Origin of the sequence: Phocoenobacter atlanticus subsp. cyclopteri (assembly GCF_018343795.1) — a bacterium.
GTDB lineage: Bacteria > Pseudomonadota > Gammaproteobacteria > Enterobacterales > Pasteurellaceae > Phocoenobacter > Phocoenobacter atlanticus.
The window spans coordinates 1,672,473-1,730,143 of sequence record NZ_CP074346.1 but is presented as its reverse complement, the minus strand read 5'-3'; the positions used below and the strand labels follow the sequence as shown (position 1 = coordinate 1,730,143).

The following is a 57,671-nucleotide window of genomic DNA, read 5'->3' as shown; positions in this document are numbered from 1 at the left end:
ATGTAAATATCCGAGGGTCTTAAGACACTAAAAATTTATTTTTTAATAGTATGTATTATACTAATATCAATGCCGTTTAAATTCTGTAATTACTTCCCCAAAATTTTTAGGAGGGATATATTCGATATCATGCTCTGGATCCATAGTTACAGATACCCCAATATTTGGATATTCACTGAATATATCTTTACACTCATAGTTTTTTAGCATGAGTTCAAATGAAAATGGAGAGTCAGAAGCTCTTAAAAAGCTACCTGTACTAACATCGAAAAGATATACATTACATAATTCCCGAATCCAACACCGAAATAAGAAAATAATATCCTTTTCTTCTAAAAAATTAATATTTTGTTTCTCTATGTATAATAGTTTTTTAATGGCGTTTTTTTTATTCATTCCATAAAAAAAACAATCATTAACTATTGCTATATTAGTATGTACTATAATATGAGATGCTAAAAATCCACATCCTAAAGAATCTTTTTGTTTAGTTGAAAATTCATCATAAAATTCTTTTAAGAATGCTATAAAATCATCTTCAATTGAAAGATATTCTGAGATATTACTTACTCCGTTTTGTGCAATATAATCCTCAATATCCCACCAACTTGACTTAGTAATCTCAACTTCATTTTTAAACCTAGAGAGATTAAAAAAATTAAATCCCATTATTTACCTACCTTATTTAAATGAATATCATAACTACCGATTCTATCGTTTTCTATACTACGTCCGCTTTTAGCTGCATTTATAGCAGATTTTTCATCATTAAACCCTTTAAATACATCTCCTTTATGACTGGTATTAGATCTGATTAGATATTTGGGATTACCTTTTTTATTATAAAGTAATATTTGTCCACTTACTTTTTTAGGCTCATAGCCTTTTTTTATTGCTATAGCACTTAGTTCTTTAAAAGTATAGGGGTTTTTATTTACGCCCCGCTTGAGAATAATCATATCTACTTTTTGTTTACGATTATTGAACTCTGTGCCTACCACTAAATCAAGTACAGCAAGTGCATCATCTACCGTTAATTCGCCATCAAATAAAGTAATTAAATCATCAGCAATATCAAAGCCTTCTTCTTTTAAGGCTTTCTTTAAATCTTTAATCGTTACTTTGCCTTTCTTGGTTGCAATCTTAAATACTTTCTTTCCGACTTTATATGTAGTAGTAACTATTTTTAAAGAATTATTCTCAACAGCCACTCCCGCACTATTAGTTGCTGTATTAACATCAACACCCACAACTAAAGCAACAGAACCTGCTGTTAATTTAACAATATTCAGAATTTTTGCTTTATCCTCTGGGGTTAAATCGCCTTCTTGTCCTTGTTCAACTAAATAGTCACCGACCATCTCCCCCAATAATAGCCCCGAACACTCGTGCTTCACGATTTTGTTTTTAATTTACAAGAGCGTAACATAGGCTATTTGTTAAGGCTTTTTCTAAATCTATTCTGCTACAAGTATTTCTACTAAATCTTTATCTAAAGAATAAAAAAGAGTACTTAAATCCACAGAATAGGATTTGATCATCATTAATTCTTTACCTATTTCTTCCCTATTATCTTGTTGAATAAAAGATTCTAATCTTATTATATGGTTGTCTAATTCTGTTAAACTTTCCCTAATATATTTTTCCCAGTTATGAGAATAGCTAATTTTACAATGAGCTATATCTAGTTCACTTATTTGAAAATTATGTTTATTTATAAAATAAATCATCAGATTTCTTAATAAATCAAGTTTATCTAAATTGGCTAATTGGCTAATTTCTGTATTTGGTTTTTCTATCACATAATTAAATTCTCCTCCTTGATAGTTCAAAGCTAATATCTTTTCTAATGAATCTCGGAATCCATCAAAAAAACCGCCAATATCAATACAAACTGAACCTGTTATTGCTAATGCTCCTCCAATTGCTTCTTTATCATTATTTCTAACACCAGTATCTAGTAAATCTATCCACTTATATAATCTTACTAAATCACCTTCTAACTCCTTTTCCCAAGATATAGAATAATCAGCATCCCAATTACAATGTTTTGTTTCTGGATTCCAATCATCTATAAGCTCTTCATTTGTAATACCATTTTTATTTAAGATAAACATCATAATGTGTTTTAATATATCTAATCTTTTTAAGTTTTTTAGTTGACTCATCTTAATATCCTTTTTTCTTTTCTAGCAATTTCTGTTTTTTTAAAATTTCTAGTACCATTTAAATTTAAAACATGCTTAAAATTTCCTCTTTTATCAAAAACTTCAAGGTGGTCCTTGTGCTTATTATCTAAATAAAATTGGTCGCCTTTTTTAATAAACTCTCCTATTTTCTTTTTAGCTTCATATACTGATTGACCTTGATACATCTTAGCTGTTTGTTTTGATATGGAACCTACCAACTTTCCAAAATCAGTATGTTTAAAGAATTGTGACATATTATCTACGCTAATAACTGCACGCCCAAAGATTTCTCCCAATTTTTAGCAGCTTTTCCTCTATTAGCATTGTTGAGCTCTGTTCCTATCACCAAATCAAGAATAGCAAATCCATCTTCTATTGTTAATTCACCATCAAATAAAGTAATTAAATCATCTGCAATATCAAAGCCTTCTTCTTTTAAGGCTTTCTTTAAATCTTTAAGACGCACTTTTCCTTTCTTAACCGCAATCTTAAATACTTTTTTACCTATTTTATATGTAGTGGTAATTAATTTTAGAGAATTGTTCTCAACAGCCACTCCCGCACTATTAGTTGCTGTATTAACATCAACACCTACAACCAAAGCAACGGAACCTGCAGTTAATTTAGCAATATTCAGAATTTTTGCTTTATCTTCTGGAGTTAAATCACCTTCTTGCCCTTGTTCAACTAAATAGTCACCGACCATCTCCCCAACAACAGCTCCTAATGCTCCTGCTTCACAGCTTTGTTTATTGCCTTTTGCGGATAAACAGCCCACTCCTCCAGCCACTAATTTATGGGCGAGATTACTAGCAAAATCATCTGCATCTATTGGCTTAACGACTTTTGTAAAGACTTTGGCTGATACAACATTCACTAACGCTGCTCGCAGACTATTCTTTAAAGCATCTTCTAAATCTGTACCGTTAATAGCCGCATCAACCAATGCGTTGCTCACACCCGTTGCTACACCATTAGCTAAATCACCAGCAAAGCCATCTCCTATACTGGTGATATTTAGTTTTTCACCAATACCTGCGGTTAATGCTGCGGTTGCCATTCCTCTTACTGTTTCACTATGTCCTAAGTCTTTTAGAGTTCGAGTTATATCCCCTTTGTTATTAATAAGACTGATGGACGCTTGAGACGCAAGACTTGCAAAAGCTGCATTTGCAACCGCACTTCCTAATACGGTTGTTGTACCTAATAATGAAGCGCCAATTCCCGCTCCTGCACCGCCTGTTGCAACGGTTACTGCAATCGCAATTATTGCCGCTGCTGGTCCTGTTAATCCTTCTTGTTTATAGTTCCAGCTCCTTTGGATTAGTTCAACTTGTTTCCAGTTGATTTTATGTTTTTTATCTAACTCTTTCAGATACTCATAACCTGGCTGTTTTGATAATTCAATCGCTAACTTTCCTAATTCTTGCTGAGTTAACAGTTGTTTTTTTACTGCTTCATTATCTTTCACACTAATACTAATAGGAACAGTGATATCTATACCATTTGCAGTTGTAATAGTTGGTGTATGGGTAAATTTAGGCATTTGTGCAGTGGTCGTTACATTGCCTGAATTTACCTGTTTTTGCCATACTATATTACTTTTTTCTTGAGTGTGTACGTTGATTATTAAATTTTATAATTTTTCATAAAATCAAACTCATCAACATATTCATCAAGTGGTGTCATAGGTAACCACTCGTTAGGAATATAAGGATTATCTACTTGCAGTTCATAGCCGTGATACAAAGCTAATTTTAAATATAAAAGCACAGGGGTGCAGATTAAATCTTTGGTATAACCGCTTTCATAACTTTTTCTACGCCCCATAACCTTAGGCTCAAGCAGTTTATCTATTACTTTTTGCATACCTTGAACATCGCCATTCGCTAGACCTAAATAAAATTTATGATCTAACATATATTGCTTACCCCTACCACTTTTCGGTGGATTAGCAAGTATCGTTTCACAGCGTTGTTTTAACTCTTTCCAATCACCACGCAATGCCACAAAAAATTGTTTTGTGTAAAAATCTGGTGAATTTGGATTGTTTGACTGCTTGCCAAATAGTTGATCTAGTTTGGCATATTCTTTAATGAGTGGCACATGGTTTGAAAGTAAAAACCACACACCTTCCCATGCCATATTTTCATAAGCAAAAAGTTCTTCGCAATCATAATAACTGTAAGGAGGTTGGGAACACACATAAAACAACTTACTGTAGTTATAACATAAGTGTCTGACTGCATTTACATCAGGATTATGAAACCAATCATAAATTAGTTTTAGATCACAATATCCTTGTAAGCTTCTAAAACAAGTGTAAAAATTATCCTCTTTGAGAACAATTCTATTGCATAAAAAGTCTTTCCTTTCAGGTTTATTTATCCAACCTGAAGAATAATGCGAAATTACATGTTGTAATCGTTCTTGAGCTTTTTTATTTTCTAATATTTTCATAATTTATTACCTCTTTTATGGTTTTTTATTAGGTACAACAACAGGAACAAACTTGATATCACCTGTACGTTTATCAACACCAATAACAGCTGTTTTTAAGGTGCCACTTTCCAATGCATCTTCAATGGCATTTTTAGCAGGTCCATCTGGTAAATTTCTTACTGTTTCACGAATATGAGCATCACTCAACTGATTACCGGGTTTACTTGTACCAACTTTACTTGCTCCGCCATTTTTTAATTGCTTTGAATCTAAAATAATAGTTACATTGCCATTGCTGTCTTTTACAACATGGTCAAAACCTTTATTGCCTCCATATTTTGAACCAGCTAGCTCTTTTAGATTTGCATCTTTTAAAATAGAGCTGGTTAGTGCTTCTGTTTTCTTACCCGTTATATCCCCGTTTTTGATAATATCATCTATGATATTTTGTTGTGTTGGAGATAATTCTGATTTTTTAATCTGATTACCAAATATATTTAATTTTTTACCAGAAATATATCCAGATATAGTTGCCTCAGCAGGTGTATTCGACTTAATTTTATCTCCAACTTCTGTAATCTTACAACAATCCGCATTATGCACCCAAAGTCCAATCTCTCCTATATGATAAGTATGGAACTCTTGAACTTCAAAGTTATAAACGGTATCGGTTTTGTCTAGCTTTTCTTGGCTGATAATAGTTGCAGTTGCCTTGCCTTCTTTATCCAGCATTCGCATACCGCTTTCAAGAATTGATGCTTTTCTCCAACCTTGCCCATCTATAAAGAATGGATGCTCTTCTGTGGTGTTAAACGTTTCCTCTAAACCGTTATTATGCTTAACTTTAACCGCATAAATAGGCTGATTTTCTGTTGCCTTGGTTACTATAACTGGTTTGTAAGCATAGTTATCCCCAAATTCTTCTCTTGACCAAACCAGTTCACCAATACCTATTTCTTCTATTGGTTTAATTCCATTGATGGTGTGAATTGGTGTTCCTGCAACAAAACAACTAATTCCACTACAGACCATATTATTTTTTACTATATCTAGATCTACTTTACCTATTTTCTTTAACCTAAGGTTTTTTAGCATTTTAATAGAAGGAGCAGGAATAAAGATACCAACAACAGATGTACCTCCTTTTATTCTATTTCTTACTTTTTCTGGCATTTCATTCCAACGGGTTGAAATATGTTTTCCCGTATTTTCATCAAGATATGTAATTGTTGCATCAATTGCACTATCTGCATATTCCAGTATATCCAATACAATTTTGGTTTTTTCAGGGTAATATTTCGCAGACAACTCAATAGCACTACTAACACCCGCTGCCATTGCTTTAGATAAAGGATCATCTCCTTTTCCTATCTGCTCTAAACCCTCTATTGGATCGCCATCACCAGAGTAAAAAATATAACTTCCAGCTGCAATAATTCCAGCAATACAAGCACCACCACAAAGTCCATTATTTTCTATAGCAAGTTCTGCACTATTTGAAGCAACATTAACATCGGTGTTTGTTAGTAAAGCGATACTTGCTGCTGTTAGTTTACCTATATTTTTAATATATTTAATTTCATCATCTGTTAAAGGGCTGAGAACAGAGCCATCTTTGAGTACAATATATTTTTGAGATGGTTTTACCATATAATCAGCGACCATTTCCCCAACAACAGCGCCTAATGCTCCTGCTTCACAGCTTTGTTTATTGCCTTTTGCGGATAAACAGCCTACTCCTCCAGCTACTAATTTATGGGCAAGATTGCTGGCAAAATCATCTGCATCTATTGGCTTAACGACTTTTGTAAAGACTTTGGCTGATACAACATTCACTAACGCTGCTCGCAGACTATTCTTTAAAGCATCTTCTAAATCTGTACCGTTAATAGCCGCATCAACCAATGCGTTGCTCACACCCGTTGCTACACCATTAGCTAAATCACCAGCAAAGCCATCTCCTATACTGGTGATATTTAGTTTTTCACCAATACCTGCGGTTAATGCCGCGGTTGCCATTCCTCTTACTGTTTCACTATGTCCTAAGTCTTTTAGAGTTCGAGTTATATCCCCTTTGTTATTAATAAGACTGATTGACGCTTGAGACGCAAGACTTGCAAAAGCTGCATTTGCAACCGCACTTCCTAATACGGTTGTCGTACCTAATAATGAAGCGCCAATTCCCGCTCCTGCACCGCCTGTTGCAACGGTTACTGCAATCGCAATTATTGCCGCAGCTGGCCCTGTTAGCCCTTCTTGTTTATAGTTCCAGTTTTTTTGTATTAACTCAACTTGTTTCCAGTTGATTTTATGTTTTTTATCTAACTCTTTCAGATACTCATAACCTGGCTGTTTTGATAATTCAATCGCTAACTTTCCTAGTTCTTGCTGAGTTAACAGTTGTTTTTTTACTGCTTCATTATCTTTCACACTAATACTAATAGGAACAGTGATATCTATACCATTTGCAGTTGTAATAGTTGGTGTATGGGTAAATTTAGGCATTTGTGCAGTGGTCGTTACATTGCCTGAATTTACCTGTTTTTGCCATACTATATTGCTTTTTTCTTGGGTGTGTACATTGGTAATTTGTTTGATTATTGGTTGTAAGATTAATTTTGCATCTTTATCCGCATATTTACCTACTCCCACTTTAATATCAGCAGGTTTTAAAGTTTCAAAGATGGTACCTTGTAATAAAGTATTATGACCAGATTTTGTATATGCTTTTTCTCCGATTAATTTTGCTGGAAGCTGTTCAATAACATCTCGGGCATCATTGGTATGATCTTTATTATATCTTATGCCTAAGAAGCTGGATTTTTTGGTTACATCTTCTGTGCTATTTTCTCTATTTTCAATGGCGTATAGATATAATCCCTTACCTGCTGAAATATTTATTTTTCCATTGTTATTTGCTTCAAATTTTGAACCATAAACCCTAATATCACCATCAGATTTAAGGTTGATATTTTTAGCCTTTATATTAGAAGTAATGGCATAACTATTTTCTTTGGTTTTGGTTGTAGTCTTTCTTTTCTTTTTAAGACCTAGCCATGAATGAGAAGTGCTAGTATGCTGACTTCCATCCATAAAACTAATTTGCGAAGACTCTAGAAGAGTATCACCAGTAATAGATGCTATATTTACATTATCCTTAGCGTTAATATTAGCACTATTGATAATGACTGCATTATTAATACCCCCTAATTTTTTGTTGCCTTTTCCTGCAATATTTATATCCTTATTTGCAGTAAGTTTTGCTTGGTTCACAAGTTGATGGAGCATATAGTTTGAACCAGTAATTTTGCCATTAGATGCATCGCCTCTATGATATAGATCCGCAAGGGCTGTAACTCGAATGGTTTCACCTGTGGCTAAATTTCCATCTGCTATAATATTGATACCACCTTTATTACTGGTAATATCAGAACCCTCAAGGAGTATGCCTCCTTCTTTAGTGACTATATTTACATCATTAGTTGCTTTGATATTCACTTCTTTGTGTTCTTCGCCTGTGCTAGTGTTTTTTGATATATTTAGTATATTTTCAAAATCTGTTTTTAGATTATTGTATTTATTATTGGCTAATTTATATCTAGTGAACCGTTCAAAATTAGGCGGCTTCGGTAAATTTTTTAGACTATTTTTTAATAAATCAAATTCATTTTTAGAAAGCGTTGAATAGTTTGATTTTTCAGTTAATAAACTAAATACCTTTTTATAATCTTCTAAAAGAATCATTTGTTCTTTAGAAAAATTAAAATTAGAGCTATTAACTACCTGATTAAAAAATCTTAGAATAGGAAATCTGTTTTTTAAATTTGAAACATTTACAGAATTATGATTTTTATATTGCTCTAATTCACTAGATATTTGATTTAAAGATTTATAAGTAACAAATATAAAACTTTCCATACCATTAGGCACATAAACAGTTGATGGTTTCATATTCTCAATATACTCGTTAAGAGCATTAATTTTATGTTGTGATACTTTATCTTTAAAACTACTTTTCACTCCTTTGAGTTTTACACTACCATCAGTTGCGGTAATATTAGTCCCTTTATTATGGGAAGAGATATTAGCACCTTCAATAACAACCTCTTTTCCACTTAAATTAACATCTCCAATCGTTGTTAAGTTAACCACTTTTTCAGAACCAACTCCTTCTTTTCCGCTAATTCCTTTAAGGTGCAAAGTTCCTTTTTGAGAGGAAATAATAATATCTGCATTTATACCTTTGTTAGTTGGTGTATGAGCCAAGTTTGCATCGGCAATGGTTACATTTTTGACACCATTAATCCCTATTACTCCTGTACTACTCATCGTTGAATGAGTAATAGTGGTTTCTCCTTGAGTGCTTAGATTTATATTACCGACTGATTTAGAGTCTTTATTATTAATAATTACCTTATCCAGATTAATATTTTTATTCGCATTAATAATTGTCGAGTCTGTTTTTAAATCACTATTAGTTACATTAATATCTTTATCTGCAGCTAAAATTGTTGAATTTGCATTGATATTAACTTTGTCAATATTAAGGTTATTTTTTTGAGAAATTGCAACTACTGCACCGTTATCACTATTTAGCGTACTATTTTCTAAGGTTGCTTGTTGTTTCTCGCCGATAACTTGAATACCATTTTTTGCGGTAATATGACTATTGCTAACAGTTGCTTTATTTCCTTTGAGTAGAAATGAGTTTCCTACTTCAATATTTTTTGTATTTTTTATTTGGGCTGATTTATTACCTTGAATAATAATATTTTTAGCTATAACTTTATTATCCTTATTATCAATAATAACTCCACCTTGAGAACCAATATTCATATTCTCTTTAGCTTTCACTATACTATTATGAATAACAGTAACAGATTTATTTTTATTATTACCAGAATCAATATAAAGATTATTACCTCTAACCAATGCATTATTGAGTAACAAGTTATTATCAGAATGAATATTTGTAATATGTTTTGATGCTGCAACTCCTTGATTCACCATCGTAATATTTTTATTTGCATTTATTAGCAAATCACTATTTGAGACAATTCCTCCTTTATTATTTATTGTAATATTTCTACCTGCATTTAAATAAACGTTATTTCTTATATGGTTATTTTTTTCTGGTTGCTTTGATTTTATTCTTCCTTTTTCTAGTACAATATCAGTTTCAGCTTTTATATCAATCATTCCATAACTACTAATCATCCCATAGCTATTAATTGTTCCTTTATGCTCAATTTCTTTAGCTTCAATACCAATATATCCTGTATCCTTGCTTGAAGTTTCAATTGTACCGATATTTTCAATCTTCCCTGAGCTATTAAGTACCACTCTTGAACCCGCAGAAATATTACCCGCATTGCGTACACCCACACCATTTTCATTTCCGACTAAGGTAATTGAATTAGCATAGATTCCTCCTAAAGCGGTCACATCAATTGCAATATTTGCACTTTTTTGTTTTTCAGTATTTGTTTTATCTGTGGTAGTTAATAAGTCATAACTAACGTTGTTAGTACCTGAAATAAGATTTATGCTATGTTTGCTATTCATCTTGCCGTTTACTTCAATTGCTTTTGCAATAACATCTACATAATTGGCATTCTCTTCTGCTTTACCTCCTAAGGCATAACCATTTTTATTATTGTTGAATGACACCTTTCCTTTATCAACATTAATAGTATCTATTTCACCATTAAGAATTTTTGCATTACCTGTGGTAAGAGTGGCTCTATTAGCATTAATAAAACCAAGCCCATTTACTTGTAAACCAGCAGGATTTGCAATAATGACATCAGCTTTTTGTCCACCAATTTCTATATTTCCCGCTAATTGTGATGGAGAGGTACTGCGTACTTCATTTAAAATAGTACTAGCAGTACCTTTGGCAAGATATTGGTTACCTTTAATATTTCCAGCTAAATGTGTGTTAGCTCCTCCAATACTATTGTTTAACACAACACCATTATCACCAATATTAAATTGATTATAACTATTATGGGATAAACCCTTACTATTCGGGGTACGAATATTAACAATAGGCGTACCATTGTTTGCTTTTAAAAGTAATGCTCTTTGATTTTTAGGAATATTATTTGCAGTATTATTAATCTGAGTATTCGTTGCTAATACTTGTTGAATTGTTAATATTTGAGAGCATAAAATGGCTAAGGCTAGCTTGCTATATGATGGTATTTTGTTATCAATTTTTTTACTATTTTGTTGTTTATGTTCTCTAGATTTACTATGGTTCTTGGCAATTTCACCTACTACCATCAACATTCCGCGGGCTTTGTTGAATATCACTCGATAGCATTGTTTGTTCATAAAGATTAGCTCCTATAATAAATATAAAATTAATATGCTTTCTAAGAATGATAAAATTATATCTAGCAATAAAAATAAATGCAATTGATAATGATTTGTATTTATGATATAATTGTAATACATTGATAATATGACTAATATATAACTATATGAAGGTAGGAAATCTATTTAATACTGCATTATTTTTAATCGCATTCTCTTTGGTAACAGATGCTTATGCCAAAAATATAAATGAAATTAACCAAACTCAATATCAACAATTTAAACAACATATTGAGCAGCTTACAGCACAAAAATCTCGACCATTTACACCATTAAAACAAGAAATACAAACAAATATTGATAAAATTGTAGAAAATGAAACACCCTGTTTTATTATTAATGAGTTGCAAATAAAAACACCTAATGATGCTCGAAGCACTTTTATTGATAGTATTAGCCATTTAAGAAAAGGGAAATATAGTATTATCGGTCAATGCATTGGGCTGCAAGGATTAAACCAAATTTCTCGTAGTATTCAAAATAAGCTATTAGAACAAGGTTATATAACCTCTCAAGCCATAATTCAGTCACAAGATTTAACGACAGGCAATTTGGTCATTACCATTATTCCAGGGCGCTTAAATAATATCTTAATGAGCAATCATTCAACAAAGAAAGTGACGACTTATAATGCATTAACATTAAAAAGTGGTGATATTATTAATTTAAGAGATATTGAAACAAGTTTAGAAAACTTACGTTTACCTCAATCAGCCAATGTTAATATTCAAGTTATTCCATCTATCAATGAAAATAGTGATCCTGATAATGGTATTAGTGATTTTATACTCAATTATAAAAGAACCTTCCCGCTACATTTTAATGTAAATATTGATGATTCAGGAAGTAAAGATACAGGGAAATATAAGGCAACATTCTCCAGTGTCGTAGATAATCCATTAAATATAAATGATGTATTAGATTTGTCTTATTCACACACCATTGAACAATGGAATCATACACAAACCAAATCTAATTCAAGTAACTTTTATGTAGGCTATACATTACCAATTAAAAATTGGATGTTGTCTTTCAGCCATAGTAATCATAACTTCCATCAAACGCTTATAGGGTTAAATAATGATATTGTTTATAGCGGTAAAACTATTCAGGAGCAAGTAGAACTACAACGTATTTTATATAGAAATAGTGAATTAAAAACATCTATGACCCTTGGCGGCTATTATAAAAAATCACAGAATTTTTTTGATGATGAAGAAATTGAAGTTCAACGTCGCAAATCTTTTGCTTGGAGCTTTGGGTTACAACATCAATATCAAACTAAATTAGGGGATATAAAGTTTGGGATAAAATATCAACATGGTACAGGCGCTTTTTCTGCTATACCAGCCCCAGAAAGCTATGTCAGCAACGTTGAGTCTAAACCTAGTATTTGGTCAATAAACGCAAGTTGGCAATATCCGTTTCAGTTATTAAATCAACCTTATCAATATAAAATTAATATATTTGGACAATATAGTCGCCATCATTTGATACCACAAGATCTCTTAAGTATTGGTGGTCGTTATTCTGTACGAGGTTTTGATGGAGAGTATAGTTTATCAGGTGAAAAAGGGTTAGTTGTTCAACAAGAACTGGGGCGCTTGGTACGTTTATCAAGTATAAAAAATATAACATTAATGCCATATCTTACACTAGATTATGGCTTTGTTAGTGGTGAAAGTACTCGGCATTTAGCTGGAAAAAGCTTAGCAGGCTCAACACTAGGAGTAAAAATATTTGGTTCTCATCTCTCATTAGATGCTTTTATTGGATATGGTATTAAAGCTCCTAAAAAAATTAAGAAAGATTTAGTAACTGGCTTTAAAGTTTCTATTTTTTATTAGCTTGATTTGATGTGTAAGAACTAGGATAGCGGTATGATTTTACTCATTTTTTACCATTTTTTTCTATCCAATTTTTTCCAGCAAGTAAAATCCCTAACCCAATAAATGCACCGGGCGGAAGTACTGCGAGTAATAAACCTGAGTCAAAATTAAAAATATCTAAACGTAATCCCTTTGCCCAGTCACCCAGCAATAGATCTAAACCATCAAATAAGGTGCCTCTGCCGATTAACTCACGCATCGCACCTAATACCACTAACACAATGGTCATTCCTAATCCCATTGCAAAGCCATCGAAAGCAGAGTGTATAACCGAGTTTTTAGAGGCATAGGCTTCAGCTCGCCCAATTACAATACAATTAGTCACTATCAATGGAATAAAAATACCCAGAGATTGATAAATAGGATAAGCGAAAGCATTCATCAATAATTGAGCCGCTGTTACCATTGTGGCAATAATCATTACGTAAATAGGAATACGGATATCGTGAGGCGTAAATTTTTTGAACAGTGAAACAAGGGTGTTAGTACAAATTAACACCATTAAGGTTGCTATTCCTAAGCCTAAGGCATTAGTCACGTTATTAGATACTGCCAATAAAGGGCATAATCCTAATAATTGTACTAATGCACCATTATTTTTCCACACACCATCTTTGAGTAATTTTTTCCATTCTGAAGAGGGGGCTGGTGTATCTTCAATTTGTTTAATGGGAATTTGATTTTCTGTCATTTTTATTCCTAATTACAATCTGGAAATGTTCTAATTAATTTGGGTTGCAACAGTAAGGTTGTTACAAACCACTTCGCACTTTCTCGTACATTATTAACTACCGCTCTTGGTGTAACTGTCGCACCAGTAAACTGATCAAAAGTACCGCCATCTTTCTTAACGAACCACTGTTTTTCATTATTTTCTAACAGATAGGCCGTTAATGTTGCTCCTGTCAGTTGATCATATTTACCACCGTATTTATTTTCGGAAATCTCATTTAAACTGAGTTTTTTTCCATTAAAGGAGAGGATCCAATCTGATATTCTAATATCAATTTTATCTCCCAATCCCGGTGTTTCATTATGAGTTAATACTCGTACGCCTAGTACTTTTACACTTTTTTCTAAACGATCAAGTTGAAAGCCTTCCAGTAATACAATATCACCAGCATAGCCATTGGGTGCGGTACTTTGAATAGCATAAGCGGTCACTTTATTCCTTTTTTTTGCAAAATATATTCTATTTAAGAAAGGATAGTCTGCTAATTGTATTTTTTTACAAGTGGCTAAAATATCATTATCCATTATGTTGTGAGGAATAACTTCATTTAAAAATTGACGCTGTTGCTGTGCGATAACATTATCAATTTTATCTTTTGTCAGCCAATAAATACCCACAGAAAAAGAAGTACAAACCAATGCAACCGTTGCTAAGATAAAAGCATAACGCATTGAAATATTAAACGGTTTCATCTTATCTCCTTTTCCCTAATTTAGTGCCATATAAACGTGGTTGAGTATAATGATCTATTAATGGAACACAAATATTTGCTAGTAAAACAGAAAATGCAACGGCATCAGGGTAATTTCCATAATAACGAATGATATAAAGTAATAACCCAATCAAGGCTCCAAAAATTAACTTACCTTGAGGAGTAGTAGAGGCAGTGACAGGATCCGTTGCAATAAAAAACGCCCCGAACATCATTGCTCCACTGAGTAATTGAGCATAAAAACTTAAGTGAGAAGTCAAATCAGCAAGGAGCATATCAGTTAAGAATGCACACAACGTGAACACACTTAACATTGCAACAGGAATTTGCCAATGAATAATACGTTTATAGAGTAACACCAATCCACCCAATAAAAATGCCACATTTACTTGCCACCAGCCTTGTGCAACATACCAACTTCCTTTAATAAAAATTGGCGATTTTACAAGATCATAATAAGCGACATCAGGATTACAATCAGAACATAAACTAGCATAAAAGGTTTTTGCACTGTCTAATGGCGTTGCTTGAGAAATACCATCAACTTGACTAATTAATTGGTACAAATCAATACCTTGAGTAGTCACCCCTGAGAAAACTAACGATAAATGATCACTAAAATTAAGGGAATGTTTCAATAGTTCAACAGGCACTGCCCACGAAGTCATTTGTACTGGAAAAGAAACTAACAACAACGCATAGCCTACCATTGCAGGATTAAAAATATTTTGCCCCAAACCACCATAACAATGTTTCGCTAACAACAATGCCGCTAAGGTTCCAATCACAATAATCCAGTAAGGTGCATAAGGTGGAATTGCCATTGCCAACATCATTGCTGTGACTAACCCCGTCAAATCTGCTAAATAATAAGCGGTGGGTTTATGACGTAATTTTGCAACAGCTAATTCAATGAAAGTTGCCAAACTCAATGCAATACTTATTTGAATAAGTACACCATAACCAAAATAGTAACACTGCACTGCCAATGCAGGTAACATCGCCCCCATTACCCATAGCATAAATTTTGCAGTGAGATTGCTGGAGTGAGTATGTGGAGAGCTTGCCATCTTAAACATTATTATCTTCCTTTTGATTATTCTGTTGTGCCTCTTTTTTGGCTTTGGCTCTTGCTATCGCTTGTGCGACGGCAAGTTTACGAGGATCTTGTTCTGTTTTTGCAGTATCTGTTGTTGCAAATTGTTGTTCAGAAGTGACCGCTTGTTGCTCTTTTTGTTGAGCCTCTTTTTTTGCTTTAGCTCTTGCTATCGCTTGTGCGACGGCAAGTTTACGAGGGTCTTGTTCTGTTTGTGTCGTGCCTGTTTTTGCAGATTGTTGCTCAGAAGTGACCGCTTGCTGTTCTTTTTGTTGAGCCTCTTTTTTCGCTTTGGCTCTTGCTAAGGCTTGTGCAACGGCCAGTTTACGAGGATCTTGTTCTGTTTGTGAAGTTTCATTTTTTGCAAATTGTTGCTCAGAAGTCACCGCTTGTTGCTGTTTGGCTAAGCGTCTAGCTTTGCGTAGTGCCATTAACTCACTGTTATCTGGCTCACCTGCAATCGTTGTTTTAATCGCTTTAATTTCTACTTTTTGAGCTTGCTCTTTTTTTGATTTTAAGCGAGCGAGAGCCGCTTGAACAGGATCTTCTCCCTGCTGTTTTGATATCTGTTCACGACGTTTATCAGCCGCTTCTTGAATACGTTTTTCTCGTGCTTCTTTTTCTTTTTGTAAGCGAGCTTCACGAGCTTCAAAGCGTTGTTTTGCTTCAAGTGCTTGTTTTTCTTTTCGCTCAATTTCAGCAATTTCGGCTTTTTCATCTCTAAAATATTGTACCAACGGAATATTACTCGGACAGACAAAAGCACAAATTCCACATTCAATACAGGCATCCAAATTATAAGCTTTTGCTTTATCGTGATCTTTAGCTCGAGAATGCCAATATAGTTGTTGTGGTAACAAACCAATCGGACAGGCATCAGAGCAAATTGAACAACGGATACAATTACGCTCTAACTCTTCATCACTATATTCATCCACATTAGGCGCAATCACACAGTTTACGGTTTTGGTTACTGGCACTTGTAATGTTGGCACACTAAAGCCCATTAAAGGTCCACCAATCAAAACGGGGAAACATTTGCTTTCTTCAAATTGTACTTGTTCCAATAAATAATTTAATGGTGTACCTAATCTCGCCCACACATTGCCTTTTTGCCCAATACGATTACCTGTTAAGGTGACGACTCGTTCAATCAAGGCTTCATCATCTATCACCGCACGTTTTACGGCATAAGCCGTTCCCACATTGTGCATAACAATGCCCATTTCAATCGTACGTTTGCTTTGTGGAATTTCAAGTCCTGTTAAAACTTGGACTAGCTGATCCGATGATCCTGATGGATATTTAGTTGGTATAACACGCAGTTGAATATTTTTTGCATTTTTTAAGGCAGATCGTACCGCTTTAATGGCGTTGGGTTTATTATCTTCAATCGCAATCACCACTTCTTGAGGTTGTAATACATATTGTAAAATCTCAATGCCTTCAATCATTTCAGCGGTATAATCCTGCATTAAACGATCATCACAGGTGATATAAGGCTCACACTCTGCACCATTGATAATCAACAGTTCACAGCGAGTATCCGCATAATGTAATTTTGATGAGGTTGAAAATACTGCGCCACCTAACCCTGCAACACCTTTTTGGTAAATTTTATCAATAATCGTACCGCTATCATATTGAGTGTAATCAGTGATGGGGCAACGCTCACACCATTTATCTTCACCATCTGCTTGAATAACCACCGTTAATTCAGGTGACGCATTGATGTTGGTTGAAATATGTTCACCAATAGCAATCACTCGTCCTGATGTTGGAGAGTGAACAGGTAATTGTCTAAAATTCTCACCTTGAGTTAAAGGTTGTCCTTTTAAAACTTTATCTCCCTCTTTAACGCTCAAGTCCCCCGCAGAACCAGAATGCTGCACTACTGGTACATAAAAATGGCTTGGCAATGGCAAACGTTTAATAGGCGTTTGATTTGATTGCGATTTCATTTCTGGGGGATGTATGCCACCCGGGAAATCCCACAGTTTATTTTGGCGGATACGACTTACTGCATCATTTTTCATTATCGCCTCCCACCACTATTCTCTTTTGTATTTCTGTGGTATTGACAATAGGAATAATCAAGTTTTCATCCAGTGTCCAATTTCTTTTTGGTGTTGCTTGTTTTGATTTTATCATTTTAATACAATCCGTTGGACAAGGTGCAACACAAAGCTCACAGCCAGTACATAACTCAGGGATAATGGTGTGCATTGCTTTATTTGTACCAATAATCGCATCAACAGGGCAAGCCTGAATACACTTAGTACAACCAATACACATATCTTCTTCAATAAATGCCACCATTTCTTCTGGTGCTTCACCTTCCATTTCTGGCGGTTCAACGCCCATTAAATCAGCTATTTTAATAACTAAAGGAGGTCCACCTGGTATACATTTCGTAATATCATCGCCGTTGGCAATCGCCTCCGCATAAGGCTTACAGCCTGGATAACCACATTGAGCACATTGACTTTGAGGCAGGATTGCATCAATTTTTTCAACAATAGGATCGGCTTTAACCTTTAATTTTATTGAGGCGTAACCAAGTACAGCCCCTACAATAAGAGCAATAATGGTTAAAATGGCGATAACATAATAGGTCAGCATTAGATTTTAACCAACCCTGTAAAGCCCATAAAGGCAAGGGACATCAACCCAGCGGTAATTAATGCAATAGAAGATCCTTGAAAAATATGAGGAACATCTGCGGCGGCTAAACGTTCACGTAAAGCAGCAAATAACACTAAGACTAATGAAAAACCCGCTGCTGCACCAAAACCATATAATACTGATTCCACTAGGTTGTTGGATAAATTCACATTTAATAGAGCCACCCCTAACACGGCACAATTTGTGGTAATTAAGGGTAAATAAATACCTAATAGGCGATAAAGAGCGGGACTGGTTTTATGTACTAACATTTCTGTTAATTGTACGACGACCGCAATAATCAGAATAAAGGCAAGGGTTCGTAAAAATTGTGCATTAAAAGGGGCAAGAATATAGCTTTCAATTAAATAGGCAGAAAGTGATGCAACGGTTAGCACAAAGGTTGTCGCTAACCCCATACCAATCGCTGTTTCTATTTTTTTAGATACACCCATAAAAGGGCAAAGCCCTAAAAACTTTACTAATACAAAGTTATTAATTAAGGCTGTACTAATAATTAATAAAAGATAATCAACCATATTCCCACAATACTTTCCAAAAATGGTGACCATTATCGCATTTTTTAAGGGATTGGGGTAGGCTTTACAAGTATTTTCATTTGGTATAAAAAAATAAGCGGTCACTTGCTTTAAATTTTTTGCAAATGTTTAAATTCCTTGGTTATATCATTTAATTTTGTGATTTAAAATACTTATACGTAAGCCCTTGCAATCAAACCTTTACCACTATACTGATAACTTTCTAAACCGTAACCAATAAAAGCAGATTCTCCCTTGTGAAGAATAATTTGTTTGTTGTGAGAGTGAATTATAATTTCCCCTTTTGTACAAAATAAAATTTCCGCACTGTTTAACGAGTGTGTTTTTACATTTTCTGTTACCGTCATAATTGCAAATTTAAAATCTGGCACAGGAATAGGATATTCATTGTTATTATTTGGTTCTATTTTGATATTCTCAGGTGAAATAGAGTCAAATTTTGTGTTATCAATTAATTCTGCAACATCAATATATTTAGGGGTTAAACCTGCACGTAATACATTGTCAGAATTTGCCATAATTTCAAGACCTGTTCCTTGTACATAAGCGTGAGGTGTTTCAGCATATAAAAACATTGCTTCGTTAGGTTGAAGTTCAATCGTATTTAACATTAATGGCGATAATAACCCAATATCATTATCATAATATTGACGAAAATGTTGAATATAATCAAAAGCCTCTTTGCCTAATTTTGTTTTAGCCCCTTTCTCTAGTTGAGTATAAAGTTCTGTTAAGATTTGGTCTTTTTGTTCATTATTTAATGACATAATGGCACTGAAAAAGCGTTTTAATCCTTCACTATTTTGTGATTGTTTTAAGGCTGAAATTTCTTTTTTAAGGCTCAGTAGGTTAGCTTCTTTAAACAAACTAATGATTTGCTCAATAGGGCGAAATCCATTCATTGCTTTGTAAGGGGTCAAGGCATACACGAGTTCAGGCTTGTGATTAGGATCTTTATAATTACGATTAGGGGCTTTTAAGTCGATCCCTTTTTCATTTTCTTTAGCAAAACCCAATTCAGCTTTCTTTTTATTAGGGTGAACTTGAATAGAGAGTGGTTCTTCTGCACATAATACTTTAAATAAAAAAGGTAATTCTCCAAATTGTGAAGCGGTACGATTACCTAAAAAATTTGCAATATTCTGGTTAATTAGTGTTGAGAGCAACTCCCCAGTTTCTGCATTTTTAGAGCAGCCATTTGGGTGTGCTCCCATCCATAGTTCTGCTTGAGGTTTGTTATCAGGATTAGGAATGTCAAATAACTGATTTAACGATGTTTTACTTCCCCAAGCGTAATTTTGAATAACATTATTCAGTTTAAATAAAAGATCACTCATAATATTTACCTTATAAATAAATATATTAATTTTCTGTATTTAATCTGATTATATAATATAATCTGCCTATTATTCCATCATATGAGTTTAAAAATGTTTACCCATAAAACCTGTTTAACGGAAACTTTAATTTCAACGTTATTACATTCTAAAGAGATGACGTCTGAAATACTAAAGTGGGCGGACTATTTAGATATTGATTTAACTTCTCCTCGTATAGCTTGTATCATTGAAATGGAGAGTGATTCTCTTGAGGTGATGGTAGATAGAATTCAAATGATTCAAAAATGGTTAATGGCACAAAATAAGCAAAATCTTGTTATTCAACGATCTCTTTCTCAATTAGTATTATTAACGCCAGCATTAGACAGTGATGAGAAATGGGATTTGGAACAACATATCGCTTCTATGCAACAGTTAATTAATTATATTGAAGAGCCACATTTTACTGTCACTGTTGCGATAGGTCGTTATGTGGCACAATATAATCCTCATCATATAGCCACTTCTTATCAAACAGCTAAAGCGACATTACAAGCAGCTAAAATTCGATGCCCTAATAAAAAAATATATATTTATCAGGAGCTTATTCTTCCTATTTTATTTGAGAAATTAAAACAAGGTTGGGAGAAAGAAGAATTAGATTGTATTATGCAGAAATTAAAAGAGGCAGACGAAAACGGCATACTAAGAAACACGTTGTTTACGTGGTTTGAAAACAATATGCAATCGGTGAGTACAGCGAATATTTTAAATATTCATCGTAATTCTTTGGAATATAGATTAAACAAAATTGCTCAGATTACAGGACTTAATTTATCAAATACAGCAAATAAAGTATTACTTTATATTGCTTTATATTCGATATGTTAAATTAAGGTAAGCGGTATGATTGTGATAAAAATTTGCAAAAAATAAACTAAAAGTGACCGCTTACTAGATAAAATGTTTTGAATAATTATTTGAACAAAAGGAGAATATTATGCGAATTGGGATTGATTTAGGTGGTACAAAAATTGAAGTAATTGCCCTATCGGATCAAGGTGAAGAGTTATTTAGAAAACGTGTACCAACACCACAAGGCTCTTATCCAGATACATTGCAAGCAATTAAAGGTTTAGTTGATGATGCCGAAGTAGCAACAGGGCAAACGGGTACGGTAGGAATGGGTATCCCAGGGACAATTTCTCCGTTTACGGGTAAAGTAAAAAATGCTAATTCTACGTGGTTGAATGGGCAATATTTAGATAAAGATTTAGAAAAATTATTAGGACGTGAAATTCGTATTGCTAACGATGCTAACTGTATGACAGTTTCAGAAGCAACAGATGGAGCAGGGGCTGGGAAAGATATTGTTCTTGCCTTAATTTTAGGTACTGGCTGTGGTTCAGGTATCGTGATCAATGGCAAACCTCATAATGGTGCTAATGGTATTGGTGGAGAGTGGGGACATAATCCATTACCTTGGCAAGATGACGAAGAAAAAGCAGTAATGGAAAGTAAAGCTTGTCATTGTGGTCGAGCTGGGTGTATTGAGCAATTTATTTCAGGGACAGGCTTATGTGCTGATTATGAAAGACGCTCAGGCACTCGTTTAAAAGGGAATGAAATTGTTCAACTTTCTGAACAAGGCGATCCGATTGCGGAACAATCTCTGCAAGCTTATGAAAGACGTTTGGCAAAATCATTGGCGGAATACATTAATGTATTAGATCCTGATGTGGTTATCTTTGCGGGTGGGGTATGTAATATTGAACGTTTATATACCAACGTACCACGCTTAATGAATGATTATATCTTTGGTCGAGAATTCCAAACACCGATCAAAAAAGCAATGCACGGTGATTCTAGTGGGGTTCGAGGGGCAGCTTGGTTGTGGCCTTTGGAAAAATAGTAAATTTTTATTAAGATACTTCTATTCAGAATTATAGAGAATAAGACAATAGATTTATTAGAGGGTATAGTTGAAAAAAAGCGACTTTTTTCAACTATACCTACCACCCCAATGCACGATTAGCGACCCATTCTCGCCCTATTTTAAAATGATCTAAGCCAATCAACCCTAAGGTTCTCGCAAGCTGAATCGGTAAAAATTCGCAGCAAAAAATAGAAATCAAACCACTGGTTGAACGGATAATCTTATTCTGATCCGCTAAACGATTTTTCTCGAATTGACTTAACAGAGCATAATCCCCTAAATCCTTACCTTGCTCAAAAGCACCTGAAAGCAATTTCGCTAATTCAAATAAATCTCGCATTCCCAAATTAAAGCCTTGCCCTGCAACAGGGTGTAATAATTGTGAAGCATTGCCAACAATGGCCAAGCGATGATGAATATGGGAAGTGGCTTTTTGGGATTGTAATGGATAACTAAAACGACGGCTAGTACGCAAAAACTTACCTAATTTCCAACCAAAATTTTGTTGAAGTTTTGCCAAAAATTCTTCATCAGATAAACCCAATAATTCCGTTGGATCATTCACACACCACACCAACGACATCTGATTTTTGACCTCTGCCGTTTCACACAATGGCAATAATGCCAAAGGTCCTTGTAAAGTAAAACGCTCAAAGGCTTGTTGCTGGTGAGGTTGAGAAATTTCCACATTCGCAATAATCGCCGATTGATTATAATCTCGCAACTGTACCGTTTCCACGCCACATTGTTTAGCAATTTGTGATTGAATACCGTCCGCCGCTACGATTAACGCCGATTTTAATTGCTGACCAGAGTTTAAAGTGATTTCACAAGCGGTCTGATTTCGTTCAATATTTGCAACAGTATCAGGGCAGAAAAGCTGAATATTAGAATGTTTTTGAATAAGTTGTGAAAGCTCAAAACCGAGTTTGGCAAGCTCAACCACCACGCCCAATTGTGGCAAGTGCATTTCGGTAGCTTTTAAAGTCGTTTTACCAAAGTGATGTTGATCTGAAACCTGAATTTTTTGAATTGAAGTGCTAATACGACGCACGACATCGCTCAAATTTGTCGTACCAAGCGGTTGAATTTTTTGTAATTTTTGCAAACTTCCTTGTGCCAATGCGATACTTCTCGCATCAAATCCGCCCTGACTTTTAAAGTCTGGTTTGATCTTTTCCACAATCGCAATTTGCATTTTGTTATCCGTAAAACTACTCAATGCCAATGCTAAAATCGAGCCTGTCATCGCACCACCGACAATCACAACATCAAATTGCTGAGCCATATACCACCTCAATTTTTTATTATTTAGTAAATGCACGAAACATTAAAATTCAACATTAAACTTTAATGTACTATTTAAACCCAAATCTTTTTTATCTGTCACAAATCCCCCTAACAATAATTGAAGTGATATTTGTTTATTTAGGTTAATTCCTGCATCAAAGTTTAATTCAAAACGAACAGGATTTGAACGTTTAATACTATAAGGGCTAAATTCACTCATATTCACAAAGGAAATTGCTTTATCATCTTGATAATTAAACTCTTTTTTAACCATTGCATTTAGATTATAGTATGTGTTTTTATTCGCTATACTATATTCTAAACCGCCACCAATACGAGTATGAATTACATTGCTTTTCTGTTGTTTTAATACAGCCGTTTTTTGTGTTCCGATTCTGCTATAAAGAACGCCGAGTGTTGCAACAGGTTTTAAAGTATGAGTATAGTTTGCAATGGTATTTTGATATACATTATGCTTGTAATGCAAGTTTAATCCAACACTATACGCACTATAACGAGATGAAAGATCTTGTTGTAAGAATGATAGTTTTTTATACGTTGGGGAATGATTTTCATAGATTGCATTTACCTGCCCACCTACTTCAAATAAATTATTATAAATATAATTTGCATAGCCTCCCAAACTTAGAGTATGAATATCGCTATTATAAAAATCATTATTTGCAATGCCACCTTGATATGATAAGAAACCACCAATTAAAGAGTTCCCTTTTTCTAGATTTCTTCTATGATCATAGCCAAGGGTAATCCCACCTAAGTTTAAATTATGATAACTGTTTTTAGTTATTATTCCGTTTACATCAACCCAAAGATCATTATCTAATACCTTATTTTGCCACATTGTCTGCATACGCTGATTTATTTTGGTATAGTTATTCCATAAAATTTGTGGAGCAATGGTGTTTGGTATATTTGCAAATTTTTGTAAATAATCATCCGCTTGTTTTAATACATTATCTAATTGTGATTGTGCATTTTTCTCGCCAGTTTGGTAGGCAAAAATTGCCTTATCAAAATTATTTTTATAGGCACTATTTAGTGCTAATTTATCAATTCCTCTTTTATCAAAAGCCTCATAAATGGCTTGATATTTTGAGCTTATTTGTATATCAGGTTTCTTTGGTACTAGTGTAGGTTTTTCTTCTACAATAACATCAGGCGTTGGTGTAGATTTATTTTCTGTTGCATCAGGTAAGTTTTTGTCTTTAAAAATTACATAAATAGCATTACCCTCAGTTTTGTTATAACTTTTTATGTCTTGATCTAACTGGTTTTTAAAGTTGATTTCTCTTACTTGTCTTTGATCATCCAAATCATTTGCAACAATAAGTTTATAAACAGTATCAAGTTTTAATTTTTGACTATTTGCTTTTAAAAACTCAGAAAAAGTAACACTAATTTTTGAATTTGATTTAAACGTGATCTTTTTATTATTTCTCACGGCAACTAAATCATTTTCAGTATCTTTTAATGTACTATCATCTTTACCAACATTTTTTAAATCTAAAATGCCACTAATATTCATATTTGCAGAAAGTTGATTATTACTCACCGCATCAATATTTAAGTTTTCAATATTAAGAATACTTGCGTCAGTAGTCACGGTATTATTATTGAGTAAGGTAAAATTTTTAATGGTACTTTGCGTATTATTTTGAGCATTAAATACGCCATTATCAAGTATAAAACTATCAACCACCATTTGAGCATTATTTGCATTTATATTACCGCTCTTTTGAGTAATATTTCCGTTAAAAATCACTGTGCCAGCATCAATATTTTTACTTTCAACATCTTGTTGGAATGAATAACCATTTTTATAAGTATTTTCGCCATCAAATTTATCAATATAGTGCGTTAAATTACCACCGATATTTACCGTTGCATTAGTTGCAGTAATATTAGCTGTGGTTGCTGAACTTTTAGTCAAATTAAGCGTTGCTCCCTTTTTAAGGGTAATATTTTTTGCTTTATACTCTCGAAAATCCCAGTCGGTTTGCTCTAATCTATTTGGGCGAGATAAATCAATACCATCAAGTTTTAATGATAAATAATTCAAACATACTTTTTCTCTTTGATTACTATTCACATAATATTGTTCTAACTTGTTAGTGCTTGCCTCTGGTGAACAAGGATTAGCAGGTTTTTTAGGTAGTACAAAATCAGGATGATTTTTAATAATCTCCGTAAAATCTTGTTTACTGTTTACCCCTTTAAAATAAGCGTGAAGTGTTGGGTGTCCTTGAAGGTTTAGCGTTTTTCCTGCAAGTACATTCACTTCGCCATCAATATTAAATCCACCATCAAAAATATTATTATCATTATTTGGGTTAATATCAATTTTGCTAATTTTGTTATAAATCTCACCGCCTATAAATGCGTGAATAAGATTTTTATTCTCTTCGCTATTCTCAATGGTTAGAGTACTTGGCATATTATGAGAATTTTGTATTAAAGCACGATTATTATTTACCGAGAAATTTTTAATGCTTAAACTCTGCGAGTTTAGATCAAGAATACCGCCACGATCACCAAAGAATAGGTTATCTTGAACATTAAAATGAGAGTCAAGTTTTAGCTTACCGCCAGTATTGTAAATTTTATCAAAAGCATTGCTATTTTTAAGAATAACTTCACCGCTCCCAAAACGTAAATTACCGTTAGTTTGAGCATCTACAATTAAGCTACCATCACCAACTTTGTGTAAATCTTTATTATTTAAAACAACATTATTAAGAGTCAGCTCAGCCCCTTTTTCAACATCAACGCCTGCTATTTCACTAATATTATGGTTATTACCATCTAATATATTTTGCCCAGTAGTAAAAACTAACCCCCCAGTTGCAAGGTTTAAATCACTATTTAAAGAAAAGTGTTGTGCTACTTTAAAAATATTATCTTTATTCGGTTGTAAATCACTTTGATTTACAGATTGATTAAAACTATGCTCAAAATTCTTTTTATAATCATTAAATTCTTCTTGGATTGTTATCGAAAAGTCTGCGTGTTCATTCGTAAGCCCACCAGCACTGGTAACGCCAAGAAGCACCCATTTTTGTTTATCTTCATCCCAAGCAACAATTCCTGAACCACTATCCCCTCTAAATAGACCTGATTTAAATTTTACTAATTGATCATTTCTAGTGTTAGGTTTAGTCATAAAAGGTCTAAAAATAAAGCCTTCTCTTTTCCCACCATATTCTTTAAAATTAAAAAATGAGTAAAAATTAAGATCACCAAAATTTTCTGGAACATCGGTTACAATTTTCCAAACACCGCCACTTAACGCATTTGTCATATTAGAAATAACACAATCTTCGCCTTCTTTTTGACAAATAAATCCCTCTTTTTTAAGGGTTAACGCACCACGTCCACTTTGATACGCTTCATTAAATTTGCTGTAATATTTTTTTAATTTTTCTTTTGAGGTTTGTTTAAAACCATTTATATCACTATTTGGTTCATCATATTCTTCCCAGCATTTTTTTTTGGTATCATTAAATGGCATAGATTCACATTCTGCATATAAATCTTTTCTTTTTTGAATATCATTGTTTTGAGCAATATTATCTTCTACAAAAGCAGGATCGACTTTACCTTCAATAATATATTTTGAAGCTCTAAAATAAGAAGTATCTATACCATATTCCTTATGATCACGAGGCTTATTATTTTTTACACCAAAATCATATTGAGAAAGCCCCCAAGTTTGCATTAAAGGTAAATATGCATTTGGTTCTTTAAATTCTCCTGTAAGTTGCTTACTATCTTTAAATGCAGATACAACAACGTGATGAGCAGTAGTAACATAATTTCGCCCAAGTGAGGTTGTTGCACCAGAACGAGAGCGATGAGAAAAATCAGGGATTTTTTCAAACGTTTGTGTAATACCATTTTTACCCTCATACGTAAGAGGTGCTTGTGAAGGAATAAATTTTCCTCTATTTTGCCCAAAGTCAAGGTAATCACGATAAGTAAAGTTATTTAAGTCTAAGGTTTGAGAATGAACATAGCTTGCTACGAATAAAGCAAGGAAAGAAAATTGTAATTTTTTCATTTTTAATGCAAATGTATAATATTTATTATCAACATTATGGCAGATTCAAATTTGAAGTGCAACGCCCTCAAATCTAGATTTTACCTTAAATGATATTTGATTGATAAGCGATATATCATTTTTCATTTAGCCATTTGAGTTTTCTCTAAAATGATATCCAAGATAGAAAAAATCTAGCAAATACAAAAAGATAAGTCCTTGTGTATTTGCTAGATAATACTGCAAATTTCTTACTAAATCTTACCGCTTCATCATCACAATTTATTGTAAAACTGAAATATCCGCCACATTTAAGAACAAACGTTGTAGCGAGCCTAAAATTGCTAAACGGTTATTACGCAGTTTTTCATCTTCGGCATTTACCATTACTTTATCAAAGAAGGTATCCACCACATCACGTAAACTTGCTAACTGTTCTAAAATCGCTTGATATTCGCCGTTAGCAAATAATGGAGCTAAACTTGAATTTAACGCAATGATTTTTTCCGCTAACACTTTTTCCGCACCAATTTCACAAAGTGAAAGATCAATCTCGCCGACACTATTTTCTGCTTTGGCTAAGATATTCGCGACACGTTTATTCGCTGCTGCTAGAGCTTCAGCACTTTCTAGGGTTCGAAAATAAGCTACTGCACGCACACGCGCATCAAAATCTGCTGGTTTCGTTGGGCGACGAGCTAATACTGCTTGAATTACATCAACTGAAATACCTTCATCTTGATACCACGCACGGAAACGACCCAGCATAAAATCAACCACTTCATCAACCACATTTTTATTTGATAATTTATCGCCAAATAATTGTGCTGATTTTTGGATTAAATCCGTTAAATCTAATGGTAATTTTTTCTCAACGATAATACGCAATACACCTAATGCCGCACGACGCAATGCAAATGGGTCTTTATCCCCTTTTGGATACTGACCGATACCAAAAATACCCGTTAAAGTATCAATTTTATCTGCCAACGCAACGCTACACGCTACCAATGAAGTCGGTAGTTCATCGCCTGAGAAACGTGGCATATATTGTTCATTTAATGCAACTGCCACTTCTTCATCTTCACCATCGTGACGTGCATAGTGCATTCCCATTACGCCTTGCGTATCGGTAAATTCAAACACCATATTCGTCATCAAATCACATTTTGATAATAAACCCGCACGTTTCGCTTTGGTTTCATCTGCACCGATTTGTTTTGCAATTTCGCCACTGAGTTGCTCAATGCGAGCCGTTTTATCACGCACTGTGCCAAGCTGTTGCTGGAATAATACGGTTTCTAAACGTGGTAAATTATCTTCTAAACGCTGTTTTAAATCTGATTTAAAGAAAAATTCTGCGTCCGCTAAACGTGGACGAACCACTTTTTCATTTCCTTCGATCACAAACGTTGGATCTTCTGGGTTGATATTCGACACAAAAATAAAGTTCGGTAATAAGTTGCCTGCTTTATCATAAATAGGGAAATATTTTTGATCCCCTTTCATTGTGTAAACTAACGCCTCAGCAGGCACTTCTAAGAAACGCTCTTCAAATTTTGCCGCCATAACGACTGGAAATTCTACTAATGATGATACTTCTTCAAGTAAGTCTTCTTCGATATCCGCCACACCACCTAATGCTTCGGCTTTTGCTTGTGAATCTTTTAAAATGATCGCTTTACGCTCTTCAAAATCTGCAATAACCGAGCCTTTTTCACGCAAAATTTCAGGGTATTGATCCGCATTTGTGATCTCAACTTCTTGTTGCCCTAAAAAACGGTGTCCACGTAAAGTCGTACCACTTTTCACACCTAAAATTTCGCCGTCGATTAACTCATCGCCAAGCAACATCGTCACCGTATGCACAGGACGGATAAATTGCACAGTTTTATCGCCCCAACGCATTGCTTTTGGAATCGGTAATTTTGCCAACGCATTGTTGATAATCTCATTTAACAAGCATTTAGTTTCTTGCCCTTTGATAACGGCACGATGTACCAACCATTCGCCTTTATCCGTTGCGATACGCTCCGCCTGATCAACTGTAATCCCACAACCTCTTGCCCAGCCTTCCGCTGCTTTGGTTGGATTACCTTGATCATCAAATGCCGCCTTAACAGCAGGACCACGTTTTTCAATATTTTTATCTGGTTGCACCAATGCAAGCCCTAAAACTTTAACTGCCAAACGACGTGGTGCGGCAAACCATTCCACTTTATCAAAATTCAAACCCACTTGATTTAACTCTTGCTCCACATTGCCCGCAAACGCCAGCCCTAATTTTTTAAGTGCCTTCGGTGGTAACTCTTCTGTGCCAATCTCGGCAAGGAAATTTTTTGTTGTCATTTTGTTCTCTCTTTTAGACTGTTCACGCAGAGCGTGAATAATGTAATATTAAATTTTCTAAACGTTATTCAACGCTCTTACTTTTTCAATTTGTTGCTGTAACTGTAATTCTGTTGGTAAATAAGGTAAATATTTCGCACTAAAAATCTGTTTTCTATCGGCAAGTACAGAATATTTGGCAATCGCCTCGCTTTTCTCACTACACAACACTAAACCAATAGTTGGATTATCATCTTCGCCTTTAAATTGCTCATCGTACAAGCGAACATAAGTATCCATTTGTCCGATATCTTGGTGCTTCAACTTGCCAAGTTTTAAATCAATCAATAAAAAGCATTTCAGTTTGAAATTATAAAAAACTAAATCAATGTAAAAATCTTCATCATCAAAACGAATTCTTTTTTGACGCTCAACAAAAGCAAACCCTTTGCCTAATTCAAGTAAAAATTGCTGTAAATTATTGATTATCGCTTGCTCAACATTACTTTCTTGATAGGTTTTATCTTGTAAGTTTAAGAAATCTAAAATATAAGGATCACGCAAATAATCCTGTACCGTTTCTTTTAGCAATTCGGTTTTTTCTTCTGCCTCTTGTGCAACAACAGACTTATTTTGGCTTGCTAATAGACGTTCATAATAAAGTACTGAGATTTGACGATCTAACGCACGAGAAGACCAACTTTGCTCAACCGCTTCTTTTAAATACCATTCTCTTGCTTGCTGATCTTCAATACGAATTAAACTTCTATAATGTGTCCAACTCAATTCGGTACGCAGTGCGTTCCGAATTGGAAATGCAAGGTAAAATTGACGCATATTTCGTAAATTACGAACATCAAAACCCTTACCATACATTGCAGTTAAACGCTCTGATAAATTCTGTAATACATATTTACCATACTCAGCACGCTGTTGCCCTTGCTGTTCATCTTCCACAAGCAAACGTCCAATATCCCAATAGCATTGCACCATTGCAGAATTGACCGTTTGTTTAACTTGCTTTCTCGCTTGCTCGATAATTTGAGCAATGCTTTGAGTTAAGTCGTTATTTTCTGTTGGAAGATTATTCATAAATTCGCAAATTCTCTCTAAAATCTAACCGCTTTAACCAAAAACATTTTGTAATTCTTCACGATCTAAAATCACTTTTTCATCGTCTAATACCAAAGCAGGAATACCAATATTGCCTAAACTTTTTGGCATATCAAAAGCCGAATGATTATCTCGTAATTTCAAAAAGCGTTTGAAGTTCGCCATTGATTCAAAAATATTTACTTCTTCATATTCAACATTTAATCGCCCTAATTCTTGCTTAAATGGAATAGTATCAGGACATAAATCAGCATAGAAAAGAATCAGTTTAGTCATTTGAGAATTCCTTATTTTTTACACATTGGAAACCCTAACGCTTCACGGCTTGCATAATACGCCTCAGCCACACCTTTAGTTAATGCACGGATACGTAAGATATAACGTTGTCTTTCAGTTACAGAGATCGCTTTGCGTGCGTCAAGTAAGTTAAAGCAATGCCCTGCTTTTAGGATACGTTCGTAAGCTGGCAATGGTAATGGTTGTTCTAATTCTAATAACGCTTTGGCTTCTTTTTCGTATTCTTCAAAGCAGTGGAATAAGAACTCAACATTTGCGTGTTCAAAGTTATAAGTTGATTGTTCCACTTCGTTTTGGTGGAACACATCGCCGTAAGTAGTTTTGCCAAATTTTCCATCTGACCACACTAAATTGTAAACGCTGTCTACACCTTGAATGTACATTGCTAAACGCTCTAAACCATAAGTAATTTCGCCGGTAACTGGTTTACATTCTAATCCGCCCACTTGTTGGAAATAGGTAAATTGAGTTACTTCCATTCCGTTTAACCACACTTCCCAGCCTAAGCCCCACGCACCTAGCGTTGGATTTTCCCAGTTGTCTTCCACAAAACGAATATCGTGAACTAATGGATCAAAACCAAGCATTTTTAAGCTGTTTAAATATAATTCTTGGATATTATCTGGCGATGGTTTAATAACCACTTGGAATTGATAATAATGCTGTAAACGGTTTGGGTTTTCGCCATAGCGACCGTCAGTTGGACGACGAGAAGGCTGAACATAAGCTGATGCCATTGGTTCAGGACCAATCGCACGCAAACAAGTCATTGGGTGCGAAGTGCCTGCTCCCACTTCTAAATCAAAAGGTTGTACGATAGTACAGCCTTGCTCTGCCCAGTAATCTTGCAGGGCTAAAATCATACCTTGGAATGTTTTTACATTGAATTTGGTTGTTGCTGTTGTCATTATTTGTACCTAATTCTTAAAAGTGAATAGAAAATTGCTTTTATTATACCTTTAAGCGGTCACTTATTGGAGATTTTTTGCAAATTTTTATTAAAATCATACCGCTTATATTTACTTCAATCGCTAAAATATTATTTTTTTATACATATTTGCGTTCTTACTGTTAAAATTTATAAAGATTTATTTTATTTATAGATAGCAATCAGCAGATTGAAACTCTATAATTCTAGCTAGACATATTTACATATCTCAATAGGAAAAGTTATGCAATTCTCAAAGATGCACGGATTAGGTAATGATTTTATGGTAATTGATGGGGTGACACAAAATGTGTATCTAAGCCCTGATCTTATTCGTAAATGGGCTGATCGTCGTCGTGGAATTGGGTTTGATCAACTTTTATTAGTCGAGCCACCTTATAGTCCTGAGTTAGATTTTCATTATCGTATTTTTAATGCAGATGGAACAGAAGTCTCACAATGTGGCAATGGTGCAAGATGTTTTGCCCGTTTTGTTAACCTTAAAGGATTAACAAATAAAAAAGAAATTAAAGTCAGTACAGCAAAAGGAAAGATGACTTTATTTTTACAAGATAATGGTAATATACGAGTCAATATGGGTAAACCTATTTGGGAACCTGCTAAAATTCCTTTCACTGCAAATAAATTTGAGAAAAATTATTTACTTTTGACTGACATTCAAACCGCTATTTGTGGTGTGGTATCAATGGGTAATCCTCACTGTGTATTGCAAGTAGATAATGTAGAAACAGCAAACGTAAATAAATTGGGTGCATTACTCGAAAGCCACGAACGTTTTCCTGAAAAAACGAATGTTGGATTTATGCAAGTACTTACTCGTAATCATATTAAGTTACGAGTTTTTGAGCGAGGTGTAGGGGAAACTCAAGCCTGTGGAAGTGGTGCTTGTGGAGCTGTTGCAGTAGGCATTATGCAGGGTGTGTTAGATCATAGTGTGAAAGTAGAATTACGAGGTGGTTCACTACAAATTGAATGGCAAGGTGAAGGACAGGATCTCTTTATGACAGGTAGTGCTACCCACATTTATGATGGTTATATCCATTTTTAATTTGCAAGGTTAATGATAATGACAAAAAATTTAAACCCCTTCCATACTTTTCACTTAGACGTAAAGGCAAAAGATATTGTTGAAATTTATTCGATTAAACAATTAATTGTTGAATGGCGAAATACTTTACCCCCCAAACTATTACTCGGGCAAGGTAGCAACGTTCTATTTTTAGATGATTTCAAGGGAACGGTGTTTATCAATTGTTTAAAAGGTATTCATCATTATGAAGACGATAATTTTCACTATTTACAAGTTTCAGGTGGCGAAAATTGGCATCAATTTGTCAAATGGACGCTCGATCGTGATATTGCTGGACTAGAAAATTTAGCCTTAATTCCGGGATGTGTTGGTTCATCACCTATTCAAAATATTGGTGCTTACGGGGTTGAGCTAGAGCAAGTATGTGATTATGTGGAAGTATTAGATTTAAACAGCGGAAAAACTTTTCGTTTAACCAATGATGAATGTCAATTTGGTTATCGAGACAGTATATTTAAACATCAATATAAAGATAATTTTGCCATTATTACTGTTGGTTTTAAATTAGCTAAAATGTGGCAACCAAAATTAGAATATGGGTCATTAAGTCAATTTGATCCTGAAACTGTAACAGCTAAACAGATTTTTGATGAAGTTTGTAAAGTACGGATGGAAAAATTACCTAACCCTGAAGAATTTGGTAATGCAGGAAGTTTTTTTAAAAATCCAGTTATAGAGTTTGCAAAATTTGAACAACTTCGTACCGCTTATCCATTAATCCCACACTACCCACAACCTAATGGTACAGTAAAATTACCTGCTGGTTGGTTAATAGATCAATGCCATTTAAAAGGGTTCAAAATGGGAGGCGCAATGGTACACCTCAAACAAGCCCTTGTTATTATCAATAATGGTAATGCTACAGGTGCTGATATTGTTGCATTAGCTAAAGTTGTTCGTAAGCAAGTTTGTGAAAAATTTGGGGTGAACATTTTACCTGAAGTTCGTTTTATTGCTTCAAATGGCGAAGTAGATAGTGAAGAAATAACACGATGAATAAAGCGTTGAGCACATCAGTTATTCAATCACAACTAACAATGGGTCAGTTGTGTCTATTTGATGAATTAAATTCTACCAATGAATATTTATTGACTAATTGTAATACCTTATCTCAAGGTTCTGTTTGTATTACAAAAAAACAAACTGCTGGACGTGGTCGGCGTGGGCGTAACTGGATTGCACCAAAGGGAAATTTAAATTACTCACTAATATGGTCTTATCCTATTAATTCTAATTTAATCTTACCTCCACTAAGTTTAGTTGTTGCGTTAATAGTGATTGAGAGTTTACAACAGCAAGGTATCCAAGATTTAACAATTAAATGGCCAAATGATATTTATCATAAAGGTAAAAAAGTGGCAGGAGTTCTTATTGAACTTAAAACTATGCCCCCCCATATTTATTTAGTAATGGGTATTGGTATTAATTTAGCTCCAATATCAAAAGAAAATACGATTGATCAACCTGTCAGTACTCTCTTTGGGTATGATATTAATCCTAATCAACTTGTTCTTTGTTTAACTAAAAAGTTACAACAAATGTTAATCAATTATCCTCAAACAGGCTTTAAGCCTTATTTTAGTCTGTGGAAAAATTATGACCTGTTTTTACAAAAAGAAGTATCGGTAATTACAGACGCTCAAATATATAAAGGTATTTCACAAGGTATTAATGAACAAGGAGAGCTTATATTACAACAGAAAAATAGTTTTCTTTACTTTTCCGTTGGAGAAGTATCATTAAGAAAAGGATAATAAATACTCATTTAATAGTGAAAAAGTATTATAATATAATTAACAACAATACAATTATTAGGTAAGAACATAATAAATTTGTAAATTTTTACCAACATCTTACCGCTAGAAAGAAGAAGGAACGCCTTATGCAAGACCCAAATTATCAACAAGAATCTGAAAAATACGATAATCCCGTACCCAGCCGAGAATTTATTTTAGACACCATTCGTCAATATGATGCCCCAATGAGCCGTGAAGAGTTGCTTAAATCATTTAATATCGATGATGAAGAACGAACGGAAGGCGTGCGTCGTCGTTTACGAGCAATGGAAAATTCAGGGCAACTGATTTTTACCAAACGTAAGCGTTATGCGTTACCTGAAAAAATGGATTTACTCAAAGGTACGGTAGTTGGACATCGAGATGGCTACGGTTTTTTAAACGTAGAAGGTGAAGATGACGATTGGTTTATTCCAAACGGACAAATGAGCCGAGTGCTACACGGCGATTATGTATTAGCTCAACCGAATGGCAGAGATCGTCGTGGGCGTAAAGAAATTCGTATTGTGCGAGTGATTGAAGCACGTAAGAAACAGCTTGTAGGACGCTTTTTCCTAGAATCAGGTGTGGGCTTTGTCGTACCTGATGATAGCCGTATTACCCAAGATATTTTAATTCCTGATGAACATCGCTTAGGGGCGAGAATGGGGCAAATCGTAGTGGTGGAATTAAAAGAACGCACTGCGAGTTTTAAACGCCCAATCGGTGTGATCACTGAAATTTTAGGCGAAAACCTAGCACCGGGAATGGAAATTGAGATCGCCTTGCGAAACCACGATATTCCTTATGAATGGTCAAAAGAAGTTGAAAAACAGGTCGAAAAACTCAAAGAAGACGTGCCAGAAGAAGCAAAATTAGGGCGTGTTGATCTGCGAGAATTACCACTGGTTACTATTGATGGCGAGAGTGCCAGAGATTTTGATGATGCGGTATTCTGTCAAAAAGAAGGCAACGGCTGGCGTTTGTGGGTGGCGATTGCGGACGTGAGTTATTATGTTCGTCCTAAAACAGCACTAGATTTAGAGGCTATTCAGCGTGGTAACTCGGTTTATTTCCCAAATCGTGTTGTACCAATGTTACCAGAAGTGCTTTCAAATGGACTTTGTTCATTAAATCCACAGGTAGATCGTCTCTGTCTAGTGGCGGAAATGACCGTATCAGAAAAAGGAAAATTAACGGGTTATGAGTTTTATGAAGCGGTAATGAACTCCCACGCACGTTTAACCTATACCAAAGTATGGAAAATGCTACAAGGTGACGAAGACTTACGTGAACGCTACGCACCGCTAGTGCCACATTTAGAAGAATTAAATAATATGTTCAAGGTGCTAACAAAAGCACGTCAAAATCGTGGTGCAATAGAGTTTGATACCATAGAAAGTCAATTTATTTTTAACCCAGAAGGGCGTATTGAACGTATTGAACCGTTAATTCGCAATGACGCACATAAAATTATCGAAGAGTGTATGATTTTAGCCAATGTTGCCTCAGCAAAATTTATCGAAAAAGCTAATGAACCGTCGTTATACCGTGTTCACGCGTTGCCAAGTGAGGAAAAACTGACAAGTTTTAGAACTTTCTTAAAAGAACACGGCTTATTATTAGATGGTGGCTTAAAGCCAACGCCAAAACATTATGCCAAATTATTGGAAAAAGTGCGTGAACGTCCTGATGCTGAATTAATTCAAACAATGCTGTTACGTTCTTTAAAACAAGCGGTTTATTCTGCGGATAACGTGGGGCATTTTGGATTAGCTTTAACAGAATATGCTCACTTTACTTCGCCAATTCGTCGTTACCCTGACTTATTATTACACCGTGCAATTAAATATTTGATGGAAAAAGAGAAAGGTAATAAACGTTATTATACTGACGGTGGCGGTTATCATTATAAAATTGATGATATCGATCAATTCGGCGAAAAATGTTCAGCAACGGAACGTCGTGCTGATGATGCAACCCGTGAAGTGGCGGATTGGCTGAAATGCGAATATATGCAGGATCATATCGGCGAAGAATTTGATGGTGTGATTACCAGCGTAACTGGTTTTGGGTTATTTGTAAAAATTACCGAATTGATGATCGATGGTTTAGTACATATTTCCACCTTAGATAATGATTATTACCGTTATGATGCTGATCGTCAGCGTCTAGTTGGCGGAAGTGGAATTATTTATCGCTTAGGGGATCAAGTAAAAATCAAAGTAGCAGGCGTGAATTTAGATGATAAAAAAATAGATTTTGTTCTACTTGATTCAAAAGGTCGTTCATTGGGGTATGGCAAAGCTAAAAAGCCGACCAAGAAAAAACCAAAAAGTAAAACTAAAAAAGCTGTTTTCAAAGAAACTTCAACGGTAAAAACGAAGAAGAAAAAAGCACAGAAAACGGTAAAAAATCGTAACAAAAAGACAGTATAAAAATAACATTGATGAAATGAATAGCGGTAAGATCTAGCTAAAAATTTGCAAATTTTGATCAAGATCGTACCGCTTAGCAAGTATGAGAAGACAATGAAAAAACTAAATATTATTTTTGCAGGCACGCCAGATTTTGCTGCTCAACATTTACAACAATTAATTGGTTCACAACATAATATTGTGGCGGTTTACACACAACCAGATAAACCTGCAGGACGTGGTAAAAAACTAACAGCAAGCCCTGTAAAAAAATTGGCTCTTGAACATCATTTAACAGTTTATCAACCAAAATCATTGCGTAATGAAGAGGCTTTAACTGAATTACAAACACTCAATGCGGATGTAATGGTTGTGGTTGCTTATGGATTAATTCTCCCTGAAGATGTTTTGAATACCCCTCGCTTAGGTTGTTTAAACGTACACGGTTCACTACTTCCTCGTTGGCGTGGTGCAGCTCCTATTCAACGTGCAATTTGGGCGGGTGATAAAGAAACAGGTGTCACCATTATGCAAATGGATAAAGGGCTGGATACTGGTGATATGCTATATAAAGTGACTACTGATATCGCTAATGATGAAACCTCTGCGTCTCTTTATCAAAAGTTAGCAGATATTGCTCCTCAAGCATTGTTAACAGTATTAGATAATTTAGAAAGTGGGAAATTTCCACCTCAAAAACAACAAGATGAGTTAGCCAATTATGCGGAAAAACTCACTAAAGAAGAGGCGAAATTAGACTGGAATTTATCTGCTAGTCAGTTGGAGCGTAATATTCGAGCCTTTAACCCTGCTCCTGTGGCTTATTTAACTCTTGATATCAATGACAAAGAAGAGCGAGTAAAAATATATCAAGCAGAGGTATTAGAACATCAAGAAAAAGAAATTGGTACGATTTTAGCCGTAGATAAAACAGGTATTCAAATCGCGACACAACAAGGGGTGTTAAATATTACTCAATTACAACCGCAGGGGAAAAAGCCAATGATGACCCAAGATTTTTTAAATGGTCGTGGTGATTGGTTTAAAGTAGGGGATAAACTTTAGTTACTAAGAAAATGCCCCTATTTTAATAGATCTTTTAAATTTTGTTTCATCCTAGCAATTTGATCAATATAAATTTGTTTATTATCTAATTCATCAATAAGATGTTCGATAGTTTCCGACAGAGTCATCTCTAATTCTTTTGATTTTTCAGATAATCTTAACCAACTTGAATATTCCAAATCAATTGATTTTTTCTTGGTTGTCTGTTTTTCAGCATTAAAAAAACGTTTTCTCTTAGCTCGAACTGATTGACGCATTTTTTTTCGTTGTTCTGGTGTCATCTCAGTTTTAACCCACTGTTCAATTTCTTCTGGGCAGTTCTGTAAAGCAATAAGTGTTTCAATTTTTAATTCAATAAGGCTTTGTTCTTGATGTTTGGTAATGGCTTCACCTGTTTGATGTTTCTTTAACAAGTATTGCCATTTCCAATTTGCTTCTTGAATATCTAATCTTTGGTATCTCATTCATTTATCCTTTTTTAGAATTTATACAGAAGTATATCGAAAATCACGTTATAATAAATCAAATTTATATTATGAGGCATAATTTGTGAAAATTACTCCACTTTCTTTTAAGCAACTTTCTTGTGAGCATACTTTTTCTCTAAATAATGAGAAAGTGACTTTTTTAGATTTTCAATTTAATTTACAACAAAGTTTATCACTTTTTCAGCAACAACAATCTGGATCATTATTGATCTTAAAAACAGATATTCTACCTGAAATTGTTGATGAAATTACAACTTATTTTACACAAAAAAATCAAAAGCTAAAACTCTGTACGGAATTTAATGGCGATCAATTGTTCGGTTATATCGGTTACATTAAAGAAACTCAGCAAGCAGAAATAGTAGAGGGGATACTTTCACAACTGGATAATGGTGTTTTATTACTAAATGTACATTCGTTGTTAAAAGATCTTTCATTATGGGATAAGTTAAAGCAAGCATTATTATTTGGTGAATTTTATTTAGAACCAAATAAAAAGATGATAATGCAAAAATTATCTATTAAAACAACCTTTAAATTAATTTTAGCTGGCTCTCGTAAAGATATTGCAACACTAACTAACTATGACGAAAGTTTACATCAATTTGCACATTATACAGAAGTAGAAACGGCTTTATCACTTAATGAATACTCATTAACACAATGGGGAAACTATATTCAGTATTTGTCTAAAAACTTAACCACTAAAATATTTTCTAACAAAGGGTTATTGCAATTACTCAATCACTATATTCGAGAAAGTGAAAATCAGCAGCTGATTTCAATTTTACCTACTCAAATAAAAAAAGATATTTTAGGAATTTCTGTATTTTGTGCATCTCAAACACAGTTTGATAATATTGATGGCTATTTTGAATTGTTAGAAAAACAGGCTGCAACATTGAACAATTACACACAATTAGAAATGCTCAATAATCAAGTGTATATCGGCACTGAAAAAGAACAAATTGGACAAATTAATGGGCTTTCTGTGGTTGAATTTGAGGGGGTTCCTTACGCCTTTGGTGAACCATTACGAATTAGCTGTAATACTCGTTTAGGTGATGGAGAAATTGTTGATATTGAACATAAAGTTGAATTAGGAGGCAATGTACACGCAAAAGGCATTATGATTGCAGAGTCTTGTCTTGCTCATTTATTAGAATTACCTACACAACTTCCTTTTTCTGCTTCTTTGGTCTTTGAACAGTCTTATGGTGAAATTGATGGAGATAGCTCATCACTGGCTATTTTCTGTGTATTAGTAAGTAGCTTGGCTAAACTGGCTCTCCCTCAATCCATCGCTGTTACAGGATCTATTGATCAATTTGGTCGAGTATTAAGTGTAGGAGGCGTAAACCAAAAAATAGAAGGCTTTTTCGCTTTATGTCAGAAAAGAACCCTTACTGGCAAACAAGGGGTCGTTATTCCTGAAAGCTGTATATCTCATTTGAGTTTACACAGAGATGTAATTAATGCTGTTGCAGAAGGTCAATTTCATATTTGGGCTGTTTCAGATATTTTCCAAACAATGGAACTATTATTTAGTACTGCTTTTTACGATAAAGATGAAACAGAAAATTCTATTTTTTCGATTATTAAAGAAAACTTAGAAAATGAACAAGAACAACAACCTACAAGCGGTACGATATTTACAAAAATTTACAAAAAATTAATAAATTCTTAATGGTCTGACCATCAATTAATTTATACTTGCTTATTTTACAGTTTGATATTATGAGAGTAATAAAATAAGAAGATATGTTTATTTTGGGACAATTAAATAAGGGATAAAAATGAGTAGTCTAGCAAATATTAAAGACAATTATAATTACGAAGATCTTTTAGCTTCAGGGCGTGGAGAACTTTTTGGTAGTGAAGGTCCTCAACTACCTGCACCTTCGATGTTAATGATGGATCGTATTACTAAAATATCTGATCAAGGTGGAGCTTTCAACAAAGGATATATTGAGGCAGAACTCGATATTCATTCTGATTTACCTTTTTTTAAATGCCATTTTATTGGAGATCCTGTAATGCCAGGTTGTTTAGGATTAGATGCAATGTGGCAATTAGTCGGTTTCTTTCTTGGTTGGATTGGCGGAAAAGGAAAAGGTCGTGCATTAGGTGTTGGAGAGGTAAAATTTACTGGTCAAATATTACCAACAACAAAAAAAGTGATTTATCGTATTAATATGAAAAAAATTATTAATCGTAAATTAGTAATGGGCGTAGCAGATGGGGAAGTAGAAGTTGATGGCAAAATTATTTATACTGCGACTGATCTAAAAGTTGGTTTGTTTCAAGACACATCATCATTTTAATTTTTACATATTTAAGTTATTGTATTTAACGCAATAGAGCAATAATCTATCAGCGGTATCAATTCTTGCCAACCTTGTTTAAATTCAGAGAGCAATATATGAATTGAAGTATTTGGATCTTCAACTTCATTAATAAGTTGTTGGAGACTTCGTGTTTGTTTTTCTAAATTCTATTCTCCAGTACAGGAGTTAATAAAATTAATCGGTAAGCGATAGTTTAGCAACAAGGTTTTGCAAATTTTGTTGTATTTGTTGAAATTTTTTCAAAAGGAATATCTGAAAGCTCAATAATACACACAATACGAGGGAAATTTAAAATTGTGCATATAATATCATTTCTAGTTTAATTGCTTCTACTTGTTGAAGTAAATTTAGTAGAAAAATTTTTGTTAAGTTTTCTTTATTTACACAGGGCAAGATCGCACTTTTCTTAAAAATATGATCTAATAGCACCTATTATTCAATAACAAATAGGTGTAAAAATGAATATATTATCAGCTTTTAAAGATTTGGAAGACCCTCGCAAAGATATAAACAAAAAACATGACTTCTTAGATGTTATTTTTCTTGTCGTAAGTGCGGTAATATCAGGTGCAGAAGGATGGAGTGAAATTCATCAGTTTGGTAAATTGAATATAAAATGGTTACGAAAATACCGAGATTTTGAAAATGGTATTCCTGTTGATGATACGATTGCTCGTATTGTAAGACGGATAAATCCTGAGAAATTAAATTATATTTTTATTAATTTTATCAATGAGATACGAAAATCACAAGGCAAAGAGTGTATTGCAATAGATGGTAAAACATTAAAAAACAGTTCACATTTAGAGCCTCATAATGCCCTACATAGTATTACGGCTTGGAGCTGTTCAAGAGGATTAATTTTAGCTCAAAATAAGTCCAAAGGTAAGAAAAATGAGAATGAAAGCATTCTAGAAATGATAGATATTTTAGAGCTAAATCAAGCCGTCATTACGGTAGATGCGATGAATACGCAAAAGAAAATAGCGAAGAAAATCATAGAAAAGAAGAGCGATTATGTGATGCCATTGAAAAATAATCATAAGAAATTTAGAAATGAAATAGAAAGTTATTTTCATAAAGTAGTGCGAGAAAAATCAATAAAAATAGATGAGTTTCAAGAGGTTAACTGTGAAAGAAGTCGAATAGATCAACGGTATTATTCAAAATTACCAATAAGTGATTGGCTTTTGGAATCTCAAGGTTGGACAGGAATTAAAAGCCTTATTCAAGTTCATAGGATAAGAGAAGACAAAGGCAAGAAAAGTGAAGAAAAAGTATTTTATATCAGTAGCTTAGATGTTCCTTGCGAAGACTTTGCGAAATATATTAGGGGTCATTGGGAAGTTGAAAATAAAGCGCATTGGGTGCTTGATGTTGTTTTTAAAGAAGATGATAGTACGATTTATTTGGGGGATGGCGTTGAAAATATGGCAATAATTAGGCGTTTAGGGCTTAATTTAGCACGACTACATCCAGCTAAAAATAGTATGAAAAGCAAGCTGAAATCAGCTGGCTGGTCTGATGAAATGAGGTCTGAGCTTATTTTTGGTGTGTGTGATTAATTTATAGACAAAGTACGCGGTTGCCCTGTTTATTTACAAACATTTTTAATTAGTATGGTGGAGTAATAGTCCGATTGTAATATATAATTATAGAAAATTAAGGAAATAATCTTTTAAATTTTGTACTAAGAAATTAAAAAAAACGACAATTTGAGCTAAATTTAATCGTTCGAACAAATTTTTCAATATTTTTACAAAAAAGTACTTGCGTCGCCTTTAAAAATCTCTATAATACGCCACACACAATGACGCACTGTTGTGAAAGATTTTGCTAGGTGCGTCGTTGTTTTTTGCTCTTTAACAATTTATCAGACAATCTGTGTGGGCACTTGTTGATTGACTTATTTGAAAAAAATATTTGAAATAAAGAAGTCTTAATAAGTGTCACTGAAAATTTATTTAATAAAAATTCTATGTCAGTTTATTGAGCGATTAAACTTTTAATTGAAGAGTTTGATCATGGCTCAGATTGAACGCTGGCGGCAGGCTTAACACATGCAAGTCGAACGGTAACAGGAGAAAGCTTGCTTTCTTGCTGACGAGTGGCGGACGGGTGAGTAATGCTTGGGAATCTGCCTTGTGGAGGGGGATAACTACGGGAAACTGTAGCTAATACCGCGTAATATCGAAAGATTAAAGTATGGGATCTTCGGACCATATACCACGAGATGAGCCCAAGTGAGATTAGGTAGTTGGTGAGGTAAAGGCTCACCAAGCTGACGATCTCTAGCTGGTTTGAGAGGATGACCAGCCACACTGGAACTGAGACACGGTCCAGACTCCTACGGGAGGCAGCAGTGGGGAATATTGCACAATGGGGGAAACCCTGATGCAGCCATGCCGCGTGAATGAAGAAGGCTTTCGGGTTGTAAAGTTCTTTCAGCGATGAGGAAGGGTTTGTATCTAATAGGTGCAAACATTGACGTTAGTCGCAGAAGAAGCACCGGCTAACTCCGTGCCAGCAGCCGCGGTAATACGGAGGGTGCGAGCGTTAATCGGAATAACTGGGCGTAAAGGGCACGCAGGCGGTTGTCTAAGTCAGATGTGAAAGCCCCGAGCTTAACTTGGGAATTGCATTTGAGACTGGGCGACTAGAGTCCTCTAGGGAGGGGTAGAATTCCACGTGTAGCGGTGAAATGCGTAGAGATGTGGAGGAATACCGAAGGCGAAGGCAGCCCCTTGGAGAGAGACTGACGCTGAGGTGCGAAAGCGTGGGTAGCAAACAGGATTAGATACCCTGGTAGTCCACGCTGTAAACGATGTCAATTTGGGGGTTGGGCTTTAAGCCTGGCGCCCGTAGCTAACGCGATAAATTGACCGCCTGGGGAGTACGGCCGCAAGGTTAAAACTCAAATGAATTGACGGGGGCCCGCACAAGCGGTGGAGCATGTGGTTTAATTCGATGCAACGCGAAGAACCTTACCTACTCTTGACATCCATAGAAGAGACTAGAGATAGTCTTGTGCCTTCGGGAACTATGAGACAGGTGCTGCATGGCTGTCGTCAGCTCGTGTTGTGAAATGTTGGGTTAAGTCCCGCAACGAGCGCAACCCTTATCCTTTGTTGCTAGCAGGTAATGCTGAGAACTCAAAGGAGACTGCCAGTGATAAACTGGAGGAAGGTGGGGACGACGTCAAGTCATCATGGCCCTTACGAGTAGGGCTACACACGTGCTACAATGGCGTATACAGAGGGCGGCGAACCAGCGATGGTAAGCGAATCTCAGAAAGTACGTCTAAGTCCGGATTGGAGTCTGCAACTCGACTCCATGAAGTCGGAATCGCTAGTAATCGCGAATCAGAATGTCGCGGTGAATACGTTCCCGGGCCTTGTACACACCGCCCGTCACACCATGGGAGTGGGTTGTACCAGAAGTAGATAGCTTAACCTTCGGGAGGGCGTTTACCACGGTATGATTCATGACTGGGGTGAAGTCGTAACAAGGTAACCGTAGGGGAACCTGCGGTTGGATCACCTCCTTACCTGAATAAGCGACAATGAGTGCTCACACAGATTGTTTGATAGAGGAATAAGAGACAAAAGAGACAAAAGACATCATTTCTGGGTCTGTAGCTCAGGTGGTTAGAGCGCACCCCTGATAAGGGTGAGGTCGGTGGTTCAAGTCCACTCAGACCCACCACTCATTGAGTGTGGTTAGAAATGATAGTGATGTATTGGGGATATAGCTCAGCTGGGAGAGCGCCTGCCTTGCACGCAGGAGGTCAGCGGTTCGATCCCGCTTATCTCCACCAATTCATCATTGCTAAGTAAATTTATAAGTAATAAATAGTTAGTAAATTTTATATTTATAAGTTGATTTAGCAATGATGAAGCACGTTAAGTGTTTTGTTATATTTGTTCTTTAAAAAATTGGAAACAAGCTGAAAACTGAAGACTTTCAAGTTCAGAAGACAGAGTATGGAAGACAGATGACAGGAATTAAAACTGTAATTTGTTAAAGTGGCTGTTTTTTGAGAAGAAGTCTGAGTAAGAAACTAAAAAATAGTATGTTGAACAAAAGCAACATACGAACTTGAGTTGTTTAATGTAACAACGTTAGGTTTTCTTTGATTTATTTTAAGAATACTTGAGGTTGTATGGTTAAGTGACTAAGCGTACACGGTGGATGCCTTGGCAATCAGAGGCGAAGAAGGACGTGCTAATCTGCGATAAGCTTGGAAGAGTTGATAAGAAACGTGATAATTCCAAGATTTCCGAATGGGGAAACCCAATAGGTGAAGAACCTATTATCAATGACTGAATACATAGGTCATTGAAGCGAACCGGGAGAACTGAAACATCTAAGTACCCCGAGGAAAAGAAATCAACCGAGATTCTGTGAGTAGCGGCGAGCGAAAGTGGAAGAGCCAGTTAGTTTTAGCATTAGTATTAAGAGAATGAGTTGGGAAACTCAATCAAAGAGGGTGATAATCCCGTATCTGAAAATACAATTGTGGAACTAAGCTAACGATAAGTAGGGCGGGACACGTGATATCCTGTTTGAAGATGGGGGGACCATCCTCCAAGGCTAAATACTCCTGATTGACCGATAGTGAACAAGTACTGTGAAGGAAAGGTAAAAAGAACCCCTGCGAGGGGAGTGAAATAGAACCTGAAACCGTGTACGTACAAGCAGTAGGAGCAACTTCGAGTTGTGACTGCGTACCTTTTGTATAATGGGTCAGCGACTTATATTTTGTAGCAAGGTTAACCGAATAGGGGAGCCGTAGGGAAACCGAGTCTTAACTGGGCGTTTAGTTGCAAGGTATAGACCCGAAACCCGGTGATCTAGCCATGGGCAGGTTGAAGGTTGGGTAACACTAACTGGAGGACCGAACCGACTAATGTTGAAAAATTAGCGGATGACTTGTGGCTGGGGGTGAAAGGCCAATCAAACCGGGAGATAGCTGGTTCTCCCCGAAATCTATTTAGGTAGAGCCTTGAGCTGACACCTTTGGGGGTAGAGCACTGTTTCGGCTAGGGGGCCATCCCGGCTTACCAACCCGATGCAAACTCCGAATACCAAAGAGTGATACTCAGGAGACACACGGCGGGTGCTAACGTTCGTCGTGAAGAGGGAAACAACCCAGACCGCCAGCTAAGGTCCCAAAGTCTATATTAAGTGGGAAACGAAGTGGGAAGGCTTAGACAGCTAGGATGTTGGCTTAGAAGCAGCCACCATTTAAAGAAAGCGTAATAGCTCACTAGTCGAGTCGGCCTGCGCGGAAGATGTAACGGGGCTCAAATATAGCACCGAAGCTGCGGCATCAGGCGTATCACAAATACGCCTTATAATTTACGATTGACGGCTTTCACGAAGTGAAAGACGTCCAAGCGTTCCATACGTCGAGTTGGAATAAAGTAAGGATTGAGGAATATTTGTGATACGCCTGTTGGGTAGGGGAGCGTTCTGTAAGCGGATGAAGGTGAATCGAGAGGTTTGCTGGACGTATCAGAAGTGCGAATGCTGACATAAGTAACGATAAAACGAGTGAAAAACTCGTTCGCCGGAAGATCAAGGTTTCCTGTCCAACGTTAATCGGGGCAGGGTGAGTCGACCCCTAAGGCAAGGCTGAAAAGCGTAGTCGATGGGAAACGGGTTAATATTCCCGTACTTGTAATAACTGCGATGTGGGGACGGAGAAGGTTAGGTTATCAGGGTATTGGATATCCCTGTTTAAGCCGGTAGGTGGGAATTCTAGGCAAATCCGGAATTCTGTATAACACCGAGAAGTGATGACGAATCTCTAAGGAGATGAAGTAACTGATACCACGCTTCCAGGAAAAGCCACTAAGCATAGGTTATTATAAATCGTACTGTAAACCGACACAGGTGATCAGGTAGAGAATACTCAGGCGCTTGAGAGAACTCGGGTGAAGGAACTAGGCAAAATAGCACCGTAACTTCGGGAGAAGGTGCGCCGGCGTAGATTGTAGCCCTTTACGGGTGAAGGTTGAACCGGTCGAAGATACCAGCTGGCTGCAACTGTTTATTAAAAACACAGCACTCTGCAAACACGAAAGTGGACGTATAGGGTGTGATGCCTGCCCGGTGCTGGAAGGTTAATTGATGATGTAATCGAAAGAGAAGCTTCTGATAGAAGCCCCAGTAAACGGCGGCCGTAACTATAACGGTCCTAAGGTAGCGAAATTCCTTGTCGGGTAAGTTCCGACCTGCACGAATGGCATAATGATGGCCAGGCTGTCTCCACCCGAGACTCAGTGAAATTGAAATCGCCGTGAAGATGCGGTGTACCCGCGGCTAGACGGAAAGACCCCGTGAACCTTTACTATAGCTTGACACTGAACCTTGAATTTTAATGTGTAGGATAGGTGGGAGACTTAGAAGTAGCAACGCCAGTTGTTATGGAGTCAACCTTGAAATACCACCCTTTAACGTTTGATGTTCTAACGAAGCACCCGAAACGGGTGTTCGGACAGTGTCTGGTGGGTAGTTTGACTGGGGCGGTCTCCTCCCAAAGAGTAACGGAGGAGTACGAAGGTTTGCTAATCACGGTCGGACATCGTGAGGTTAGTACAATGGTATAAGCAAGCTTGACTGCGAGACGGACATGTCGAGCAGGTACGAAAGTAGGTCATAGTGATCCGGTGGTTCTGAATGGAAGGGCCATCGCTCAACGGATAAAAGGTACTCCGGGGATAACAGGCTGATACCGCCCAAGAGTTCATATCGACGGCGGTGTTTGGCACCTCGATGTCGGCTCATCACATCCTGGGGCTGAAGTAGGTCCCAAGGGTATGGCTGTTCGCCATTTAAAGTGGTACGCGAGCTGGGTTTAGAACGTCGTGAGACAGTTCGGTCCCTATCTGCCGTGGGCGTTGGAGAATTGAAAGGGGCTGCTCCTAGTACGAGAGGACCGGAGTGGACGCATCACTGGTGTTCCAGTTGTTTCGCCAGAAGCATTGCTGGGTAGCTACATGCGGAATAGATAAGTGCTGAAAGCATCTAAGCACGAAACTAGCCTTGAGATGAGTTCTCCCAATCTATAAGATTGTAAGGGTTGTTTGAGACTAAGACGTAGATAGGCAGGGTGTGTAAGCGTTGTGAGACGTTGAGCTAACCTGTACTAATTGCCCGAGAGACTTAACCATACAACACTCAAGTGTTTTTGTTTCAGAAGACAGAGGACGGAAGACAGAAGACTGTAAGGTTGGAGTTTGAAGTTTAAGAAAGTTAAAGTAGAAGCTTGTTTTTAATTTAGAGAATATAGAGTTAGTGTTATGTAGAAGTGACATTAACAGAAAAGAATATTCCTGATGGCCATAGTGCAGCGGAACCACCTGATTCCATACCGAACTCAGAAGTGAAAAGTTGTAACGCCGATGGTAGTGTAGGGTCTCCCTATGTGAGAGTAGGACACCATCAGGGTTTTATAAGAAGGAAGAGCCGTAACTAGAAATAGTTACGGCTTTTTTGTATTTAAAAGACAGTGAAAAATAAAAAAACGCTCAAATGTTACAACCAAAATAGTATTACTAAATAGTTTTTGTATTATAATCTTCTGTAATTTGTAAATTTTTAACAGGATCTTACCGCTTGTGAAGAAACTTGACCCCATTATTGAGTTGTTTTTAGATAGTTTATGGCAAGAACACGGATTGTCAGAGAATACTATTGCTTCTTATCGACAAGATTTAGAACTTTTTAGTCAGTGGCTATCTGATAAACACAATTTTTTGACTTTAGATCATTTTGATTTACAAAGTTTCTTAGGGCAACGTTTGGAGCAGAGGTATAAAGCGTCTAGTTCTGCAAGAATGTTAAGTTGTTTACGTAAATTTTTTCGATTTTTATATTTAGAAAATTATCGTAGTGATGATCCTACTGCAACCTTGATGTCTCCCAAAAAATCCCAACGGTTACCAAAATCTCTTAGTGAAGAGCAAGTGTTGGATTTATTAAATGCACCTAATACGTTAGATCCGATTGAATTACGAGATAAAGCGATGTTAGAGTTGTTATATGCAACAGGATTACGTGTGACAGAATTAGTTTCGCTAACATTGGAAAATTTGAGTTTACGACAAGGTGTGGTTCGTGTGATTGGTAAAGGGGATAAGGAGCGACTTGTTCCCGTTGGTGAAGAAGCAAATTATTGGATTAATGAGTTTTTTCTGTATGGACGTCCTTTATTACTTAAAAATGAGCAGTCTGATGTGTTATTTCCAAGTCGTAGAGGGACACAAATGACTCGTCAAACTTTTTGGCATCGTATTAAACACTATGCTTTGCTTGCTGATATTGAGAGCGATAAATTATCCCCCCATATTTTACGACACGCTTTTGCGACACATTTAGTGAATTATGGTGCAGATTTAAGGGTGGTACAGATGTTATTAGGGCATAGTGACCTCTCAACTACGCAAATTTATACCCAAGTGGCAAAATCTCGGTTACAATCACTTCATCAAAAATATCATCCAAGAGGATAAGCAATGAATTCGTCATTTTCAAAATTTAGTTGGGCATTAGGTGGCTTATGTTTACCTTGTGCTTTATGGCCGTTAGCATTATTACTTACACCTGCATTATCTAATCATATTCAATTTAGTTCTTTACAACTTAATCTCTTATCTATTTCCCTTTGGGTTTATCCGTTTATTCTTTTTACTATCGCTTATCTTTTATTTAAATTGCATAAAACCAATGTTAAGTTAGCAAAGCAATTACTTTTGGTGGCGTTTATCGGTGCTTATGGGTATTGGGGTTATATTTTTAGCTTAATTTAAGAGAGTGTCATATAGATGTCGTCCCTGTGTCGTTCTTTCTTCTGAACTTTGTTGTTAATATGAAAATCCACTTAATGAATGGAGAAGAATAATGATTATACAGAAATTAAGATTAGAACGAGGTTGGTCTCAACAACAGCTTGCTGAAATGAGTGGTTTAAGTACTCGAACAATTCAGCGTATTGAAAATGGTAAGACAGCCAGTAACGAATCAGTAAAATCATTAGCCTCTGTTTTTGAAGTGGATTTTTCAACTTTAAAAGGAGCATTAACAATGAATACTGAAACACTGTCTTCTTCAAACAATAGTAATGATTTAATATTAACTCGTGATGAACAGTTAGCTTATCAAAAAGTACGTGATATTAAGCGTTTTTATATCAAATTATTTGTGTTTGTTATTGTTATAAGTGTATTACTCATAATCAATTTAATTGCTACACCTGATGTTTGGTGGGTACACTGGGTCTTTTTAGGCTGGGGATTGGGGCTAATAATTCGAGGATTAAAAACGTTTGATTGGCTACCTCCATTAGGTGTGGAATGGGAAAAGCGTCAATTAGAGAAGTATTTGAATAGGAAATAAATAATGCACATATCAAAAAGGTTGATTTTGTTTAAGAAATCAACCTTTTTAGATTGCTCAAATTGTTATTTTATTCTTGAATATTTGCTTTAAATAAAACTATCTATGAATTTATGATGTTATGGAAGATCATAAACCTAGAAAACGAAATACACCAAATGCTGAATCAACGTGGAAATCAGGATAAGTAGTGTTAGGATCTACCCAAGAAATCCATTGCATTTTGGTTTCTTTAGAACTAGTTTTAGAGAATTCAGCACGGAACACACCGACTCGCATAGTGTTATCTTCTCTAATAAGTTGTAAATTTCGTAATGATTCAAGAGGAATCGAACCTTGAATGATATATCCTTTTTCAGTTTGGATTCCTGTTGTATTTAAGCCTTTTAAGTTCCATTTACTATCTAAATGTCTATAGTATTCTACACTATAGTCGTGTACTCTACCTTTCGCATCTACTTCGACAGAATAATATTTGTGAAGTTTATAGTTATCTGGTTGATCAACTGATGTACCAGCAAAAAACATCTCAACCCGATCTTCTGCATCAACGGTCGATTCGTCACTTTTCCAGCCATCTTCTACTAATACATCTTTATCTTCCACAACAAAATTAAAGTATAAAGAGATGCCATCGTGGAATGCTTTAAACACTGTTTTTGGTGCTTGAATAGCTTCCCAAGGATAGTTTAGTGAGCCACTGATCTCAGGAATAGATTGCCAAGTTTGTTCATTCGGAATTTTATTTGTTGAGATAGTCGGATTTTTTATAAAAATAACATCATACTGGGCAGAACCTTTACCATTATCAGTGATATGACGTTGTTCTGCATTAACGTAAGAAATAGCGACTAATAATGTAAGAAAGAAAATACAAAATTTTTTCATCATTTTACCTCTCTATGAATTTACACCCTCTTGAAAAGTAACAAATAGTTATTTTTTTGTCAATATTTTTATGTTTTATAATTGTATAATTTTTTAAGTTGTGTTATGAAAATTTTAATAAAATAAAACTCAGTACTTCGACTTTGCTTTAACAAAAAGTAATGGTGGGCGGTGTGTGAGATCTTTAAATTCATTATGCCATTGTGGTTGATCTATTAGCATTGGTTCTTCTATTTGTTCAATTTAAAATCCTGTTTGGATTAATTGATTTAAAATTGTTGCCATTGTGCGATGATAAGTTTTAAAGGGTTGTTTAAACCAATTTCTCTCTCTTTCTCCCTCATCTCTATAATGGTTTAAGCGATATGCTATTTGTAGATTATCCATATTCTTTTCCCAGCGATTTCCTTGTTTATGAGCAGTAACTATTGGGTGTTCTTGTGAGAAAATAAGTGAGCCTTTTAAGTTAAGCTTTGTTTTTATATCCTGTAAAAGCTGTGGAAAATTCTCAATATAATGAAAGGCAAAAGAACTGGTAATTAAATCAAAATTACCTTCATCAAGTTGTTTTAGTTTCTCCATTGCTAAACAATGTAATTTATAAGCGGTAGGATTTATTTTATTTTTTGCAAAATTTTGTTGAGCCTGATTTAGCATTGATTGAGATAAATCTACACCAGACACATAACTTGCACCTTGTCGAAGATAATAGTGTAAATGTCCACCTGTTCCACAGCCTAAATCTAATATTCGTTTATTTTTTAAATTTGGAAGGAGTGAGAACATTGTCGGTTTTTCCACAACTTCATTCAAACTCATTGGATTGGTTCTTAATTGTTGATAGCGTTCAAAGAATACAGATTTATCGTAAATGCTTGTTTTCATAATAAGTATTTTTTATAAATGAGAAAAGCGAGTTTTTACACTCGCTTTAATGATTAATTAGAATAATTCTTTGGTTTTTATCTCTGGTGAATCTAAACCTGATTGAGAATTTGGATTGGTTACTGGAATTTGATAACCTTGTTCAATAATATATTTATTTTTAGGTTCTGTACCTTTAATAAAATATTCTGTTAAATCATCACCTAGTAAACCATATTGAGCATCAATTCCTACTTTAATAATATTGGGTGGTATAGTTTCAGCACGTTGTGGTTTATCAGAAAGTGCGACTTTCATATACTTAATCCAAGCTGGAAGTGCTGTACTTGCACCCGCTTCTCCTCTACCGAGTTCTTTATTATCATCAGAAGCAACATAAACAGTCGTCACAATATCGGAGCCAAAACCCGCATACCAAGTTACTTTAGAATTGTTAGTTGTTCCTGTTTTTCCACCAATATCTTTACGAGGTAATTGCTGTGCTATTCGCCAACTTGTACCTCTCCAGTCTTGCCCTCTCTCACCGAAAGCGGCTGAATGTAATGCACTACGCATTAGAAAAGCAAGTTCCCCACTAATCACTCGAGGTGCATAGTGGATAGTTTGCTCTGTTTCAGAGGAGGTTGCCATTAAGCTAGGATCTTCTTTCTTTGTTGTAGGCTCTATTTGTAGGTCAGTAATATTATTATCATCTGATGTTGAAAGTGAATCCACAACTTCATCCTCATCTTCTTTTACAAAATCAAAATAGGTTGGTTCAGGGTAAATAACAGGAATATCATTACAAGAAATACAAGCAATACGAGGATTTGCTTTATAGAGTTCATTGCCCTGATAGTCTTCAACTCTTTCGATGATAAAAGGATCAATCAAATATCCGCCATTATCAAATACAGCATAGCCACGAGCCATTTCTAATGGTGTAAATGATGCAGCTCCTAAAGCTAAAGCTTCAGTTGCTTTATACTGATCTCGATTAAAGCCAAAACGTTGTAAATATTCAGCAATGTAATCAATGCCCGCCATTCTTACTGTTCTTACCATCATCACATTTTTAGATTTTCCTAAACCTACTCGTAATCGCATTTTCCCTTCATAAATATTAGGAGCATTTTTAGGAACCCAAGGCTCTTGACCTGCTTTACGAATAGTAATAGGTGTATCATTTAGTACTGTTGCAAGGCTTAATCCTTTATTCATTGCAGCAGTATAAATAAATGGTTTAATAGAAGAACCGACTTGCACCATTGATTGTGTAACACGGTTAAAATTACTTTGTGCAAAACTAAATCCACCAACAGCAGCTTCAATCGCACCGTTATTACTATTTAATGAAACTAATGCTGAATTAACTTGTGGAATTTGTCCAAGTTCCCAATCAGTAGAGCCTTGTTTATTTTGTATTGCTCTAACCCAAATTTGCTGACCGACTTTTAATACTTGCTTCACAGAAGTAGGAGATGATCCTTTTCTATTTTTATTGATAAATTTTCTTGCCCATTTCATTCCAGATAATGGAAGGTCTGCCTCTCCACCATCAGCTAACAAAATATGTGCTTTATTTGGGGTCACATTCAAGACAGCAGCACTTACAAAAGGCTCAGAAAGAGGGAGTTTACTCAAATGTTCAATAATATCTTCTTCATTCCACGCAGTGCTATTTTCCTTCCAAAGTGTTACCGCACCTCTCCAACCGTGACGTTTATCATATTTAATTAAATTTTCTCTTAATGCTTTCTGTGCTTCAAATTGATCTTTTGATAAAACAGTTGCAAAAACCTTAAAACCTTTGGTATAAGTCGCTTCTTCACCATAACGTTTTACCATTTCTTTACGCACCATTTCAGTGACATACTCAGCACGAAAATCTAAAATTGTTTTGTGAAATTTAGAAATAATGGGTTCTGCTTTAGCTTTTTCATACTGTTCTTGAGTAATTTTTTTTACTTGTAGCATTCGCCATAATACGGTATTGCGGCGTTTTTCTGCTCGTTTCACAGAATAAATAGGATTCATTGTAGAAGGGGCTTTTGGAAGTCCTGCAATAATCGCTGCTTCGGAAAGAGTCAGTTGATCTAATTCTTTTCCAAAATAAGTTTGAGCCGCAGTTGCAACACCATAAGATCGGTATCCTAAATAAATTTTATTTAGATATAATTCTAAAATTTCATCTTTACTCATTACCTTTTCAATTTCTGTTGCTAAAATTAACTCTTTTAATTTACGAGCAAGCCTTCTCTCTGGTGTTAAGAAAAAATTTCGAGCTAATTGCTGAGTAATAGTACTTGCCCCCTGTTTTCGCCCGCCTTTTAATAGAGCTACAGCAGCACGCACAATGCCTTTTAAATCATATCCACTATGCTCATAAAAACGCGTATCTTCAGTGGCAATAATGGCATCAATAAGTTGTTGTGGAATCTTTGCTAATTTAACAGGAATACGGCGTTCTTCACCTACTTCTCCAATTAATTTTCCATCAGAGGTATAAATTTGCATTGGTTGTTGCAGTTTAAAATCCTTTAGAGAATTAATTTCGGGTAAGTCTGATTTAAGGTTTGCATATAAAATTCCACCACCAATAGCAGCGAGAATAATAAGAGAAAGTAAAGTACTTAATATTATTTTTGTGATCTTCATCGAGAAAACTCTTTTTGTTAATGACGAATAAGTAATTTTAGCACAATAATAGTGCCTATTTTAATTTTACGATCATACCTTAAAATGCACTAAAAAGGAAAAACAATAGATGTTATTTCAAACAAAATTACAGAATAAAAAATTGGGATTAAGCCAAAATGAGCAATACTTTTGTGTGGTTTCCATTGAAGATCAAGTAATTTGTACAAAATGGTATGAAAAAGACAGTAATAGATTATTAGATATTTTAAAGAGAGAGAAATCAGAAATTTGTATAATTCAAAGTATAAGTGACCGCTTTATTTGGAGAAAATACCTTTTTTTCCCTCATCATTATAATAAGGCAATGATATATCGCCAAATTATTGAGGTATTAAAACAAGAGGTTCCTGTTTCTATTGAGGAGATCTATTTTGATTATCAAATAGCATTACAAGAATCAGAGAATATTTATAGAGTGATTATTTATGCACTTATTAAAAATAATGAAACAGATTTTAATCTCAATAAGCAGATGGTTTTAGACAGCGAACTTTATTGTTATCGTAGGGGAATCGATTATTTAGTCCATCAACAATTAGATAACAAGGAAGAAAGTAGTAGAGAAGATACTTATTTATTTAAAAATCAACTTATTCAGTTTAAACAAACAGAGCTTTTCCAGACATCTATTGAAAAATTATCCCAATCAACAGGTTGTAAGCGGTTACTTACTATTGAAAAAATACAAAATTTATCACAAATAGAAAAAGAAAAAATTATTACACTGGCGTTACCTAGTGATCAGAAAATTATTGATCCTTATTTATATATAATAGCATTAGGAGCCTGCTTATGGAATGGCAAGGTATAAATTTAACAAATTATCATCAAACAAATTGGCTAAATAAGATTAAAAAAAGATATTTTTATTATATGGTTTTGGTTGTTATTTTTATTATATTTGCGGTAATGATAAAAATATACAGTAATAACTTTTATACAAATGGATTATATTATCAACAGCAAAATAATAAATTTAATCTTAAAATTAAAAACAAAGAAGCATTATTAAATAATTTTCTTAATAATAAAAAAATGCAAAAAAATCTTCTTAATGCTCAAAATATAAAATTGATACTGGATAAACTTCAAAATCTACCCATTGAAGGTGCAGTGAATGAAATTAATATTAAACATAATATAACAGATTATTTTTTGATTTTAGGAAAGTTAAATAAACAAGAAGATTTTGAAAAAATATCAGCTTATTTAAAACGTATTAAAAATACAAGTTTTAGTATTAATATGCTACAAACTAACAGTGATAATCAATTAGAATTTATTATTAAAGTGAGTTTTATATAAAGATGAATAAAATAAAAAAGTATTATTTTCAGCCCAGTAGCTATGTTTACCTTTTCATTGAGGCGACCTTAATACATAAGGTACAGATTTCTATTTTAATCGGATTATTGATTATAAGTTACCCTGTGTATGATATTTTTCATAATATTAAATATCAACAAAAACAGTTTGATACTTTTCAAAAGTATAAGGAAAATGATTTGAGTCTTGATAAAAAATTAAAAAAATTAAAGGTGGTTTCCATAGATAATCATTCTCCTTTAGAAATTAATCAAAAAGTTAAACGTATTTTAGTTAAAAACAAAATGAATGTTGAAAGTATTTTATGGAATAAAGAAAATAATATTATTGATGTTGTTTTTAATCAAAAATTTAAAAATGTTGTCGATGTGATTATTCAAATAAGCAATACCAAGAATATTTATTTTAATGAAATTAACTTAATAAAAATAAATAAAAATAATTTGGTGCAGTGTGTACTAAGTTTATCCATATTAGAAAGGTAAAATAATGAAAAAGTTAGTATTATTAATGTGTTTGTTTTTTAGTTGTTATATTTATGCTGATCCTTTTTATAAAGAAAAAGAAATTATGGATAACAAAGTCACAGTTGAAGAATATAATATAGATGAAAGTGAACCTGATATTGTTGATAAAGAGGGTTTAGTAAAAAGCATTCATTTAAATTATGCGAGAGCAAAAGATATTATTGAAAGTTTAACTAAAGGACAAGGAACCTTGTTAGATGGCGGTTATATTCATTTTGATCAACAAACAAATACATTGATTTTAAAAGGAAGTAATCAGATTTTAAATAAATTAACCGCATTAGTAAAAAAATTAGATAAACCCATTAGGCAAGTTGCTATTGAAGCAAGAGTAGTGACTATCAGTAGTGAACATTTACAAGAATTAGGTGTTCGATGGGGAATGTTTAGTCCAACTGCGAACTCTCATCAATTTGGTGGAAAATTAGAAGGGAATGGGTTTTCAGCAAATAATTTAAATGTTAATTTTCCAGTGGTCAGCAATGCAGCTTCTGCAGTTATTCAAATTGCGAGTTTGAACAATAGATTATTAGATCTAGAATTAACGGCATTAGAACAAGAAAATAGTGTGGAAATTATTGCTAGTCCAAGTTTGATTACAACAAATGAGAATAAAGCGAGCATTAAGCAAGGAACAGAGGTTGCTTATCCACAGCGTAATGCTAAGGGGGACATTACTGATGTTGAATTTCGTGATGCAGTTTTAGGGCTTGAAGTCACTCCTCATTTTTCTCAAAATGATCAAATTTTACTGGATTTATTAGTTACTCAAAACGCACCAAATACAGCAACAGCAAGTAGTCAGCAATGGGTGACTATAGATAAA

Annotated in this window: 41 protein-coding genes, 2 tRNA genes, 3 rRNA genes and 1 pseudogene (1 of these 47 only partly in view); 23 read left to right on the top strand and 24 right to left on the bottom strand. The window is 34.9% G+C overall.

The features are described from left to right. Window positions 1–66 precede the first annotated feature (66 nt). The 7 genes from KGI96_RS08300 to KGI96_RS08270 form a co-directional block, all read right to left on the bottom strand. Entirely contained in the window at window positions 67–669 is a 603-nt protein-coding gene (locus KGI96_RS08300) for a hypothetical protein (protein ID WP_211597269.1), read from the bottom strand. Next, a complete protein-coding gene (locus KGI96_RS08295) occupies window positions 669–1,361 on the bottom strand; it encodes a VENN motif pre-toxin domain-containing protein (protein ID WP_211597270.1) in 693 nt (230 codons plus the stop codon). The genes KGI96_RS08300 and KGI96_RS08295 overlap by 1 nt, the downstream gene beginning before the upstream one ends. A 96-nt stretch (window positions 1,362–1,457) precedes the next feature. Then, window positions 1,458–2,168: a hypothetical protein gene (locus KGI96_RS08290; protein WP_211597271.1), complete on the bottom strand. Its 711-nt coding sequence runs from the start codon at window positions 2,166–2,168 to the stop codon at window positions 1,458–1,460. Further along, on the bottom strand, window positions 2,165–2,485 hold the full coding sequence (locus tag KGI96_RS08285; protein ID WP_211597272.1) for a hypothetical protein: 321 nt from the start codon (window positions 2,483–2,485) through the stop codon (window positions 2,165–2,167). Before KGI96_RS08285 ends, KGI96_RS08290 begins: the two co-directional genes overlap by 4 nt. Beyond that, a complete protein-coding gene (locus KGI96_RS08280) occupies window positions 2,449–3,735 on the bottom strand; it encodes a DUF637 domain-containing protein (protein WP_211597273.1) in 1,287 nt (428 codons plus the stop codon). The genes KGI96_RS08285 and KGI96_RS08280 overlap by 37 nt, the downstream gene beginning before the upstream one ends. A gap of 83 nt (window positions 3,736–3,818) precedes the next feature. Continuing rightward, the gene (locus tag KGI96_RS08275; RefSeq protein ID WP_211597274.1) at window positions 3,819–4,649 is read right to left on the bottom strand and encodes an immunity 49 family protein; all 831 of its coding nucleotides are present in this window, start codon (window positions 4,647–4,649) and stop codon (window positions 3,819–3,821) included. A 15-nt stretch (window positions 4,650–4,664) separates the two neighbouring features. After that, window positions 4,665–10,970: a two-partner secretion domain-containing protein gene (locus tag KGI96_RS08270; RefSeq protein WP_213156430.1), complete on the bottom strand. Its 6,306-nt coding sequence runs from the start codon at window positions 10,968–10,970 to the stop codon at window positions 4,665–4,667. A gap of 149 nt (window positions 10,971–11,119) precedes the next feature. Between KGI96_RS08270 and KGI96_RS08265 the strand changes: the two genes are divergently transcribed. Beyond that, the gene (locus KGI96_RS08265; RefSeq protein WP_211597276.1) at window positions 11,120–12,859 is read left to right on the top strand and encodes a ShlB/FhaC/HecB family hemolysin secretion/activation protein; all 1,740 of its coding nucleotides are present in this window, start codon (window positions 11,120–11,122) and stop codon (window positions 12,857–12,859) included. A gap of 43 nt (window positions 12,860–12,902) precedes the next feature. Here KGI96_RS08265 and KGI96_RS08260 read toward each other — a convergent pair whose 3' ends face one another. From KGI96_RS08260 to manA, 7 genes are all read right to left on the bottom strand, one after another. Next, window positions 12,903–13,592, bottom strand: coding sequence for an electron transport complex subunit E (locus tag KGI96_RS08260; RefSeq protein WP_211597277.1), 690 nt, complete (start codon window positions 13,590–13,592; stop codon window positions 12,903–12,905). 8 nt (window positions 13,593–13,600) lie between these two features. Beyond that, window positions 13,601–14,326 carry an electron transport complex subunit RsxG gene (gene rsxG, locus KGI96_RS08255; protein WP_211597278.1) on the bottom strand — a complete coding sequence of 242 codons (726 nt, stop codon included), beginning with the start codon at window positions 14,324–14,326 and terminating at the stop codon, window positions 13,601–13,603. Between the two features lies 1 nt (window position 14,327). After that, window positions 14,328–15,425: an electron transport complex subunit RsxD gene (gene rsxD / locus KGI96_RS08250; protein ID WP_211597279.1), complete on the bottom strand. Its 1,098-nt coding sequence runs from the start codon at window positions 15,423–15,425 to the stop codon at window positions 14,328–14,330. Next, entirely contained in the window at window positions 15,418–17,478 is a 2,061-nt protein-coding gene (rsxC, locus tag KGI96_RS08245; RefSeq protein ID WP_211597280.1) for an electron transport complex subunit RsxC, read from the bottom strand. Before rsxC ends, rsxD begins: the two co-directional genes overlap by 8 nt. Then, window positions 17,468–18,064, bottom strand: a complete 597-nt coding sequence (gene rsxB, locus KGI96_RS08240) for an electron transport complex subunit RsxB (protein ID WP_090923005.1) — start codon at window positions 18,062–18,064, stop codon at window positions 17,468–17,470. The genes rsxC and rsxB overlap by 11 nt, the downstream gene beginning before the upstream one ends. Continuing rightward, a complete protein-coding gene (rsxA, locus tag KGI96_RS08235) occupies window positions 18,064–18,645 on the bottom strand; it encodes an electron transport complex subunit RsxA (RefSeq protein ID WP_090923003.1) in 582 nt (193 codons plus the stop codon). The genes rsxB and rsxA overlap by 1 nt, the downstream gene beginning before the upstream one ends. 173 nt (window positions 18,646–18,818) lie before the next feature. Continuing rightward, window positions 18,819–20,003, bottom strand: a complete 1,185-nt coding sequence (gene manA / locus KGI96_RS08230) for a mannose-6-phosphate isomerase, class I (protein WP_211597281.1) — start codon at window positions 20,001–20,003, stop codon at window positions 18,819–18,821. Between the two features lie 93 nt (window positions 20,004–20,096). On the opposite strand from manA, the gene KGI96_RS08225 reads away from it, so the two are divergent. Next, entirely contained in the window at window positions 20,097–20,876 is a 780-nt protein-coding gene (locus KGI96_RS08225) for a helix-turn-helix domain-containing protein (protein ID WP_211597282.1), read from the top strand. 109 nt (window positions 20,877–20,985) lie between these two features. Then, window positions 20,986–21,897, top strand: coding sequence for a fructokinase (gene mak / locus KGI96_RS08220; RefSeq protein ID WP_211597283.1), 912 nt, complete (start codon window positions 20,986–20,988; stop codon window positions 21,895–21,897). Window positions 21,898–21,997: 100 nt separating this feature from the next. On the opposite strand, the gene ubiH is transcribed toward mak, so the two are convergent. The 6 genes from ubiH to glyQ form a co-directional block, all read right to left on the bottom strand. Then, the gene (gene ubiH / locus KGI96_RS08215; RefSeq protein ID WP_211597284.1) at window positions 21,998–23,209 is read right to left on the bottom strand and encodes a 2-octaprenyl-6-methoxyphenyl hydroxylase; all 1,212 of its coding nucleotides are present in this window, start codon (window positions 23,207–23,209) and stop codon (window positions 21,998–22,000) included. Window positions 23,210–23,251: 42 nt separating this feature from the next. Next, a complete protein-coding gene (locus tag KGI96_RS08210; RefSeq protein ID WP_211597285.1) occupies window positions 23,252–27,289 on the bottom strand; it encodes a S6 family peptidase in 4,038 nt (1,345 codons plus the stop codon). A gap of 261 nt (window positions 27,290–27,550) precedes the next feature. Next, window positions 27,551–29,617, bottom strand: a complete 2,067-nt coding sequence (gene glyS / locus KGI96_RS08205) for a glycine--tRNA ligase subunit beta (protein WP_211597286.1) — start codon at window positions 29,615–29,617, stop codon at window positions 27,551–27,553. A 57-nt stretch (window positions 29,618–29,674) separates the two neighbouring features. After that, window positions 29,675–30,688 carry a PDDEXK nuclease domain-containing protein gene (locus tag KGI96_RS08200; protein ID WP_211597287.1) on the bottom strand — a complete coding sequence of 338 codons (1,014 nt, stop codon included), beginning with the start codon at window positions 30,686–30,688 and terminating at the stop codon, window positions 29,675–29,677. Window positions 30,689–30,721: 33 nt separating this feature from the next. Further along, window positions 30,722–30,985: a hypothetical protein gene (locus KGI96_RS08195; protein WP_211597288.1), complete on the bottom strand. Its 264-nt coding sequence runs from the start codon at window positions 30,983–30,985 to the stop codon at window positions 30,722–30,724. Window positions 30,986–30,996: 11 nt separating this feature from the next. Further along, window positions 30,997–31,914 carry a glycine--tRNA ligase subunit alpha gene (gene glyQ / locus KGI96_RS08190; RefSeq protein WP_211597289.1) on the bottom strand — a complete coding sequence of 306 codons (918 nt, stop codon included), beginning with the start codon at window positions 31,912–31,914 and terminating at the stop codon, window positions 30,997–30,999. Window positions 31,915–32,178: 264 nt separating this feature from the next. Here glyQ and dapF point away from each other — a divergent pair, with 264 nt between their 5' ends. From dapF to fmt, 5 genes are all read left to right on the top strand, one after another. Further along, window positions 32,179–33,003: a diaminopimelate epimerase gene (dapF, locus tag KGI96_RS08185; RefSeq protein ID WP_211597290.1), complete on the top strand. Its 825-nt coding sequence runs from the start codon at window positions 32,179–32,181 to the stop codon at window positions 33,001–33,003. Window positions 33,004–33,015: 12 nt separating this feature from the next. Next, complete coding sequence (murB, locus tag KGI96_RS08180) at window positions 33,016–34,041, top strand: UDP-N-acetylmuramate dehydrogenase (RefSeq protein ID WP_211597291.1); 1,026 nt, start codon at window positions 33,016–33,018, stop codon at window positions 34,039–34,041. Beyond that, entirely contained in the window at window positions 34,038–34,799 is a 762-nt protein-coding gene (locus KGI96_RS08175; protein ID WP_211597292.1) for a biotin--[acetyl-CoA-carboxylase] ligase, read from the top strand. The genes murB and KGI96_RS08175 overlap by 4 nt, the downstream gene beginning before the upstream one ends. Before the next feature lie 128 nt (window positions 34,800–34,927). Continuing rightward, window positions 34,928–37,258: a ribonuclease R gene (gene rnr, locus KGI96_RS08170; protein WP_211597293.1), complete on the top strand. Its 2,331-nt coding sequence runs from the start codon at window positions 34,928–34,930 to the stop codon at window positions 37,256–37,258. Between the two features lie 93 nt (window positions 37,259–37,351). Further along, window positions 37,352–38,302, top strand: a complete 951-nt coding sequence (gene fmt, locus KGI96_RS08165; RefSeq protein WP_211597294.1) for a methionyl-tRNA formyltransferase — start codon at window positions 37,352–37,354, stop codon at window positions 38,300–38,302. 17 nt (window positions 38,303–38,319) lie between these two features. Here the strand turns inward: fmt and matP are convergent, their stop codons facing one another. Beyond that, window positions 38,320–38,766: a macrodomain Ter protein MatP gene (matP, locus tag KGI96_RS08160; RefSeq protein WP_211597295.1), complete on the bottom strand. Its 447-nt coding sequence runs from the start codon at window positions 38,764–38,766 to the stop codon at window positions 38,320–38,322. A gap of 85 nt (window positions 38,767–38,851) precedes the next feature. Here matP and KGI96_RS08155 point away from each other — a divergent pair, with 85 nt between their 5' ends. From KGI96_RS08155 to KGI96_RS11335, 11 genes are all read left to right on the top strand, one after another. Next, a complete protein-coding gene (locus KGI96_RS08155; RefSeq protein WP_211597296.1) occupies window positions 38,852–40,477 on the top strand; it encodes an AAA family ATPase in 1,626 nt (541 codons plus the stop codon). Between the two features lie 109 nt (window positions 40,478–40,586). Then, window positions 40,587–41,114, top strand: coding sequence for a bifunctional 3-hydroxydecanoyl-ACP dehydratase/trans-2-decenoyl-ACP isomerase (gene fabA / locus KGI96_RS08150; protein ID WP_211597297.1), 528 nt, complete (start codon window positions 40,587–40,589; stop codon window positions 41,112–41,114). Window positions 41,115–41,596: 482 nt separating this feature from the next. After that, window positions 41,597–42,703, top strand: a complete 1,107-nt coding sequence (locus tag KGI96_RS08145; RefSeq protein ID WP_213156428.1) for an ISAs1 family transposase — start codon at window positions 41,597–41,599, stop codon at window positions 42,701–42,703. 441 nt (window positions 42,704–43,144) lie between these two features. After that, window positions 43,145–44,685, top strand: a 16S ribosomal RNA gene (locus tag KGI96_RS08140). Window positions 44,686–44,766: 81 nt separating this feature from the next. After that, a tRNA-Ile gene (locus tag KGI96_RS08135) sits at window positions 44,767–44,843 on the top strand. A 36-nt stretch (window positions 44,844–44,879) separates the two neighbouring features. Further along, window positions 44,880–44,955, top strand: a tRNA-Ala gene (locus KGI96_RS08130). A gap of 347 nt (window positions 44,956–45,302) precedes the next feature. Then, a 23S ribosomal RNA gene (locus KGI96_RS08125) occupies window positions 45,303–48,316 on the top strand. A gap of 161 nt (window positions 48,317–48,477) precedes the next feature. Then, a 5S ribosomal RNA gene (gene rrf, locus KGI96_RS08120) occupies window positions 48,478–48,593 on the top strand. The 16S, 23S and 5S rRNA genes sit together here with 2 tRNA genes alongside, the layout of an rRNA operon. Before the next feature lie 170 nt (window positions 48,594–48,763). Continuing rightward, window positions 48,764–49,657 (top strand): site-specific tyrosine recombinase XerD, encoded by an 894-nt coding sequence (gene xerD, locus KGI96_RS08115; protein ID WP_211599094.1) that lies wholly within the window; start codon window positions 48,764–48,766, stop codon window positions 49,655–49,657. Window positions 49,658–49,660: 3 nt separating this feature from the next. Then, complete coding sequence (locus KGI96_RS08110; protein WP_090922114.1) at window positions 49,661–49,954, top strand: DUF5389 family protein; 294 nt, start codon at window positions 49,661–49,663, stop codon at window positions 49,952–49,954. Between the two features lie 91 nt (window positions 49,955–50,045). After that, complete coding sequence (locus KGI96_RS11335; RefSeq protein ID WP_211599093.1) at window positions 50,046–50,540, top strand: helix-turn-helix domain-containing protein; 495 nt, start codon at window positions 50,046–50,048, stop codon at window positions 50,538–50,540. Between the two features lie 129 nt (window positions 50,541–50,669). Here KGI96_RS11335 and KGI96_RS08100 read toward each other — a convergent pair whose 3' ends face one another. The 3 genes and pseudogenes from KGI96_RS08100 to KGI96_RS08090 all read right to left on the bottom strand — a co-directional run bounded on the left by KGI96_RS08100 (window position 50,670) and on the right by KGI96_RS08090 (window position 54,950). After that, window positions 50,670–51,431, bottom strand: a complete 762-nt coding sequence (locus KGI96_RS08100) for a sugar-binding protein (RefSeq protein WP_211599092.1) — start codon at window positions 51,429–51,431, stop codon at window positions 50,670–50,672. A gap of 126 nt (window positions 51,432–51,557) precedes the next feature. Beyond that, a pseudogene (locus KGI96_RS08095) lies at window positions 51,558–52,313 on the bottom strand (class I SAM-dependent methyltransferase). A 57-nt stretch (window positions 52,314–52,370) separates the two neighbouring features. Continuing rightward, window positions 52,371–54,950, bottom strand: a complete 2,580-nt coding sequence (locus tag KGI96_RS08090; RefSeq protein WP_211599091.1) for a penicillin-binding protein 1A — start codon at window positions 54,948–54,950, stop codon at window positions 52,371–52,373. A gap of 109 nt (window positions 54,951–55,059) precedes the next feature. Between KGI96_RS08090 and KGI96_RS08085 the strand changes: the two genes are divergently transcribed. The 4 genes in view from KGI96_RS08085 to pilQ are tightly spaced (at most 4 nt apart) and all read left to right on the top strand, a layout consistent with a single transcriptional unit that may run on beyond the window. Next, window positions 55,060–55,803, top strand: coding sequence for a hypothetical protein (locus KGI96_RS08085; RefSeq protein WP_211599090.1), 744 nt, complete (start codon window positions 55,060–55,062; stop codon window positions 55,801–55,803). Then, complete coding sequence (locus KGI96_RS08080) at window positions 55,785–56,297, top strand: hypothetical protein (protein ID WP_211599089.1); 513 nt, start codon at window positions 55,785–55,787, stop codon at window positions 56,295–56,297. Before KGI96_RS08085 ends, KGI96_RS08080 begins: the two co-directional genes overlap by 19 nt. Window positions 56,298–56,299: 2 nt before the next feature. Further along, window positions 56,300–56,803 (top strand): hypothetical protein, encoded by a 504-nt coding sequence (locus tag KGI96_RS08075; RefSeq protein ID WP_211599088.1) that lies wholly within the window; start codon window positions 56,300–56,302, stop codon window positions 56,801–56,803. Window positions 56,804–56,807: 4 nt separating this feature from the next. Beyond that, window positions 56,808–57,671, top strand: the 5' portion of a protein-coding gene (gene pilQ / locus KGI96_RS08070) for a type IV pilus secretin PilQ (protein ID WP_211599087.1). Its footprint extends 210 nt past the window's final position; the window shows 864 of its 1,074 coding nt (coding positions 1–864); its start codon is at window positions 56,808–56,810; its stop codon lies off the right edge, out of view.

Coding starts and splice junctions, on each gene's coding strand:
- KGI96_RS08080 (WP_211599089.1), top strand. CDS start 55,785: ATGGAATGGCAAGGTATAAATTTAACAAATTATCATCAAACAAATTGG.
- KGI96_RS08300 (WP_211597269.1), bottom strand. CDS start 669: ATGGGATTTAATTTTTTTAATCTCTCTAGGTTTAAAAATGAAGTTGAG.
- rsxG (WP_211597278.1), bottom strand. CDS start 14,326: ATGAAACCGTTTAATATTTCAATGCGTTATGCTTTTATCTTAGCAACG.
- glyS (WP_211597286.1), bottom strand. CDS start 29,617: ATGACAACAAAAAATTTCCTTGCCGAGATTGGCACAGAAGAGTTACCA.
- rsxB (WP_090923005.1), bottom strand. CDS start 18,064: ATGCTGACCTATTATGTTATCGCCATTTTAACCATTATTGCTCTTATT.
- KGI96_RS08265 (WP_211597276.1), top strand. CDS start 11,120: ATGAAGGTAGGAAATCTATTTAATACTGCATTATTTTTAATCGCATTC.
- KGI96_RS08210 (WP_211597285.1), bottom strand. CDS start 27,289: ATGAAAAAATTACAATTTTCTTTCCTTGCTTTATTCGTAGCAAGCTAT.
- KGI96_RS08175 (WP_211597292.1), top strand. CDS start 34,038: ATGAATAAAGCGTTGAGCACATCAGTTATTCAATCACAACTAACAATG.
- KGI96_RS08085 (WP_211599090.1), top strand. CDS start 55,060: ATGTTATTTCAAACAAAATTACAGAATAAAAAATTGGGATTAAGCCAA.
- rnr (WP_211597293.1), top strand. CDS start 34,928: ATGCAAGACCCAAATTATCAACAAGAATCTGAAAAATACGATAATCCC.
- KGI96_RS08145 (WP_213156428.1), top strand. CDS start 41,597: ATGAATATATTATCAGCTTTTAAAGATTTGGAAGACCCTCGCAAAGAT.
- glyQ (WP_211597289.1), bottom strand. CDS start 31,914: ATGACAACAGCAACAACCAAATTCAATGTAAAAACATTCCAAGGTATG.
- KGI96_RS08290 (WP_211597271.1), bottom strand. CDS start 2,168: ATGAGTCAACTAAAAAACTTAAAAAGATTAGATATATTAAAACACATT.
- KGI96_RS08200 (WP_211597287.1), bottom strand. CDS start 30,688: ATGAATAATCTTCCAACAGAAAATAACGACTTAACTCAAAGCATTGCT.
- KGI96_RS08075 (WP_211599088.1), top strand. CDS start 56,300: ATGAATAAAATAAAAAAGTATTATTTTCAGCCCAGTAGCTATGTTTAC.
- manA (WP_211597281.1), bottom strand. CDS start 20,003: ATGAGTGATCTTTTATTTAAACTGAATAATGTTATTCAAAATTACGCT.
- KGI96_RS08100 (WP_211599092.1), bottom strand. CDS start 51,431: ATGATGAAAAAATTTTGTATTTTCTTTCTTACATTATTAGTCGCTATT.
- KGI96_RS08110 (WP_090922114.1), top strand. CDS start 49,661: ATGAATTCGTCATTTTCAAAATTTAGTTGGGCATTAGGTGGCTTATGT.
- fmt (WP_211597294.1), top strand. CDS start 37,352: ATGAAAAAACTAAATATTATTTTTGCAGGCACGCCAGATTTTGCTGCT.
- KGI96_RS08225 (WP_211597282.1), top strand. CDS start 20,097: ATGTTTACCCATAAAACCTGTTTAACGGAAACTTTAATTTCAACGTTA.
- KGI96_RS08295 (WP_211597270.1), bottom strand. CDS start 1,361: ATGGTCGGTGACTATTTAGTTGAACAAGGACAAGAAGGCGATTTAACC.
- rsxA (WP_090923003.1), bottom strand. CDS start 18,645: ATGGTTGATTATCTTTTATTAATTATTAGTACAGCCTTAATTAATAAC.
- KGI96_RS11335 (WP_211599093.1), top strand. CDS start 50,046: ATGATTATACAGAAATTAAGATTAGAACGAGGTTGGTCTCAACAACAG.
- KGI96_RS08260 (WP_211597277.1), bottom strand. CDS start 13,592: ATGACAGAAAATCAAATTCCCATTAAACAAATTGAAGATACACCAGCC.
- murB (WP_211597291.1), top strand. CDS start 33,016: ATGATAATGACAAAAAATTTAAACCCCTTCCATACTTTTCACTTAGAC.
- KGI96_RS08280 (WP_211597273.1), bottom strand. CDS start 3,735: ATGCCTAAATTTACCCATACACCAACTATTACAACTGCAAATGGTATA.
- KGI96_RS08090 (WP_211599091.1), bottom strand. CDS start 54,950: ATGAAGATCACAAAAATAATATTAAGTACTTTACTTTCTCTTATTATT.
- mak (WP_211597283.1), top strand. CDS start 20,986: ATGCGAATTGGGATTGATTTAGGTGGTACAAAAATTGAAGTAATTGCC.
- fabA (WP_211597297.1), top strand. CDS start 40,587: ATGAGTAGTCTAGCAAATATTAAAGACAATTATAATTACGAAGATCTT.
- KGI96_RS08275 (WP_211597274.1), bottom strand. CDS start 4,649: ATGAAAATATTAGAAAATAAAAAAGCTCAAGAACGATTACAACATGTA.
- KGI96_RS08270 (WP_213156430.1), bottom strand. CDS start 10,970: ATGAACAAACAATGCTATCGAGTGATATTCAACAAAGCCCGCGGAATG.
- rsxD (WP_211597279.1), bottom strand. CDS start 15,425: ATGTTTAAGATGGCAAGCTCTCCACATACTCACTCCAGCAATCTCACT.
- KGI96_RS08195 (WP_211597288.1), bottom strand. CDS start 30,985: ATGACTAAACTGATTCTTTTCTATGCTGATTTATGTCCTGATACTATT.
- ubiH (WP_211597284.1), bottom strand. CDS start 23,209: ATGGCTCAGCAATTTGATGTTGTGATTGTCGGTGGTGCGATGACAGGC.
- rsxC (WP_211597280.1), bottom strand. CDS start 17,478: ATGAAAAATGATGCAGTAAGTCGTATCCGCCAAAATAAACTGTGGGAT.
- dapF (WP_211597290.1), top strand. CDS start 32,179: ATGCAATTCTCAAAGATGCACGGATTAGGTAATGATTTTATGGTAATT.
- matP (WP_211597295.1), bottom strand. CDS start 38,766: ATGAGATACCAAAGATTAGATATTCAAGAAGCAAATTGGAAATGGCAA.